At 58.6% G+C, this 41,032-nt stretch carries 39 protein-coding genes and 1 pseudogene; 23 read left to right on the top strand and 17 right to left on the bottom strand.

Features of this window, described 5'->3' with window-relative positions; genetic code table 11:
* Nucleotides 1-386 precede the first annotated feature (386 nt).
* The 4 genes from OLZ32_RS37260 to OLZ32_RS37245 form a co-directional block, all read right to left on the bottom strand.
* Nucleotides 387-1,586 carry a mandelate racemase/muconate lactonizing enzyme family protein gene (locus OLZ32_RS37260; protein WP_164066929.1) on the bottom strand — a complete coding sequence of 400 codons (1,200 nt, stop codon included), beginning with the start codon at nt 1,584-1,586 and terminating at the stop codon, nt 387-389.
* 17 nt (nt 1,587-1,603) lie between these two features.
* Complete coding sequence (locus tag OLZ32_RS37255) at nt 1,604-2,965, bottom strand: mandelate racemase/muconate lactonizing enzyme family protein (protein ID WP_264425393.1); 1,362 nt, start codon at nt 2,963-2,965, stop codon at nt 1,604-1,606.
* A 63-nt stretch (nt 2,966-3,028) separates the two neighbouring features.
* Nucleotides 3,029-4,195 carry a mandelate racemase/muconate lactonizing enzyme family protein gene (locus OLZ32_RS37250; RefSeq protein ID WP_164022981.1) on the bottom strand — a complete coding sequence of 389 codons (1,167 nt, stop codon included), beginning with the start codon at nt 4,193-4,195 and terminating at the stop codon, nt 3,029-3,031.
* A 53-nt stretch (nt 4,196-4,248) separates the two neighbouring features.
* Nucleotides 4,249-4,959, bottom strand: coding sequence for a GntR family transcriptional regulator (locus OLZ32_RS37245; protein WP_003542596.1), 711 nt, complete (start codon nt 4,957-4,959; stop codon nt 4,249-4,251).
* Nucleotides 4,960-5,165: 206 nt separating this feature from the next.
* Between OLZ32_RS37245 and OLZ32_RS37240 the strand changes: the two genes are divergently transcribed.
* From OLZ32_RS37240 to OLZ32_RS37195, 10 genes are all read left to right on the top strand, one after another.
* Nucleotides 5,166-6,644, top strand: coding sequence for an ABC transporter substrate-binding protein (locus tag OLZ32_RS37240; protein WP_003542594.1), 1,479 nt, complete (start codon nt 5,166-5,168; stop codon nt 6,642-6,644).
* Between the two features lie 73 nt (nt 6,645-6,717).
* Nucleotides 6,718-7,677, top strand: coding sequence for a carbohydrate ABC transporter permease (locus OLZ32_RS37235; RefSeq protein ID WP_028743224.1), 960 nt, complete (start codon nt 6,718-6,720; stop codon nt 7,675-7,677).
* Nucleotides 7,674-8,564, top strand: a complete 891-nt coding sequence (locus tag OLZ32_RS37230) for a carbohydrate ABC transporter permease (RefSeq protein ID WP_003542591.1) — start codon at nt 7,674-7,676, stop codon at nt 8,562-8,564. The genes OLZ32_RS37235 and OLZ32_RS37230 overlap by 4 nt, the downstream gene beginning before the upstream one ends.
* 11 nt (nt 8,565-8,575) lie before the next feature.
* Nucleotides 8,576-9,673 carry an ABC transporter ATP-binding protein gene (locus OLZ32_RS37225; protein ID WP_003542589.1) on the top strand — a complete coding sequence of 366 codons (1,098 nt, stop codon included), beginning with the start codon at nt 8,576-8,578 and terminating at the stop codon, nt 9,671-9,673.
* A gap of 33 nt (nt 9,674-9,706) precedes the next feature.
* The gene (locus tag OLZ32_RS37220; RefSeq protein WP_003542588.1) at nt 9,707-10,870 is read left to right on the top strand and encodes a mandelate racemase/muconate lactonizing enzyme family protein; all 1,164 of its coding nucleotides are present in this window, start codon (nt 9,707-9,709) and stop codon (nt 10,868-10,870) included.
* Nucleotides 10,871-10,891: 21 nt separating this feature from the next.
* Nucleotides 10,892-11,641 carry a ribonuclease activity regulator RraA gene (locus OLZ32_RS37215; RefSeq protein WP_003542586.1) on the top strand — a complete coding sequence of 250 codons (750 nt, stop codon included), beginning with the start codon at nt 10,892-10,894 and terminating at the stop codon, nt 11,639-11,641.
* Between the two features lie 40 nt (nt 11,642-11,681).
* The gene (locus OLZ32_RS37210) at nt 11,682-12,083 is read left to right on the top strand and encodes a methyltransferase (protein ID WP_319641244.1); all 402 of its coding nucleotides are present in this window, start codon (nt 11,682-11,684) and stop codon (nt 12,081-12,083) included.
* Between the two features lie 21 nt (nt 12,084-12,104).
* Nucleotides 12,105-12,662 carry a c-type cytochrome gene (locus OLZ32_RS37205; RefSeq protein ID WP_003542585.1) on the top strand — a complete coding sequence of 186 codons (558 nt, stop codon included), beginning with the start codon at nt 12,105-12,107 and terminating at the stop codon, nt 12,660-12,662.
* 296 nt (nt 12,663-12,958) lie between these two features.
* The gene (locus OLZ32_RS37200; RefSeq protein ID WP_264425386.1) at nt 12,959-13,762 is read left to right on the top strand and encodes an SDR family NAD(P)-dependent oxidoreductase; all 804 of its coding nucleotides are present in this window, start codon (nt 12,959-12,961) and stop codon (nt 13,760-13,762) included.
* Between the two features lie 20 nt (nt 13,763-13,782).
* Nucleotides 13,783-15,177, top strand: a complete 1,395-nt coding sequence (locus tag OLZ32_RS37195; RefSeq protein WP_264425384.1) for an FAD-dependent oxidoreductase — start codon at nt 13,783-13,785, stop codon at nt 15,175-15,177.
* 42 nt (nt 15,178-15,219) lie between these two features.
* Here the strand turns inward: OLZ32_RS37195 and OLZ32_RS37190 are convergent, their stop codons facing one another.
* Genes OLZ32_RS37190 through OLZ32_RS37180 form a run of 3 tightly spaced genes read right to left on the bottom strand, consistent with a single transcriptional unit; the run spans nt 15,220 to nt 17,625 of the window.
* The gene (locus OLZ32_RS37190; protein ID WP_003542563.1) at nt 15,220-15,555 is read right to left on the bottom strand and encodes a hypothetical protein; all 336 of its coding nucleotides are present in this window, start codon (nt 15,553-15,555) and stop codon (nt 15,220-15,222) included.
* Nucleotides 15,555-16,421 (bottom strand): DUF6772 family protein, encoded by an 867-nt coding sequence (locus OLZ32_RS37185; RefSeq protein WP_264425397.1) that lies wholly within the window; start codon nt 16,419-16,421, stop codon nt 15,555-15,557. The genes OLZ32_RS37190 and OLZ32_RS37185 overlap by 1 nt, the downstream gene beginning before the upstream one ends.
* A 58-nt stretch (nt 16,422-16,479) precedes the next feature.
* Nucleotides 16,480-17,625 carry a mandelate racemase/muconate lactonizing enzyme family protein gene (locus tag OLZ32_RS37180; RefSeq protein ID WP_264399495.1) on the bottom strand — a complete coding sequence of 382 codons (1,146 nt, stop codon included), beginning with the start codon at nt 17,623-17,625 and terminating at the stop codon, nt 16,480-16,482.
* A gap of 160 nt (nt 17,626-17,785) precedes the next feature.
* Here OLZ32_RS37180 and OLZ32_RS37175 point away from each other — a divergent pair, with 160 nt between their 5' ends.
* The 6 genes from OLZ32_RS37175 to OLZ32_RS37150 all read left to right on the top strand — a co-directional run bounded on the left by OLZ32_RS37175 (nt 17,786) and on the right by OLZ32_RS37150 (nt 23,548).
* Entirely contained in the window at nt 17,786-18,544 is a 759-nt protein-coding gene (locus OLZ32_RS37175) for a FadR/GntR family transcriptional regulator (RefSeq protein ID WP_264425379.1), read from the top strand.
* Nucleotides 18,541-19,332 carry an SDR family NAD(P)-dependent oxidoreductase gene (locus OLZ32_RS37170; RefSeq protein ID WP_264425377.1) on the top strand — a complete coding sequence of 264 codons (792 nt, stop codon included), beginning with the start codon at nt 18,541-18,543 and terminating at the stop codon, nt 19,330-19,332. Before OLZ32_RS37175 ends, OLZ32_RS37170 begins: the two co-directional genes overlap by 4 nt.
* Before the next feature lie 131 nt (nt 19,333-19,463).
* Entirely contained in the window at nt 19,464-20,711 is a 1,248-nt protein-coding gene (locus OLZ32_RS37165; RefSeq protein ID WP_319641156.1) for an ABC transporter substrate-binding protein, read from the top strand.
* An 11-nt stretch (nt 20,712-20,722) separates the two neighbouring features.
* Nucleotides 20,723-21,646, top strand: coding sequence for a carbohydrate ABC transporter permease (locus OLZ32_RS37160; RefSeq protein ID WP_129421426.1), 924 nt, complete (start codon nt 20,723-20,725; stop codon nt 21,644-21,646).
* Complete coding sequence (locus tag OLZ32_RS37155) at nt 21,643-22,485, top strand: carbohydrate ABC transporter permease (RefSeq protein ID WP_264399492.1); 843 nt, start codon at nt 21,643-21,645, stop codon at nt 22,483-22,485. The genes OLZ32_RS37160 and OLZ32_RS37155 overlap by 4 nt, the downstream gene beginning before the upstream one ends.
* A 13-nt stretch (nt 22,486-22,498) precedes the next feature.
* Entirely contained in the window at nt 22,499-23,548 is a 1,050-nt protein-coding gene (locus OLZ32_RS37150) for an ABC transporter ATP-binding protein (protein ID WP_264425376.1), read from the top strand.
* A gap of 60 nt (nt 23,549-23,608) precedes the next feature.
* Here the strand turns inward: OLZ32_RS37150 and OLZ32_RS37145 are convergent, their stop codons facing one another.
* A complete protein-coding gene (locus tag OLZ32_RS37145) occupies nt 23,609-24,607 on the bottom strand; it encodes an ABC transporter permease (protein WP_017961842.1) in 999 nt (332 codons plus the stop codon).
* 40 nt (nt 24,608-24,647) lie between these two features.
* Nucleotides 24,648-25,388 carry an ATP-binding cassette domain-containing protein gene (locus OLZ32_RS37140; RefSeq protein WP_012758785.1) on the bottom strand — a complete coding sequence of 247 codons (741 nt, stop codon included), beginning with the start codon at nt 25,386-25,388 and terminating at the stop codon, nt 24,648-24,650.
* A 260-nt stretch (nt 25,389-25,648) separates the two neighbouring features.
* Between OLZ32_RS37140 and OLZ32_RS37135 the strand changes: the two genes are divergently transcribed.
* The 3 genes from OLZ32_RS37135 to OLZ32_RS37125 all read left to right on the top strand — a co-directional run bounded on the left by OLZ32_RS37135 (nt 25,649) and on the right by OLZ32_RS37125 (nt 28,641).
* Nucleotides 25,649-26,629: an NAD-dependent epimerase/dehydratase family protein gene (locus OLZ32_RS37135; RefSeq protein ID WP_264425372.1), complete on the top strand. Its 981-nt coding sequence runs from the start codon at nt 25,649-25,651 to the stop codon at nt 26,627-26,629.
* 48 nt (nt 26,630-26,677) lie between these two features.
* Nucleotides 26,678-27,664 carry a substrate-binding domain-containing protein gene (locus OLZ32_RS37130; RefSeq protein WP_003542530.1) on the top strand — a complete coding sequence of 329 codons (987 nt, stop codon included), beginning with the start codon at nt 26,678-26,680 and terminating at the stop codon, nt 27,662-27,664.
* A gap of 194 nt (nt 27,665-27,858) precedes the next feature.
* Nucleotides 27,859-28,641, top strand: coding sequence for a FadR/GntR family transcriptional regulator (locus OLZ32_RS37125; RefSeq protein ID WP_011653277.1), 783 nt, complete (start codon nt 27,859-27,861; stop codon nt 28,639-28,641).
* A 218-nt stretch (nt 28,642-28,859) separates the two neighbouring features.
* On the opposite strand, the gene OLZ32_RS37120 is transcribed toward OLZ32_RS37125, so the two are convergent.
* From OLZ32_RS37120 to OLZ32_RS37095, 6 genes and pseudogenes are all read right to left on the bottom strand, one after another.
* Nucleotides 28,860-29,660: an SDR family NAD(P)-dependent oxidoreductase gene (locus tag OLZ32_RS37120; protein ID WP_003542527.1), complete on the bottom strand. Its 801-nt coding sequence runs from the start codon at nt 29,658-29,660 to the stop codon at nt 28,860-28,862.
* The gene (locus OLZ32_RS37115; RefSeq protein WP_003542525.1) at nt 29,657-30,442 is read right to left on the bottom strand and encodes a hypothetical protein; all 786 of its coding nucleotides are present in this window, start codon (nt 30,440-30,442) and stop codon (nt 29,657-29,659) included. The genes OLZ32_RS37120 and OLZ32_RS37115 overlap by 4 nt, the downstream gene beginning before the upstream one ends.
* A gap of 10 nt (nt 30,443-30,452) precedes the next feature.
* Entirely contained in the window at nt 30,453-31,046 is a 594-nt protein-coding gene (locus tag OLZ32_RS37110; protein WP_003542522.1) for a protein-S-isoprenylcysteine O-methyltransferase, read from the bottom strand.
* Nucleotides 31,047-31,119: 73 nt separating this feature from the next.
* The gene (locus tag OLZ32_RS37105) at nt 31,120-31,704 is read right to left on the bottom strand and encodes a hypothetical protein (protein WP_028743236.1); all 585 of its coding nucleotides are present in this window, start codon (nt 31,702-31,704) and stop codon (nt 31,120-31,122) included.
* A gap of 162 nt (nt 31,705-31,866) precedes the next feature.
* Entirely contained in the window at nt 31,867-31,986 is a 120-nt protein-coding gene (locus tag OLZ32_RS37100; protein ID WP_026159997.1) for a hypothetical protein, read from the bottom strand.
* A gap of 166 nt (nt 31,987-32,152) precedes the next feature.
* Nucleotides 32,153-32,775 (bottom strand): annotated as a pseudogene (locus OLZ32_RS37095) (L,D-transpeptidase).
* Nucleotides 32,776-32,950: 175 nt separating this feature from the next.
* On the opposite strand from OLZ32_RS37095, the gene OLZ32_RS37090 reads away from it, so the two are divergent.
* A complete protein-coding gene (locus OLZ32_RS37090) occupies nt 32,951-33,706 on the top strand; it encodes an SDR family NAD(P)-dependent oxidoreductase (RefSeq protein ID WP_264399486.1) in 756 nt (251 codons plus the stop codon).
* A 599-nt stretch (nt 33,707-34,305) separates the two neighbouring features.
* Here the strand turns inward: OLZ32_RS37090 and OLZ32_RS37085 are convergent.
* Nucleotides 34,306-36,624, bottom strand: coding sequence for a membrane-bound PQQ-dependent dehydrogenase, glucose/quinate/shikimate family (locus OLZ32_RS37085; protein WP_264425368.1), 2,319 nt, complete (start codon nt 36,622-36,624; stop codon nt 34,306-34,308).
* A 141-nt stretch (nt 36,625-36,765) separates the two neighbouring features.
* Between OLZ32_RS37085 and OLZ32_RS37080 the strand changes: the two genes are divergently transcribed.
* Entirely contained in the window at nt 36,766-37,986 is a 1,221-nt protein-coding gene (locus OLZ32_RS37080; protein WP_264399500.1) for an acyltransferase family protein, read from the top strand.
* 592 nt (nt 37,987-38,578) lie between these two features.
* Complete coding sequence (locus OLZ32_RS37075; protein WP_264399484.1) at nt 38,579-38,875, top strand: hypothetical protein; 297 nt, start codon at nt 38,579-38,581, stop codon at nt 38,873-38,875.
* Between the two features lie 112 nt (nt 38,876-38,987).
* Here the strand turns inward: OLZ32_RS37075 and OLZ32_RS37070 are convergent, their stop codons facing one another.
* The gene (locus tag OLZ32_RS37070; RefSeq protein ID WP_264399483.1) at nt 38,988-39,644 is read right to left on the bottom strand and encodes a sugar transferase; all 657 of its coding nucleotides are present in this window, start codon (nt 39,642-39,644) and stop codon (nt 38,988-38,990) included.
* Nucleotides 39,645-40,097: 453 nt separating this feature from the next.
* Between OLZ32_RS37070 and OLZ32_RS37065 the strand changes: the two genes are divergently transcribed.
* Entirely contained in the window at nt 40,098-40,847 is a 750-nt protein-coding gene (locus tag OLZ32_RS37065) for a Crp/Fnr family transcriptional regulator (protein ID WP_003542505.1), read from the top strand.
* Nucleotides 40,848-41,032: the final 185 nt, after the last annotated feature.

Genomic DNA, 41,032 nt, shown 5'->3' with positions numbered 1-41,032 from the left:
TCCATAAAAACAATACGCACAAAGCCCGCCTCGTGCGGGCTTTGTCGTATCTGGTAACAGGTCGAGGGATTAACGCCTAATCAGGAGCCTGCAACAAGGCAAAGCCGACGCAGCGGGACAGAAAACAACAAATCCTGCCCCCGCAACCAAACCTTCCCATAAAAACAAGACGCAAAAAGCCCGCCTCGTGCGGGCTTTTTGCGTTCCAGAAGTAGGTCGTGGCAAGCATCCAGGATGCAGCAACCGGATCCGGATCCTTCAGTTCAATTCATTCCGAGCCAGGAATTCTGCTGCCTGTATTGTATCCAAGGCACTCGCTGTCTGCCTGAATTAAGGCAGGATTTCCCAGAGGCTGCGATCGCCGACGAGATAGAGTGGAGAGAGGTTCAGTCGAAGAAGCCCGCATCCTCTTCCCTAAGATATCTCCTGGCCGCTTCGGCGTCGATATCGAGGCCCAACCCCGGCGCTTCCAGTAGGTCCACCATACTGTCCTTGACGATCTGCGGCGGCAAGCCGATGACCAGATCCTGCCACCAGGGGTCGGAGGCGCTCGGATATTCGAAGGCGATATAATTTGCCGGCAAGGTGGCGCAGACATTGATTAACGCGCCGAGCCCCAGCAGGCCGTTAGCGGTACCGTGCGGTGCCATCAGAATCGAGTGCATGTAGGCATGCTCGGCGACCCATTTGAGTTCGGCAATGCCGCCAATGTCGGCTGGATCGGGGCCGATGACGCGTACCGCCTGCGTCTCGATCAGTTCCTTGAAATTGTGCCGCAGGTAGATCTGCTCACCCGTGTGGATTGGCGTCGAGGTGGAGGTTGTCAGTTCCCGATAGGCCTGCGGATTGACCCACGGCACATAATCGCCAGTCAGCATGTCCTCGAGCCACATCAAATTGTACTTCTCGACCGCGCGAGCGAACTTGATCGCATCGGGCAGCATCCAGCCCGGGCCGCAGTCGAGCGCCAGGCTGACTTTGTCGCCCAGCACTTCCTTCATCGCGATCACGCAGTCGAGCATGTGATTGAAACCGCGCTCGCTGATCATGCCCTGATCCATGGCGCCGTGATAGCCGGCCTTCTTCTGCGTCACGCCGTAGTGGAAGTCCTCGATGGTGTCCTTCATGTTGGAGTGGAACGAGATTCCTTGCTTGACCATGAAGAAGTTCTGCGGCTGCTCCATCATCCATTTGACGTCAGCGGCGTAATCCTCCGGCCGGTCGCCCGTGCGTTTTTGGCGGATCGAGCCGTTGTAGACGCGCACCTTGTCGCGCACCTTGCCGCCGAGCAGTTTATAGACGGGCACGCCCGCGGCCTTGCCGGCAATATCCCACAGCGCATGCTCGATAGCGCTTACCGCTGCGCCGTACGGCTTGAAAGAGCCGCGTTGGCGGATCTTCAGCATGACTCTCTCGACGTCGGTCGGGTCCTCGCCGATCAGCGCCTCGCGGAAATGCAGCACAAAGGGCTTGAGGTAGGATTTGGTGAACTCGACTTCGCCCAAGCCATAGAGGCCCTCGTCGGTTACGATGCGGACGATCGGGTGTTTGCCGATAACGGCGCAGCGCAGATCGGTGATCTTCATCTTCGTTCCTTTTCGCCTCAGCTCCAGGTGCGATCCCAGGAATACTCATCGTCCCAGCGATCCGTGGGCTGCCAAATGCCGGTGACACCCGGCTGCAGATGCTGCGAGATCACCTCGTCGACGACGTCGTCAATCCCCAGGCCCGGCTTGTCCGGAACAGTGATAAAGCCGTCCTTCACCAGCGGCTTGGGAAGCCCCGTGACGATATCGTCCCACCAGTCGACATCGGCGGAATGGTATTCGAGCGCCATGAAATTTTCGGTCGCGGTCGCGACATGTGCCGCGGCCATTGCGGCGATTGGACTTTCTGCCATGTGGATGGCCATGGCGACACCATGGTCCTGCGCCATGTCGCCGATCTTCTTGGTCTCGAGGATGCCCCCACTGGTGAGCAGGTCCGGGTGGATAACGGAGACGCCGCAGCTGTTGAGCAGAGGCTCAAAGCCCTCCTTGAGGTATATATCCTCGCCAGTGCAGATCGGCACCGTGGTGGCATCCTGCAGTTGTCGGTACTGCTCGGTATACTGCCATGGGATCACATCCTCGAGCCAGGCTGGCACGTATTTTTCAATTCGCCTGGCAAGGCGAATGCCGTTCTGCATGGAGATATGGCCGATATGGTCGATCGCAAGCGGCACATCCATGCCGATGACCTCACGAACCTCGGCGATGTATTGCTCAAGCAGGTCGAGACCTTTGTCGGAAAAGTGCAGGCCGGTAAACGGGTGCTGGACGTTATGCAAATCGTACGCAGCGTTGCGGACACGCCGCTCTTCAATGGTCTTCAGCGGTCCGCGACTGGGACCGTCGCGGTATCCTTCTAGCGAGCCGGCAGGAAACACGACCGCACCGGGCACATCTGCGATCTGCATCAATCCCAAATCCATCTTGAGGAAGGTGAATCCGAGCTCCATGCGCTGCTTGAGGCGCTTACCGGTCTCGGTACCGCTCGGCACGGTGGCGTCGGTATCGCAGTAGACGCGCACTTTCTCCCGAAACCGGCCGCCGAGCATCTGGTAGATAGGGACGCCATAGGCCTTGCCGGCAAGATCCCATAACGCGATCTCAACCGCCGATACGCCGCCGCCTTGCCGACCGTGCCCGCCGAACTGCTTGATCCGGCGAAACAGGCGGTCGATGTCGCAAGGGTTCTCGCCAAGCAACCGGCTCTTCAGCATCAGCGCGTAGGTGGCGCTGGCGCCGTCGCGCACCTCGCCAAGCCCGACGATGCCCTGGTTGGTGTAAATCTTGAGCAGCACTGAGGTGAACGGCGCGCCGACAATTTCGGCTACCCGCATGTCGGTGATCCGAAGGTCGGACGGCTTGGAATGTGTATTCACCCGATTGAGCGCCTCGTCGGCTCCATCTGCCTCTGGCATGATTTATCCTCGTTCTGTCGCCGGGTTTGTCTCCGCGCACGGCTGCGGCGGCATAGAGCGTTGCTAATCCAGCTCTATCTCGTGGTTTTGAAGGTAGTCGCGGTTCATTTCGACGCCGAGACCAGGCTTGGGCGTAAGCTTGAGGCTGCCGTTCGAAACATCCAGTGGTCTGTCGATGAGGTGATCGTATTTGCCCAGGTTCCACTCCGACGTTTCAAGTTTGTAGAAATTAGGAACGGTCATCATCACCTGCGCTCCCGCAACCACGTTGATCGGCCCTGCGGCGTCATGCGGCGAGACCGGGATGTAGTAGGCTTCGCATAGGGCAGAAATCTTCTTGAGCTCGGTAATGCCGCCGGTCCAGGTGACATCAGGCATGATGTAGTCGGCGAGCTTGTTTTCGAGCACCGGCACGAAATCCCACTTCGTGTGGCCACGCTCGCCCCACGAGATAGCGGCGCTGACCTTCTCACGGACCTGTCTGAGAGCGTTGAGGCTCTCCGGTGGACAGGGCTCCTCGAACCAGTCGATCTGACCAGCTTCCTCCAGGCTCCGACAAAGGCGAATGGCGGTGGGAACGTCGAAGCGGCCATGCGCATCGATGAGGATGTCGACATCAGAGCCCGCCGTTTCGCGGATCAGAGCCGTGAGTTCGGCGGCTTCGCGCTCGTCCTTGCGGGTCATGCTGCCGTCGAGGTAGCCGTCCCGCTGTTCGCGAGACTGTCCATCGGCGGTGCGGCCCTGGTGGGGGAAAGGATCGAACTTGAGCGCAGTGTGACCGGACTCGACGATGTCTCTAATCTCGCGGACCACAGCCTCCTTGCTGGTAAATTTGGCCTGGTTGGGATGGGTGTAGAGCGCGATTTCATCGCGTACCGGTCCGCCCAACAGCTCGTAAATCGGCTTACCAAGAACTTTGCCTCGAATGTCCCAAAGGGCTATGTCGATGGCGCTTACGCATTCGACTGCGGCGCCGCGACTGCCCATGTAGGTGAAGCTGCGGAATATCTTGTGCCACAGATACTCGATACGCGCCGGGTCCTCGCCTGTCACAGCGGCACCGATCTGCCGCAGGATCGTGCATAGGGCGCGATTGGCGAGCCTTGTCGTGGTGGTGATCTCTCCCCAGCCGCTCACCCCCTCGTCGGTCGTCACTTCGACGAACAGAAACTCTCCCCAATAAGAAGCATCGGATCTGATTAGCCACGGCCGAACGCTGGTGATTTTCATCTCAACTGCCTTTACTGAAATGGTCGGGATAACGATATTCCAGGCTAAGTATTCTATCCTGCCCGAGCGGCGTTACGTGCGCGCATGTGTTCGAGGATGTGCCGGCCGGAGCCCTCGACATGGCGTGCAATGAGCTCGGCTGCCTCGTTCGCATTTCCCGCTTTCACATGCGCGATGAGCTCGCGATGCTCGCTAAGGATCGCGGCACGCCGGGCGAGCGTGAAGTTGAAACGCCGGCTCACGGCTCGAAGCACTTCGCGATGCTTCCACCAAAGCTCGGCGGCATGGCGGTTGTAGTGCTTTTGGTACATGACGGTGTGAAAAGCGGTGTCCAGCTCGCTGTGCCTGAACGTGTCGGCGAAGTTGTTCTCTTCAATGAGGCCCTGGATGCGTTCGAGTTCAGCAATGTCCTCGACGGTGGCCATATTCACGAACCATCGCGTCAGTGCCGGCTCGATCAAGACTCCTATCTCGTAGATGTCCCGAACAAAATCCTGATCTATGGGCCGCACGCGCGCTCCGCGGTTGGGAACAAGGGTGACAAAGCCCTCACCGCGCAACAGTTGCAGAGCCTCGCGCACGGGGTTGGTTGAGGTGCCGTGGCGCCGTGCGAGATCGGTGACCACAAGCCGGTCGTTGGCAGCGAGCCGCCCTTCGATGATGTCTTCCCTGATCAGTTGATAAAGCGAGGCGCCCTCGCTGGAGGCTCCGATAGGGTCGATCCCTTCGGGTGGCTTTGCTTTGAAATCGCTTGTTTCGGCCAAGACTATCCCCAGTCAATACACATATTGCTCGGATATCACGCAAGGCTTCCCAAAACAATGTACGATTTCTTCAATTGACAGGCAATCTACAATCTGAAAACGTATGATCTGGTCGAAGGAGTACATTGGGTGGAAGTCCCGCGGCCGAGGAGCAAAGACCGCTCGCCTCTAGGCAGAGCGGCATGGGAGAAGCTGGAGGATACCTTATGACGAGGATTTCACTCGGCGGTGCCGTCCTACGCGGCACTGTCTGCACTGCTTTGATGGTATCGTTGATGTCTGCGTCTGCGCTGGGTGCGCCGGTCGACTTGAGCAAGTGGTCGCCGGAATATGTGCGCTCCATTGCCGGCACACAGGATTTTGACACGGCGGGCGATTGTGCCAAGGTCACCCCACTCGACTACAAGGGGCGACTGACTTTCTGGTATCAGGGCGTGTTCGAGGGCGACCCCGACCTCCTGCGCCAGTATTACAAGGATTTCTTCGAGACCTTCCGCAAAACCTATCCAAACATCCAGCTTGAGGAACAAGCCCTTACCTATAATGACCTTCTGGATAAGTTCCGGACCGCACTTCTGGGCAATGCAGCGCCCATGGCGGTGCGCCTGCAAATCCTGGGGGGCACCGAGTTCGCCGCAAAAGGCTATCTGGAGCCGCTCAAACCCGAGGATGTAGGATATTCGACCGAGGACTTCTGGCCCGGTGCAATGAAGGCCGTAACCTGGGAGGGGGTGACCTACGGCATCCCAACCAACAACGAGACGATGGCGTTCATCTGGAACGCCGACGTCTTCAAGCGTGCAGGCCTCGATCCGGACAAGGCTCCGGCAACCTGGGACGACGTCGTCAAATATTCCAAGCAGATCCACGACAAGCTCGGCATTGCCGGTTACGGCCTCGTGGCGCGCAAGAATGCCGGCAATACGCCGTATCGCTTCATGCCGCAGCTGTGGGCCTATGGCGGCGGCGTCTTCGACGAAGCTACCGCCAACCCGACCTATAAGCAGGTCCAGCTCGATAGCCCCCAGAGCAAAGCGGCATTGCAAGCCTCCTACGATATGTATGTTCGCGACAAGTCGGTTCCGGTTTCGGCGCTCACCAATCAGCAGGCGGATAACCAGCCCCTATTCCTCGCTGGCCAGCTCGGCATGATGGTCTCGCACCCGTCCGACTACAACGTCATGCTCGACCTGCAGAAGAAGACGACGGGCAGCGACAAGGACAAAGCGCAGACCGTCATCGATAATATGCGCTACGGCCTGATTCCGACTGGCCCCGACGGCAAGCGTGCCGTCGTGTTTGGCGGCTCGAACATTCACATCCTGAAGCCCGAATATGTCGAGGGCGGCAAGGTCGACGAGCCGGCTGCAAAGGCCATCAGCTGCATGTGGGCGAGCCCCGAATGGTCGCTGAAAATGGCCTATGCCGGCTCGAACCCGGGGAACCTTAACGGCTTCAAGACCAAATGGATGAAGGAACGCCTTGATAGTATCAAGTTCCTTGATGTCACGACTTCGATGCTGCCATACGGCATCCCGTTCCCGGCGCTGCCACAGTCCCCCGAGATCATGAACATCATCGTCCCGGACATGCTGCAGAATGCCCTCACCGGAGCCATGACCGTCGACCAAGCAGCGGACGACGCAGCCAAGAAGGTAAAAGACCTGACGGACGGCGGACTCTAGTCCAAGCCTGCCGATCTGACCGGCTGCGCCTCGATTGCAGCCGGTTTCTTCCGAAGAATAAGGGCAGGGCACAGTGACGATCTTGACTGGCAAGGCCGAGGCACGCCGAAGACTGCAACCCGACAGGTCCGGCGTGCTGCGAAAGATTTGGGAGCATCGCGCTGACTACGCATACGTGCTTCCCGCGATCGCCGTGATGCTCATCGTCATTGCCTATCCGATCTACTACACGATCGAGCTGTCGTTCTTCAACACACCGCCTGGCCTGCAACTCCGGGACAAGATTTTCGTCGGCCTCGACAATTACATCGCCATCCTCACAAGTCCGGTGTTCTGGACGGTCACCTCGAACACTCTTATCTGGACATTGGGATCCACTCTCATCGCATTTGTCCTGGGGTTTGGCTGCGCGCTGGCGCTTCATCGTGACTTTCTCGGCCGTGGCATCCTGCGGGCCATCCTGATCATCCCCTGGGTCATCAGCGCGGTCGCCGCGTCCTATATCTGGAAGTGGATCTACCATTCGGACTTCGGGATCATTGGCGCGGTGCTGGTCGGCCTCGGATTGGCCGACCGGCCGCCGAACTTCATCGACAGCGTCAGCACGGTGCTGCCCTCGCTGATCGTCGTCAATATCTGGCGAGAGTTTCCGTTCGCCATGATCATGATGATGGCTGGCCTGCAGACAGTCCCCGACCAGTTGCTGCGTGCCGCAAGGGTCGACGGAGCCAATGCATGGCAGCGGTTCTGGCACGTCACCTTCCCGCACTTGAGAAACGTCTCGACGGTGACGATCCTTCTGCTGGCAGTGGCCAACTTCAATTCATTCATCATCCCCTGGATCATGACCGGCGGCGGGCCGTCGAACGCATCGCATATCTGGATCACCCACATTTATGAGCTCGCCTTCGGCCGCCAGCGCTGGGGGGTGGCATCGGCCTATTCGGTGCTGCTGTTCCTGATCCTGATGTCGCTCGGCTACTTCTACGTCCGTGCGCTAAGCGGCAACGAGCGGAAGGATGGCAGCGCATGAGCACGATTGCCGAGACTACTCCTCGAGGCCCGGCCCGTCGCCGTATGCGCATCGACGGATGGCGGTGGGGCGGACGCATCTTCCTCGTGTTCATGATGCTTTACACCGCGTTGCCGATGATCTGGATGCTGATCACCTCGATCAAGTCCGGCTTCGCAGCCATGCAATTCCCGCCGCAATGGTGGCCTGACCAACCCACTCTTGCCAGCTACCAGAAGCTGCTCGATCCGCAAAACAGCGTCGGCCAGGACTTCCTCCGCTTCTTCTGGAACAGCCTTTTCGTCTCCACCGCCACGACCATCCTTTCGGTCATCGTGGCAGTTCCTGCGGCCTACGCGTTTTCGCGCTTCACCTTCCCGGGCCGGAACTTTCTGTTCTTCGCCGTCTTGCTTCGCAACATGTTCCCGGCCGTGATCTTTCTCGTGCCGCTCTTCATCCTGATGCGCGCGATCGGGCTGGTGAACACGCATGCGTCGCTCGTCCTCACCTACCTCACATTCGGTCTGCCGCTGGCAATCTGGCTCCTCAAGGGCTTCTACGACAACATTCCGGTGCAACTCGAGCAGGCGGCGCGCATCGACGGCGCGACGCGGTTCCAGGCCTTTATCCTGATCGTGATGCCGCTCTCGACGCCAGGAATCATCGCCACGGCGATCTATTCCTTTATCGGCGCGTGGAACGAATACATCTACGCCTACACCTTCCTTTCCAAGAACGAGCAGTTGACACTGCCGGTCGGCATCCAGCGCTTCTTCTCGGAAAATACGACGGACTTTCCGGGTTTGATGGCGGCCAGCTTTATGATGAGCGTGCCCGTCGTGGTCCTGTTCCTCGTCCTGCAACGATACTTCGTACGCGCCCTCACGGAAGGCGCAGTCAAGCACTAGAGGAGTTGCCGGTGGCCCACGTGGTCCTTAAAGATCTGGTCAAGACCTATGGCAGCTTCAAAGCTGTCAACAATGTTTCGCTGACGGTCAACGACGGCGAATTCGTTGCGCTCGTCGGCCCTTCAGGCTGCGGCAAGACAACCACACTCAATCTTGTGGCGGGGCTCATCCCCATCACATCTGGCGACATCGTCATCGGCGACAGGGTGGTCAACGACCTCGACCCCAAGGACCGGGACATCGCAATGGTGTTCCAGAACTACGCGCTCTATCCGCAGAAATCGGTCTACAAAAACCTGGCGTTCCCGCTGCAGATGCGCAAACTGCCAAGAGACGAGATCGACAAGAAGGTCAAGGAAGCAGCGCGAGTGCTCGACATGACGCAGCTGCTCGAGCGCAAGCCACGCGAACTTTCGGGCGGGCAACAGCAGCGCGTGGCGCTCGGCCGTGCCCTCGTTCGCGATCCGGCGGTATTCCTGATGGATGAACCACTCTCCAACCTCGACGCCAAGCTGCGCGTGCAGATGCGGTCGGAGATCAAGCGTTTCCACCAGGACCTCAAGGCGACGATCATCTACGTGACGCACGACCAGCTCGAAGCGGTAACTATGGCCGACAGGATGGCGGTGATGAACGGTGGCTACCTGCAGCAATACGATTCACCGGCGCAGGTCTTTGCCCATCCGGTGAACATGTTCGTCGCCAGCTTCATCGGCAGCCCGGCGATGAGCCTTGTTCCGCTGGAGGCGTCAACGGCAAACGGCAACACTGTGTTGACCAGCGCGGAGGGCTGGCGCCTCGAGCTCTCGCCAGAAAACGCTCAGAAGGTCTCAAGGGCAACAACCAAGAAAGTCGTGCTCGGCGCACGTCACTCGACGATCAAGCTGCACAAGAGTGCGGTGCCAGGAAGCATTCCTGCCAAGGCCTATACGGTGGAGCCGACCGGAGACGTCACCTTCGTACAGGCGTTCCTGTCTGGCGCCATCATCAATGTCAGCGTGCCGCCGACCATTGCCGTCGCACCGGACGAACAGATTTGGCTCGAGTTCGACCAGGAGCGGATGCATCTGTTCGACGGCGAAACAGAAATGGCCCTCAAAGCCAATTGAGACCAAGCGGATGCGTGTGAAACGAGGGCGTGGATGACTACGAAGCTTAAAATCACGGCGATCAAGCCCTATCCGGTATGGGTAGGAACGCGCAACCAGATGCTGGTCAAGGTCGAGACTGACAACGGCATCTTCGGCTGGGGCGAGAGCGGCTTGAGCGGTCGCGAGAAGGCCGTAGCCGGCGCGATCGAGCACTATCGCGAGTTTCTGATCGGCCGCGACCCGATGCAGATTGGTCGCATCTGGCAAGAAGTTTATCGTAGCCAATACTTCGAAGGCGGGCGCGTTCTGCAGGCGGCGATTTCCGCCATCGACATTGCCCTTCACGACATCAAGGGCAAGGCGCTGGGGGTGCCGGCCTACGACCTGCTGGGCGGCAAGCAGCGCGACCGCATTCCTACCTTCGCCTCGACCGGTGACGAGGCCGAGGGCGATGTTGCCATCGAACGAGCCCGCGAGCTACGCGCACAAGGGTGGCAGGCGATCCGCTTCTTCCCCATCGGGCAAAACAGCAAGGACATCTTTGAGCCGCGCGAGTCGATCGGCGCTACCGCAACGATGCTAAACAAGGCGCGCGAGGCGCTGGGCGACGACGTCGTGCTCGGCATCGACTATCACCATCGGCTGTCGGTGGCAGAGGCGGCTAGCTTCTGCAACAAGCTCGGCCGTGGCGTGCTTGACTTCCTCGAGGAGCCGATACGAGACGAGACACCGGAGGCCTACGAATCTCTGCGCACGATGACCGACATCCCGTTCGCCATCGGCGAGGAATTTGCCAGCAAGTGGCAATTCCTACCCTACATCGAGCGTGGCATTCATCAGTTCAACCGGCTCGATGTTTGCAATGTTGGCGGGCTCACCGAAGCGATGAAGGTCGCTGGTTGGAGCGAGGCGCACTATGTGGACCTGATGCCGCACAATCCCCTCGGCCCAGTCTGCACGGCCGCGACCATCCATCTTGCCGCCGCGGTGCCGAATTTCGCGTGGCTTGAGACCAGGGCGCCCGAAGCAAAGCTCGGCTTCGACAATTCCGACTTCTTCCCCGTGCAACCACGGCTCGACGGCCCCGACTATCCGGTCAGCGATCTGCCGGGGCTCGGCGTCGAGGTCAACGAAGAGGCGGTCAAGGCGGAGAGCTTTCGTTTCTGGGAAGCGCCTCACCTGAAGCGCCGCGACGGTTCTGTCACAAACTGGTAGTTTCATCCATCGGAGCCCAAAATGACGCATACTCCCGACATTACGCGACCGCCCAAAGAGCTGATCGACGCACTGAAGGAAATCGGCGCCGCGACGGTTGCCGGCACGCTTGGCCACATGGGCTTCCGCAATCCGCACATGGTCGGTCCCGTACCGCAGAACCGCGGGAAGTCGATCGTCGGGCCGGCGCTGACGCTCCAGTTCATGCCGCAGCGGCCGGACCTCTTCACCGAGGGAGAATATGCCGATCCGGAGACGCAGTTGCACCGGCACGTGCTCTATCACGCGCAGGAGGGCGATGTGGTCGTGGTCGACGCGCGCGGCGACATGAGCTCGGGCGTCTTCGGCGATATGATGTCGACCTATTTCAAAGGCAGAGGCGGCGCTGGCATCGTAATCGATGGGTGCATGCGCGATCGGCCCAATGTCGAGAAGCTGGATCTCCCTCTATGGCTACGTGGCTGGACTCCGAACTACCATGTGCAGACCAGCATCTATCCGAATGCGGTCAACGTTCCGATTGCCTGCGGCGGTGTCACGGTCATCCCCGGCGACATCATCGTCGCCGACGATGACGGGGTGGTGGTGCTTCCAGTCGCAATGGCCGCGAAGGTAATCGAAGAATCGCAAAAGCATCACGATTGGGAGGAGTTCTCGCGCGTGAAGCTTATGGAGGGCGGGTCGTTGCAGCGCTACTATCCGCTGCATGACGATGCCCGCGGAGAATACGAAGAGTGGCGCAAAACAAACCGCTTGGAGAACCGAAGTTAGCCTATTGATTACCCTCGGCGGGTCGCGAACTTTCTGAGGCATCGCCGACGTCTACGCAAAAATAGGGAGTCGAATTTCGCCGTGCGAGACCGCCGGCGGCAACTTCTTCGAACAGCTTCCCGGGGATCACGAGGTGCATCTCCTGTCGATGATCCTGCACGATTGGGACGAGGCCAAGAACCGCGCCCTGCTGCGCCGGTCCTTCGAGGCTTTGCCGAGCGGCGGCGCAGTGATCATCAGCGAGCTTCTCGTCAATGACGAAAAGACCGGGCCGGCGCCGGCCGCGCTAATGAGCCTCAACATGCTGATCGAGGCGGAAGGGCGAAACTACGCGCCGGCCGAATATTCGGCGTGGCTCGAGGAAGCCGGAGTCCGGCACATCGAGACGGCTTGGTTCGACGCACCCGGCGCGAACGGCGCCGTAATCGGCCGCAAGCCCTAAAGCCATGGGATGGAGGTAAGTATGAGCATTCACGATTTCGGATCTGCTGTCACGCGCGTGGCGTGGCGGGCGGCCAGGCGGGTGTTGCCCGCAGCATTCGCAGCGCTGGCGGCGGCGATTGGATCGTCGCCCGCCGGCGCGGCCGACAGCGAGCTGGTCGAACGGGGGAAATACCTGGTGACCATCACGAGCTGCACCGATTGCCACACGCCGGGACATTTCCTCGGCAAGCCGGACATGACGCGTCACCTCGGCGGCTCCGAGGTCGGTTTCGAGATCCCTGATGTCGGGGTGTTCTACGGCCCCAACCTCACGCCCGATGAGGAGACGGGCCTCGGGCGTTGGAGCGAGCGTGATATCGTCACTGCGATCCGGACAGGCAGGCGCCCCGACGGACGCATGCTCGCTCCAATCATGCCGTGGCCCGCATTGGCGAAGCTCACCGACTCTGACGCTGCGGCGATTGCGGCCTATCTCAAGAGCTTGCCGCCGGTGAGCAACAAGGTGCCCGGACCGTTCGGGCCGGGCGAGGCGCCGACTTCGTTCGTGATGAAGATCGTGGCGCCGGCGGAGAAATAGGGCCGGCGCATTGCAGGGCGGCGCCCATCCCATTGCCGCCTCGCGACTCGAGCGGAGTCGCCCCGGACGATTGCGCCGGAGTTCATTTCGGGAAGAGAACCTCGCCCTTGCCGAGCCCGCATTTTCGCCACCTGCCGCGCTTTTTGAAAGCAGCGCGATCAACGAGTATTTGCCACGCGAAACTCTGCCTCCAGACAGGGTATTGCCTCGACATTGCGCTTTACAACTATATAACATAGTTGCTACGTTACTAGCGATGGAAGCGGGCCTTCTGACTGGTTGTTGGACTGCCCTTAATGAAGGACGCTGCGACGATGTCTGGGACCTATGCCACTTTTTCCGACGATAGTTTTGCGGGCCGAAGCGTCCTTATCACGGGCGCAGCGAGCGGAATGGGTCTTGAAACGGCAAGGGCCTTCGCCAGCAAGGGCGCGGAAGTCGTCTTGGCCGATCGTGACGAGGCGGGGCTGAAGCGCTACGGTGCGGAACTGCGCAGTGGCGGCGCGGCTGTTCACACCGTGACGGTGGATGTCAGCGATCAGGAAAGCATCGACAAGGCCTTCGATTATTGTGACGCCAATCTCGCGCGTCTCGATAACGTCGTGACATGTGCGGCGATCATCACAGCCAAGCGTATATTCGAGCAGGATCGGACGCATTGGCATCGCGTGCTCGATGTCAATCTGCTCGGCACCTTCTTCGTCGTGCAGGGCGCAGTCAAACGCATGCTCGACAACCCCGATGGCGGCAACATCGTCTGTATCGCCTCGGATGCCGGCGTGCATGGCGGCGGCGGGCTGATTGCCGATACCGCCTATGCGGCATCGAAAGCCGGGACCCTGTCGATGGTCAAGTCGGTGGCGCGCGAACTTGCGGGCAGGAAGATCCGCATCAACGCGCTGAACCCCGGGCCGACGGATTCCCCGATGCACTCCCATATCGACCAGTCGCTGAAGGACCGCATCGCCGGCAATCTGCCGATGCGGCGCATGGGACGGCCGGAGGACATGGCGGCGGCAATCATGTTCCTGTGCTCGGATGCAGCCAGCTTTACCTACGGTGCCGCGCTCGATGTCGATGGCGGATCGATGTTCCGCTAGATCGGGGAGGGGATAAAGGCATGCAGCAGACAGCCCGCCGTTACGCCTATTCGGCTGATATTCCCGAACTCGATGATGTCGATGTGCTCGTCATCGGGGGCGGACCATCGGGATTATCGGCGGCGGTCGCGGCGGCACGTCTTGGAGTGCGGGTACGCCTCGTGGAGCGCTACGGCTTCCTCGGCGGCAATCTCACGGCGGGCCTCGTCGGCCCCTGCATGACCTCCTATTCGCTCGACGGCAGCCAGCAACTGATCCGCGGCATCTACGAAGAATTCGTTCAGCGGATGATGGCGCTGGGCGGCGCGCTGCATCCGAGTACGATCCCGGCAGGCTCAGCCTATTGCGGCTTCATCGTCTACGGCCACGACAAGGTGACCCCTTTCCAGCCTGAGGCGGCGAAGGTCGCGGCGCAGCGCATGTGCGTCGAGGCGGGAGTGGAATTGTTGTTGCACACCATGGTCGTTGATGCGGTCGTCGATGACCATGATGCGGCCAACCCCCGGGTGCTCGGGGTTGTTTGCGCCGGCAAGGGCGGGCTGAGGAGCATTCGTGCCAAGGTCGTCGTCGATTGCTCGGCCGATGGCGATGTCGCCCATTATGCCGGTGTCCATACCCGTCAGGGCCGGGAAAGCGACGGCCTTTCCCAGCCGCAGACATTGTTCTTCCGCGTGCAGAACGTCGATGACCAGGTGGTGGAGGATTACATCCGCGCGCATCCGCAGGATTTTCGGCCTTTCGCCTCGATCGTCGCCAAGGCGACGGCCGAGGGCCGCTTTCCCGCGCCTCGCCGCGGCATCGGTCTCTACAAGACCATGGAACCGGGCGTCTGGCGCATCAATACCGGCCGCGTGTTGCGCCGCAATGGGGCTGACGCCCTTGAGCTCTCGCTTGCCGAGGTCGAAGGCCGGGAGCAGACCGTGGCGCTGCTCGATTTCTTCCGGAACAACCTGCCCGGCTTCGAGCAGGTGGAACTGCGGGACACGGCAACCCAGATCGGCGTGCGGGAAACCCGACGGATCGATGGCGCCTACGAACTGACGCTGCAAGATTTGCATTCCGGCCGCACCTTCGAAGATGTCGTGGCGTTGTGCGGCTATCCGCTCGATATTCACGATCCCACAGGCTCGGGCGGTGGTACCGGTGGCGAGGGGCTTGATGCGGCCAATATCTACCAGATACCTTACCGGGTCATGCTGCCGCGCGTTCATGAGGGCCTGCTGGTGTCCGGCCGCGCGGTTTCGGCGACGCATGAGGCGCTCAGCGCCATTCGCGTCATGCCGCCCTGTTTTGCGCTCGGCCAGGCGGCCGGTGTTGCCGCAGCACTTTCGGTCGGCAACAGGGCCAGCCCGCGGCATGTCGACTACGCGGATTTGCGCAGGGAACTTCTGGCCCAGGGCGCCTATCTTGGCTGAGGAAAGGAGAGAGCGGGGAAGCGATATCCGCGTTATCTCAAATCAAGCCTTCAGATGAAGGGTCACCAACACGGTGCATTCGGCGCCATCGGCAAAGCGGGTTGCAACGCGCAGCCAATTGCCGAAGGCGTTGAGCCGGGCCACGGCAACGCCATCCTGTTCGCCCGGCATGGTGAATTCCGTTCCTTCCCGAACCCAATGCATGCCGTCAGGCGAGATTTCCACCCAGCCCTTGGATACTGTGCCGACGGGAGGCTTCAATGCCCGAATAAAGAACACGGCTTCATGCGCCCAGCCGGCCTCATAGGGTTCGCTCGCGGCGTCACCGCTCCAGCGCTCATTGCGGGTTATCACCGCCGTGATGTTTTCGGGAAGCATCAAAAATCCCCTGAAATGCAGATGGAATCGACGTAGAGAAAGGCACGCTTGGCGACATCCGTCTCGGCGAACAGGCAGAAGTTCAGCATGCACCAGAGGTTTTTCATCGCCGGAATCCGGATCGACTCGAAGCCGGATACGTCGAAATTCCGGTCGTTGCACTGCAAGCCGGTCGCCTTCATGGAGGCGAGGTCGAAATCGAAGCGCATATAGCTCCAGTTCACCTTCGTCGGGATCTCGTTGTAGCAGAGCCGTTGCTCACCATCCGGCAAGTCCAGCCAGCCTTCGGGCGCCAGGTGATAGTGGCTTACGGTCTTGTCTTCCCGGCCGATGGCGGTGAAGGACGTGGTCTCGCGTTTGTACTGCCATTTCTGCAAGTGCTTGCCGTCGAGTGCATTGAGAAAGCGCAGATGTGGCATAACCCGCTCGCCGTCTTCGTCGCGATCGCCGCATTGCAGGTCGAACAGGAAGCCGATCGATCGCACATCGGTTTCCGATAGTTTCAGTTCCGTCGCCTCCGGCTTGAACGTGAAGAAAATCTCGAAGCGGATCGGCCCGCGCTTGCGGAAGGTATGACGCTTGATTGCAACGTTTTGGGCACCCGGTTTTGCCTTCGTGGCGATCTTTAGCGCATAGGACGAATCCATGCCGCCGTGGGATCCTGCATCCCAATGCCCGAGAGTTGAGAGCATGGCGCTCGAGTGCTGGGCAAAGCCGGGCAGCATGACGTCGAGGTTGTCCTCGTAATTGCCAACCAACTGTGACCAGCCACAATGCCCGCGCGAAAAATCGTCAAACGACAGGATGCGCGGCAGAGGATCGAAACGGCTGAGCGCTGGATCCGCGCGAAGCATGGCGAGCCTCATGGCTTCCATCATGTCTGCTGTGGAAGAGGGGGCTGATGTCGTCATTATGGCGTTGACCTCACTGTATGCGGAGCCGTTTGACGGCGTCCCAATCGATTTCGATGCCGAGACCCGGCCGTGTCGGCACGTCGAGCTGGCCATTCTTCTGGCGCAGGCAGCCGGGCGCCAGATCGGCCAGGTCGCGCTTGAAGGGGCTAAGATCGCATTCGCATTCCATCACCCGGAAATTCGGAAGGGCGGCCGCCAGATGCGCGCTGGCCGTCTCGCAGATAATGCCGGACATACCGATATGCGGGGCGTAGCCCACATTATGGAGGGCGGCATAGTCAGCCATGCGCCGTGTTTCGGATATGCCGCCGGCACGGGCGACATCCGGCTGCAGGATTGAAAGGGTGCGGTTGGCGACGAGACGCTGCGCCTGATCGGCGGTAAAATTGCTCTCTCCGGCTGCGAGCGGCACGTCGCAGCGTTTGCGAAGTTCTTCGTAGCCTTGCTCGTTTTCCGGCGCCAGCGGCTCCTCGAACCAGAAGTAACCGTTGGCCGAAAGTGCCCTGCCGACTTCGATCGCCTGGTCCAGATCATAAGCCCAGTTGGCGTCGACGCAGAGTTCGATATCGTCGCCGGCGCGTTTGCGCAGCCGTTCGATGCGCCGACAGGCTTCCTTGACGGGATTGGCCATCTTGACTTTGATGCGCGGAAATCCCTCGCCGATATAACGCTCCAGTTCCCGATCCGCCTCAGCATCGTCGACCCAGTTTACGGCGGCGGCATAGACTTCGATCGTTTCCCGGCCGATGCCACCAAGCAGCTTGGCGATCGGCATGCCCGCGGCCTTGCCCATGATGTCCCACAGCGCGATGTCGACGCCTGCGATCGCCTCGATCAGCATGCCGCCGGCGCGGCCTGACAGCGAGCGCCGCATGGATTGCCAGAGCGCACCGATGTTGCGTGCGTCCTGTCCGATCAGCCGTGGTTTTAACGAGGTTTCGATCAGTTCCGCATAGGCCTTGGGCGAAAACCGGGCCAGAACTTCACCGACGCCGACGATGCCGGCATCGGTGCGCACCTCGATGAGGACCATCGAGACCTTGTGATAGGTGCCCCAGGACGTGACGGTCGGTTTGGGCAGCATCTGGCTGAGCGGATGAGCGACGACATCTGAAATGAGGATCGCCTGTCCGGTCGGACGTTGCACGGAATCCATCGGCTCTTTAGTTCCCAATGTTCTGCTTGTTGCTCCGGGTTTTGCTCGCTGCTTTGGGGTGTGTCTGTTATTCCTAGCGAGATGTTCGCGACTTGGCAACTGATAAACCTAGTTGCTAAGTTGGAAACTGCATGTTAGCTTTGTGAATATGAGGATCGAGATGACTGAAATTCCCGAAAGGAAGCCCGTTTTCACCGCCAAGCCGCCGAACCCTTCGCGGTTGGCGGATGGGGTGTCCGATGCGATTGCCGCCGCACTCTTTGATGGGCGCATCTCGCCTGGCGAGCCGTTGCCGCCCGAAGGGGAGATCGCCAGGGAATTCGGTGTCTCGAAGCCGATCGCCCGCGAGGCGCTTCGCCAGCTGACGGCAGCCGGGCTGATCTTCACCCAACAAGGCAAGGTTGCCCGCGCCAAGGCGCTGAGCGGCGACTCGATGGACAAAATCTACGGCTATGCGGTCCGCTCCAGTCTCAAGCGGCTGCGCGAAGCCAATGAAATGCGCCGCGTCGTCGAGACGGGAATTGCCCGGCTCGCCGCCGAACGTCGCGATCCGGAAGGTCTGGATATGATGCGGCAGGGCCTGGCGGGCATGCTGGCTTCCGTTCAGGAGCCCTCCGGCTTTACCGCCGCCGACATCCTGTTTCACCTTGGCCTTGCCGTGACGACGGGCAATTACATGATCCGCGTGCACATGGAGAGCATGCGTTCCGTGCAGCGCGAGGTGTCGGAATTGTTTTCACGTCGCGCCAATCGCAGCGACGTTGACTGGCGGGCAACGATTGACCGGCATCAGGCGATCTACGACGCAATTGCAGTTGGTGATGCCGACCTCGCCGAGCAAAAAATCCGGGAGCATTTCGAAGCTGCCGACATTGCCTCGCTCGAGGTGGCCGACAAGTTGAAAGATGCCGAGCGATGAGCGCCGCGCGCTTCTCACTGAAAGGCCGGCGCGTGCTGGTAACCGGTGCCAGTTCCGGCATCGGCCGGGCTGTTGCGCTTGGCCTTGCGGAGCATGGAGCGGAACTGATCCTGCATCATTTCGGTAATGAGACGGGTGCGCGTGAGGTGGCCCGGGCGACCGGCGGCACAGCGCCGGTACTGGAAGCAGACTTCACCGACGGGCGTGCGACGCAGGCTTTTGCCGATGAAGTGCTCAAAACACACGGCCCGGTCGATATCCTCATTGCCAATGCCGCTATCGAACATCGGCGGCCCTGGCAGGAATTGGATGAGGCGCATGTCAGCGCCCATGTGGCATCGAATTTCTCGGCGCTGCTGACGCTGACGGTAAAGCTGGTTCCACCGATGGCCGAGCGGGGCTGGGGCAGGGTCGTCGCCACAGGCAGCATCATGGCAGTGCGGCCGCGGGCGGAAACGGTTGTCTATGCGTCTCTCAAGGCGGCGCAGTTGACTGCGATCAGGTCGATTGCGCGCGAAATCGGCCATCGCGGCGTCACGCTGAATGTGGTTTCGCCGGGTGCGATCGAGATCGAAGCCAATGCCGCGCGCTACGGCGACCCGGCGTTCCGTAAAGCGGTTGCCGCCAAGATCCCTGTGGGCAGGCCGGGCCGGCCGCAGGACCTAGTTGGGGCGTTTGTTTTTTTGTGCAGCGATGCTGCCAGCTACATTACCGGTGCAAATATCCCGGTCGACGGAGGATGGTCGATCGGAGACGCGCCCGGGAGCCTTCCGCACGCTGCCGGGTGAGCGGCCTGCTACAAGGTTTTCGAAATCATGCGGCGGAACCATCCGCCGCAGCTTGCAGTCAAACGCCGGGCGAATGCCGTTTGCATTCATTCGGCGAAGGCTGATTGCCGACAACAAAAAGGGAGGAAACCATGAAGGCCGCATTAGCAGGTATCGCAGCATCCGCGTTGACATTGTGCATATCGACGTCTGCCGTCTTCGCGACGGATCTCCGCATGACAGTCTGGACTGGGAGCGAGGCTCATCTGAAGATGCTGAATGGCATTGCGGAGAGCTTCAAAGCCACGCATCCCGACGTGAACGTGAAGTTCGAGACCGTGCCGGTCAACGACTACACGCAGAAACTGACCTTCCAGATCGCCGGCGGCAATGCTCCCGACATAGCCTGGATGATGGAGGATGCCGCTCCGGCTTTCGAAAACGCCAATCTTCTGATGGATCTCGGCCCGACGCTGAAGGCGGCGGAAGGCTATGATTTCGACGATTTCTCGAAGCCGGCCATGGGCCTGTGGCAGAAGGACGAAACGGTCTACGGCATTCCGTTCTCCACCTCGCCTTTCATGATCTACTACAACAAGGACATGTTCGACAAAGCCGGACTGGAAGACCCGCTGACGCTCGCCGCCAAGGGCGAATGGAACATGGACAAATTCCAGGAAGTCTCCAAGAAGCTCGCGGCAGCCAATCCCGGCAAATGGGGATTCGAGTTCAAGGATGGCGAAGGCTATGCCTCTCGCATGACCCATGCCCTTCTGCCGCCAATCCGCGCCTATGGTGGCGATATCTGGTCGAACAAGGAATGCGGCTTCGACAAGCCCGAAGCCGTCAAGGCGGTCAAGCAGCTGCATGACATGGTCTTCAAGGATAAGTCCATCGTTCCGCCGGGCGAACAGGGCGATTACTTCTCCGGCAATTCGGCGATGACGGTCAACCAGATTTCCCGTGCTTCGAAGATGGCGGAAGCCGGCTTCAAGTGGGGTATCGCACCGTTGCCCACCGGCCCAGGTGGTGAGTCACCCGTTATCGGCCAGGCCGGTCTTGTTGTGTTCGCCCAAGGCAAGAATACGGAAATCGCCGCGGAATTCGTGGCGCATATGACCAGCAAGGAAAATGTCGCCACCATGGCGCAGTTCTTCCCGCCGGCCCGCAAGAGCGTTCTGCAGGCCGATGCATTCATCAATGGCAACAAGCTCGTGCCGCCCGAGATGATGAAGAATGTGGCTGCCGCTATAGAAAAGGGCCGGGTGGTCTCGGCTAACGAAAAAGCGCCCCAGATCCTTGCCGCTATGGCGCCTCGCGTCGATGCCCTGTGGAAGCCGGATGCCGATGTCGATGCCGCCATCAAGGGTATCTGCGCGGCAATCCAGCCGCTGCTTTGATCAGAACGAAGATGGCCGATACCGTTCATAACTCCATTCGAACCGGCCAAAAGACCTGGCTGACGTTGAAGATGAGAGAGATGATGGAGGCGTGGCTGTTTGTCAGCCCCACCTTCATCGGCTTCCTCATCTTCTTCCTCGGTCCGCTCTGCGCAGTGGTCTATTATTCAATGACCGAATGGAACCTGCTCAGCCAGCAGGCTACCTTCGTAGGCCTTGCCAATTTTCAGAATGCGCTCCTCGAAAACCCTGACTTTTGGCTTGTGGTACGCAATTCGGTTATTTTCGCGATCGGTCTCGTGCCGCTCAACATGGCGCTCGCGCTCGCCTTGGCGCTCGCCCTTTCCCGGCCGTTTTTCGGGGTCGTGTTCTTTCGCACGGTGTTTTTCGCCCCCGTCATCACCTCGGCCATCGCCTGGGCGATCGTATGGAAATTTCTGCTGCAGGGAGAAGGCGGTTTCATCAACCAGGTGTTGGCGCTGGTCGGGATCACCGGTCCAAACTGGCTGCGTGAACCGAGCTGGGCCATGGCGGCGGTCATCGTCACCCGCGTCATCAAGATGGTCGGCCTCAACATGATCCTCTACATTGCGGCGCTGCAGGCGATCCCGCGGGACTATGAAGAGGCAGCGCGTCTGGAGGGCGCCTCACGCCGGCAGATCTTCAGCATGATCACCTGGCCGTTGCTGGCGCCGACCACGCTCGTCATCATGGTCATCACGACGATCGGCTCTTTCAAGGTCTTCGATCACATATATCAGATGACCGGTGGCGGCCCGGAAAACGGCACACTGGTGCTTGCCTTCTACATCTACCAGCAGGGCTTCAAGTTCTTCAATGTCGGCTATGCCTCGGCGCTCGCGATGATCATGTTCGTGATGATCATGGCGCTGACCCTGGTACAGGTGATGCTGCGGAGAAAGGGATCGGAGTGACCCAGCGCCAAATCCAGATCCTCTACCGCACCTGCTGGACGATCGCACTGTTGGTCGCCGCCATTCCTTTTGTTTTCCCATTCGTTTGGATGGTGTCTGCCGGCTTCAAGAGCGTGACCGAGATATTCGGAGCGCCGACGCTTATTCCGCGCGTCTGGCGCTGGCAGAATTTCGTCGAAGTGTTCACCTACCAGCCGTTCGCGCGGCAGTATTTCAACTCGCTTTACATCGCGATCGTGGTGACGGCGCTCACCCTGGTCATCTCGTCGCTGGCCGGCTATGCGCTGGCGCGCATGCGGTTTGCCGGTGCCGGGCTGCTGATGCTTTTTCTGATCTCGGCGCTCATGGTGCCGGAGGAAGTGACGATCATTCCGAACTTCTTCCTGATGCGTTGGTTTGGTTTGGTGGATACTCACTGGCCGCTGATCCTGCTGCCCACCTTCGGCCCTCATGGGGTGATGGCAACGTTCCTGATGCGCCAGTATTTCCTGGCCCTGCCCAAGGAACTGGAAGAGGCCGGCAAGATGGACGGCCTCTCACGCTTCGGCGTTTGGTGGAAGATAGCGCTGCCGATGGCGCGTCCGGCCCTGGCTGCGGTTTCGATCATCACCTTTCTGTTCTCGTGGAACCTGTTCCTGGAGCCGCTGATCTTTCTGAGCTCGCTCGACATGTTCACGCTGCCTTTGGCCTTGTCGAACTTCAACGACAGCTACGGCTTACCGCTGTGGAACCTGCAGCTTGCCGCTACCAGCCTTGCCGTGGTGCCGATCCTGATCGTCTATCTGATCGCCCAGCGGCAGATCATCGAAAGTTTTGCGCTATCAGGCGTGAAGGGATGAGGAATTTTCGTTCATGAGCAGTGTATCGCTTAAAGGCATCGAAAAACGCTTCGGCGCCGTCGAGGTCATCCGCGGCGTCGATCTCAGGATCGATCCGGGCGAGTTCGTCGTATTCGTCGGTCCGTCAGGCTGCGGCAAGTCCACCTTGCTGCGGTTGATTTCGGGGCTGGAATATCTCAGCGGCGGTGAACTTGCGATTGGCGGCCGGGTGGTCAACGAAGTGCCGGCTTCGAAACGCGGTGTTGCCATGGTCTTCCAATCCTATGCCCTCTATCCGCATTTGACCGTCCGGGACAATATGGGTTTCGGGCTGAAGGTCCGCAAAGTTCCGGCACAGGAGCGTCAGAAACGCGTCGATGAAGCAAGCGCCACGTTGAAGCTCGAAGCATTGCTCGATCGCTACCCCCGCGAGCTTTCCGGCGGTCAGCGGCAGCGCGTCGCGATCGGCCGGGCCATCGTCGGAAATCCCAATGTCTTCCTGTTCGACGAACCGCTGTCGAACCTCGATGCAGAGTTGCGCGTGCACATGCGCTCTGAAATCGCCGCGCTGCACAAGCGGCTCTCCACGACGATGATCTATGTAACGCACGACCAGATCGAAGCGATGACGCTCGCCGACAAGATCGTCGTTTTGCGCGACGGCCGTGTCGAGCAGGTCGGTTCCCCCCGGGAATTATATGAGCGGCCGGCAAATATCTTCGTGGCGCAGTTCATCGGAAGCCCAAAAATGAATCTGCTCCCGGCAGGTGTCGCGCCTTTGCTGACAGGCGCAACGGCAGCGGATCCCGCGGCCGAGACCATCGGGATAAGACCGGAGCATTTGACGGTCGTGGAGCCTCGAGAAGGGACGCTGCGCGGAACCGTCGGGCTTTGTGAATATACCGGGGCGGTAACGCTGCTCCACGTCAAGCTGCCGGACGGGCATGATTGCCTCGTCCTGCACGACGGTGGTGATATGAAGGCGGGAAACCAAATAGGGCTCACCGCCGATGTCTCGAAGGTGCACTTTTTCAATGGCAACGGGCAGACAACAAAGCGGACTGAACAAGGCTGGACTGCTTGAACGTACTGCAGCTCCTGGCGCGGGCGCGAGCCGCAGAAATCTCTGAAGAGCGGGGTTCGTCTACTCGCCCTGTCGCAAGTTGCGAAGCCGGTCGAAAAGGACGGCGAGCACGATTGCGCCACCGATAAAGCAGCCCTGCCAGAACGCGTTGATGCCGAGCAGGCCAAGACTGTTGCGGATGATTTCGATGAGTGCGGCGCCGACCAAGGCTCCAAAGGCGGTGCCAACGCCGCCGGCCAGATTGGCGCCGCCGATAACCGCGGCGGCAATGACCTGAAGTTCCATTCCGGCGCCGATATTTGTGGTGACGGCGCCGAGCCAGCCGGTTTGAATGATGCCGGCAACCCCCGCCGAGAGGGCAGAAATCATATAGACGATGACCTTGATCCTTGGCACGGGAACGCCCGTCAGTGTCGCGGCGTGCTCATTGCCGCCGATCGCAAAGACATAGCGGCCGAACTTGGTCCAGCGCAGCACAAAACCGGTAATGAGTGCCAGCACCACCATATAAAGCACTGGATTGGCGATGCCAAAAACCCAGGCGCCGCCACCCAGCGCCAGTAGCTTGTCGTGATCAGGTCCGAACTCAAAAACCACAGTGTTGTTTGATGCAACCATCGCAAGGCTGCGCGCAATCGACAACATGCCGAGTGTGACGACGAAAGGCGGGAAGCCGAGATAGGCAATCAAGACGCCGTTGAAAGCGCCGACCAGAAGAGCCGTACCGATCGAGGCGGCGATGCCGACTTCAATACTGTAGCCCGCGTGCATGACGACCGCCAGCACCATGCTGCACAGGCAAAGTACGGAGCCAACGGACAAATCGATGCCGCCGGTGATTATGACCAGCGTCATGCCCAGCGCGATAATGGCGACGAAGGTGACGTTGCGGGTGATGTTGTAGATGTTCTTCGCCGTCGCAAAGGAGTCCGTTGCCATCGACAGAAAAATGCAGGCTAGAATGACTGCAATCAGCACCCAGAATGTCTGGCCGCTCATGATCGTTGCAAGCCAGCTCCGTTGCTTCTGTCCTATCGTTTGGTCAAGTGTAATCGCCATCGTCGACCTTCTTCCTTCCTGTTGCAGCGGATAGCATCGATCACACCTGTTCGATGGCGCCGGTAATCAGTCCCGTCACTTCCTCCGGCGAACTTGCCGCAATCTGCTTGTCGGCTACTTTTCTGCCTCGCCGCATCACGATCACACGGTCGGCGACCGAAAAGACGTCGGGCATGCGGTGGCTGATCAGGACAACGACAATGCCCCGGTCCCGCAATTGGCGGATCAGGTTGAGAACCTCAGCGACCTGGCGCACGGAAATGGCTGCGGTCGGCTCGTCCATCAATACGATTTTCGCTTCCGACAGCATCGTGCGGCCGATCGCGACCGCTTGGCGCTGGCCACCTGACATTTGCTTGACGAGATCGCGCGCCCGCGTCTCGGATTTGAGCTCGCGAAATATCTCGCCGGCGCGCTTGTACATGGCCTTGTGGTCGAGGATGCGAAGAGGCCATACGCCGCGGCGCAATTCCCGACCGAGGAACACGTTCGCTGCCGCCGTCAGATTGTTGCAGAGCGCCAAGTCCTGGTGAACGATCTCAATGCCATGCTGGCGTGCTTCCTTCGGCCGATGAAGCACGAGATCAGCGCCATCGAGGCGCATGGTTCCATGGCTCGGTCGAAAGTTGCCGGCGATCATCTTCACCAAAGTGGACTTGCCAGCGCCGTTATCGCCCATGAGGCCGACAACCTGCCCGGCTTCGAGCGAAAACGAAACATCGTTGACTGCCTGGATGGCACCGAAATGTTTGGAAATATTGCTGAGCTCAAGAACCGCCACCAGCCTCCTCGCCTCCCAAAACCTGCGGGCCTATCCATCGCACCGAACCCTGCTTGTCTTGAAGGCAAGGCTCCGGCGAGTTCACTTTTCCAGTATCCTCCCAGGAAAAGCGATTGGGAGCATTTACGCAAAACCCTGCGACAGCGTCAACTCATTGTCCCGGCCATTGACCTTATTGTCGCAAAAATCTGTTTTGTCAGACAAATATCATTTGACGAGAGTGGCGCCCGGATATTAGCTATCAATGGGGGAGAAAGAGCATGCTGATCCTTGTGACCGGTGCGACGGGCAAGGTCGGGCGGCGCTTCATTGCTGGGCTGCTTGACGATCCGAGATTTTCCAAAGCCCGTATTCGTGCGCTTTGTCATAATCGTTTGTACGAGGCGACCGACCGTGTCGACGTCATCCGCGGCTCGATCGCCGATCGCGATGTCGTGGCAAAGGCGCTGGATGACGTTACCCATGTCGTGCATCTCGCCACATGCAAGGAAACGCCTGAAGACATCATGGACGTCACGGTCAAAGGTCTCTTTTGGCTGCTCGAGGAGTTCCGTCAGAACGTCACGGCACGCCAGTTCATCCTGATCGGCGGCGATGCGGGTGTGGGGCATTTCCACTATCGCCACAATGGCCCGATCACCGAGAGCGCCCCCCATTGCGCTTATCCGGGAAGCTATGCGCTCTCCAAGGTTCTGGAAGAGGTCATGCTGGAGCAGTTTGGCATTCAGTACGGCCTCAATGGCTGTTGTCTGCGCGCGCCCTGGATCATGGAAAAGGACGATTTTAAGTATTCGCTGTCTTTTGGAGACGACGTCTTTGGCGGTCCGGACTGGAAGACGCTCGTTCCGGAAGAAGCGGCACGGCGCTATGCGGCGATGGGTACGGTGCCGCTGCTCTTGGATGCCGACGGACGTGCACTGAAGCGCAATTTCGTCCATGTCGACGACCTTGTATCGGCAATATTGGCAGCGATCGACAACCCGCGGGCGGAGCGGCAGCTCTTCAATATCTGCATGGATCGACCAGTCGACTATGCTGAAGTCGCCGCCTATCTCCTGCGCACGCGCAATCTCGGCTCTGTCGACATACCGAGCCGCTTCCATTCCAATTGGATGGACAACAGCAAGGCGAAATACCTGCTGGATTGGCAGCCAAATTACAATCTCGAAATGCTTATCGACTCGGCCTGGCAATACGAGCGTTCAAAGGAGGAGCCTCGCATCGTCTGGTATCCGGGTTGATTTCGTGTGGCGGGCACGCGGTGTCCGTCTGTTTCAAGGGAGGAAACTATGAGGAAGGCATTACTACTTACAGCCGCAGTTTTAGCACTGACCGCCGGGCAAGCCTTGGCCAAAAAGCAACTCGTCATCGTCGTCAAAGGCCTCGACAATCCGTTCTTCGAAGCAATCAATCAAGGTTGCCAGAAATGGAACAAGGAGAACCCCACGGCGGAATACGAATGCTTCTACACCGGTCCGGCATCGACATCCGATGAAGCCGGCGAAGCGCAGATCGTTCAGGATATGTTGGGCAAGGCAGACACGGCTGCAATCGCAATCTCGCCGTCAAATGCAAAGCTTATCGCCCAGACCCTGAAGACCGCCAATCCGACGGTTCCGGTGATGACGCTCGATGCCGATCTTGCCGCCGAGGATGCAGCGTTGCGCAAGACCTATCTCGGCACCGACAACTATCTGATGGGCGCACGCATCGGCGAATACATCAAGAAGGGCAAGCCGAAGGGCGGCAAGATCTGCACGATCGAAGGCAATCCGGGAGCGGACAATATTCTACGCCGCGCACAAGGAATGCGCGACACGCTTACTGGCCAGAAAGGCTTGACCGAGCTGAAAGGCGAGGGTGGCTGGACCGAGGTCGCCGGTTGCCCGGTGTTCACCAATGACGATGGTGCCAAGGGCGTTCAGGCAATGACCGATATCCTCGCGGCCAATCCCGACTTGGACGCATTCGGCATTATGGGTGGCTGGCCATTGTTCGGTGCACCGCAACCCTATCGCGACCTGTTCAAGCCGATGGCCGACAAGATCGCCAGCAACGATTTCGTCATTGGTGCCGCCGACACGATCGGCGACGAGGTCGCCATTGCGAAGGAAGGACTGGTCACGGCGCTCGTCGGCCAACGACCGTTCGAGATGGGCTACAAGGCACCGTCGGTGATGATGGATCTGATTGCCGGCAAGCCGGTTGAAGATCCGGTCTTCACCGGTCTCGATGAGTGCACGAAGGATACAGTCGACACCTGCATCCAAAAGTAGGTTCACGGTTTGGCGCACCCGGTTCAAGGGTGCGCCGACTGTCCTTACGAGACGGATCGAGAGATCCGCTGGGCTTGACGCGCCCTGAATTCCGCGCTTTGTGCCGGCGTCAATCGCAGGCGACTTCCTCGTTATTACGATTGTTTTGATCATACGTGCAGACAGTCGAAAGAATGCTGAGGCAGTAGAAATAAATGCCTGACAAAAAATCGGGAAAGCCAACGGCTGCGGTCGAGGTGGTGATGGTTGACCGCACGGCCACCACAAGGCGCCCAAATTCTCCCCGCATGACTGGGGCGAGTGTTCATGTGTCTTTGGCAGGCGAGATCGGTCTGCGAATCGTGCGCGGCGACTATCCGCCGGGCACGATCCTGCCGAATGAGGCAAAATGGTCGGAAGTCTTTGACGTCAGCCGATCGGCGGTGCGCGAAGCGATCAAGATGTTGATGGCCAAGGGCTTGCTTTCTTCCCGCCCGAAAATCGGCAGCTGGGTCGAACCCAGGGAGCGCTGGAACCTTCTGGATCGAGATGTCTTGGGCTGGTATGCGGCATCTCCTGATCGCGAATCCTTTCTGAGGGCGGTGCAAGAACTCAGGCATATGATCGAGCCGGAAGCGACTGCACTTGCAGCGGAGCGCCGAACTGAGGAGCAGATGACCGCGATCAGTCAGGCCCTGCATGACATGGATCAGGCGACATCGCTCCAACAGCGGACAGAATCCGATACGCGATTTCACATCGCGATCTTGCGCGCCTCCGGAAATGATCTGCTGGTGCCGCTCGGCGTCTTGATCGAATCGGCGCTGAACCACCTCTTCGCCCATGTGACGCGGGAGGAAGACAATTTGCGATATGCGCTGAAACTTCATGAAAATATTGAGAAAAGCATCCGATTGCAGCGACCGAACATGGCGCGCAACGCAGTCCGCAAGGTGCTGGCAAATACCGACGAAATCATAGCCCGGTGGTCACGATAGACGTTTGCATCCTGTCCGGTTGGCGCGTTGCCAGGCCCGCGTGGTACCTTCGCCGACTCCGGATGTGACGCAAAGCGGATCCGCGCTTCGGAGGTCGCCTATAAATATTGAGATTACAGGCCTCCGTAGTTTCAGTCCGCCGCGCTCGGTATCGGCTTGCACCACGCCGGAGACCGGCTATGGCAACATATCTCAAGGTTATACCCTGAACCGCAAGGTTATGGATCTTTGCTTCTGCGCTGCAGGCGACCGATCAGGGGGAGGATAGCTGCGGTCGGCAAGAATGCGACAAGGGTGAGCAACTTGGCTGAAAAGCCAGGAACAACGCGGCGACGGCCCGAGTTGAAACCGCTCCAAGCCCGCTCAGCCACATATTCAGCGTCCAGCTTGGGCAATATCTTGAAGAGAGCCGCCCGGTTCGCGCCAGCCTTTTCGAGGAATTCGGTAGACACCGGTCCGGGCGCGACACATGTCACCGTAACGCCAAAGCGGCGCACTTCCTGATGGAGCGCGTCCGAAAAAGAGTGCACGAAACCCTTGCTTGCGTAGTACAACGCCATATATGGCCCGGGAAACAAACCCGCTATGGAACCGAGATTGATCACGCCGCCACGTCCGCGCGCAAGCATTCCGGGCAGGAAGCGAAGGGTCAAGTCCGTCAGGGCGCGTATATTGAGATCGACGATCCCAAGCTGATCGTTGAGGGGGAGTAGTGTCGCTGCGCCTCGCAGGCCATACCCGGCACTGTTGACCAGCACGCCGCAGACCAAATCATTGGCGGTTAGAAAAGCCTCAAGACGCTCGGATGCGTCGGCTGCAAGCAGATCCAGTTCCAGCGTGAGGGCTTCACCGCCGGCCTGCTGTACCTCGGCCGCCGCAGCGGTGAGGCCTCCAGGCGAGCGCGCGATGAGCACGACGACGTTGCGGTCGCGTGCGGCAACCTTTGCGATTGCTCGTCCAATGCCGCGGGAACCGCCAACCACGACGACAGCCGAACGGAACTCGTTGTGCGGGGTCACTTCGATGGTCCTACCGACGTCATGATGGTCGCGGCTCCCCTCTGGACGAGGCTTTTTACTTCGTCGGTGACCTCGCCGTTCAAGATCCTTTCGAATCGTTCCAATGCCCGTGCCACGTTCGCTCCATCCATAACCCTATGGTCGTAGTGAATGCGGACAGTAACCGATCCATCCTCGCCGATCGGGCCGTAGTTGAAAAGTGTGGTCAACGGACTGAGAGGGTTGAGAGACTCCGCTCCGAGACCCGAATAGACAGACAGTTGGAAGGTGCCGAAATAGCGCGCTCGCTTCCGTCCTATATTGAGTCCGAGCCACATGAGCAGCCACCTCACAGGGGCAGGTGCGCGAGCAAGCTCCAGAGAGCGCCGAAACTCCTTGATCTCCAGAACCGGAAGTGACCTCGCTGAACGGATCAGCGTCCCCAGCTCGGTGATTGAGCGTTGCTCGGGACCTTTGATGGTGCTCAGCAGAACGACCCGTTCTCCGTCATGCTCGCGCTCATGGGCAATGGAGGCGACACTGGCTGGATATTCATAGAGCTGTGGCCACGGAAGCTTGATGTAAGCGCGCCGCAATTCGGGGATCTCTTGAGAGAGCAGAGCGTATCCCTTTAAAAAAAGCACTGTCCAGGACGGGCGGCTATCCGGTCCGTCTCTGGCATCCAGGAGCGGCCGAAGGTTCATTTGCCGCTGAACCGTCACACGTGGCACCCCGATCGAGAATCTCATCAGATCTCCGACAAGGCGTCGCGATGCCGAAAGCTTGATCGTTCGGCCTCTCATCTTTCCACCTCTAGTAAAGATAAGGGATGATGCGCTTGGTCTTCGCCATATACGCGCGGTACCGTGGGCCGAAAACTTCCAGCATCATACGCTCTTCCTTGTTCACCCTTAGGAAGAATAGAACGGCGAAGCCGATCAGGCCCGCCATGCCCGCCACCCAGTTCGGCAGCAGAAACGCTTGTGAAAGCCCCATCAGAAGGAACGACGTGTACATCGGGTGGCGGACTAGGGAATACGGGCCAGCGCATATCAATTCGTGCTGCTGGCGGATCTCCAGCGTAATAGACCAGTTTCGTCCTAATTCCTTGTGGGTCCTTCGAAAAACCCACATTGCAGCCCAGAAGAGTATTCCCCCGATCAGGATGACCCATAAACGGGGTATATAGTCGGCCGCTTCAGGGATGCCGGTCGCAACGTAAAATCCTGGCACGATCGCAAGCCCGCCGAGAGCTGCAGCCAGGCCGAGCACCTCCGAGCCGCTACGGCGGTTACTGACGACCGGTACTCGCTTTGCGCGCCGCTCAAACGGGTATCGAATGATGCACCATGCAACAATTCCAAGAACCCAGACGATCTCGCCGACGGCGGCTGCTGTTAAGTTCAAATCAAGTCACCAGAACCTTTCTATGATCTGCCTTTTCCGCGATCGCCAACGCATGATTTGGATGCCCGCGCAATCAACCTGTATTCATCTCCCGGAGAGTTGCAATAAATTGTTGTGGCCTTAGCCAAATGCCGGGCGCCTTATAACCCATGTGCCGGGCAATATCCGCCACAAAGGCGTTGCAATTGTAAACCGTTGCCTCCCAGAGACGAGATTTTGCCTGCAGTTTGCGTATATATGCAACTGTGTCGTTATATTCACCATCAGTCAGCATCACACGCCAGCTTGCCGACCTGTACTGCTCTTCCAGGTCGCCATCCGTTGCTCCGGTCGAGGCTGGAACTGGTATGAAGTGGCCTATTACATATTGGGCGGCATCGGGAGAAGCTGGGGCAAGTCCTGCGACTTGGGGATTGATCATATTTCCGTTCTTATCCGCTCGCCCAAAAACGACGTAGGTGTGTCCGTAGGTTAGAGCATAACGTGAGCGAAATTCGATGAAATACCGATTCGATTTGTTTTCAGCCGCATTGGTTGGAGCTACGCCTCTGCCATTGGACGTATAATGCGGTAAAGGTCTTTTGTCGTCTGTCTGGCATGACGATGCCACGAACGCCAACATAACAATTAGCGACACACCGCCTCTTCCAAGCGCCATCACCAAGCTCCATATGCAGGCCCTGACGAATGCGAGCCCGAAGTTAGCATATAAAATACCGCACCATGCACTTGTGGGTTGGAAAGGGAGCACAAGCTTGCCGGTTATGCCGCAAAAATAGGAAGGGTCTGTGGACCCTTCCTCAGAGTCGATCGCGATATGCTACTTGTAGACTGCTTCCGCCGGCGGTGGGGCCTTCCCCTTGCCTTTGCCAATCGACCCACAGGCACTCAGATTGGCCACCGCAAACATTGCAACGATCACGACTAGTATTCTGGTCATCATGAAGTCCTCTCCTCATCATGGGATAGCTTTTCGAAGGCTACACCTAAAGTTTAGCGACAATCAGCACCCTGAATAGGGCGGTTATGATGCAACATGCAACGAATCTACATTAGCAGATACATACTGACATGACCAACCCTCCGATTTCAAATGGTAAACGCCGTCAGATGACCACGACGCGTGTACCTACACGAGCTCGAGCATAGAGTTCGATGATGTTTGCGTTCGTCAGGCGAATACACCCATTCGAAACGGCACGGCCTATCGACCAGGGAGCATTCGTTCCATGCAACCGGAACAAGGTATCTTGTCCGTTTTGGTAGAGATAGAGGGCCGCTGCACCAAGGGGTTGAGTGGCCCTCCCGGAATCCCATCGGCATATTGCGCCAGCCGGGGCTTGCGCTGAATCATATCGTTGGTGGGCTTCCACGAAGGCCACTCTGCCTTTCGGCCAATGGTGGCCTCGCCTTTGAAACTCAACCCTGCCTCTCCGACGGCGACGCCATAGCGAGTCGCCAGTCCCTCCGCCTCCACGAAGTAGAGGTAACGGTTCGCCGTATCGACGACGATAGTGCCGGGCGGCTCACTCCCCGTATACGCGACCTCCCGTCGTCGATAGCGGGGATCGGCATCCGGATCCCTCGCGAATCGGTAGCCCAGTGGCGGCCCATCGCCCGAAGTACATCCAGGAAGCATTAGGGCCAGGCTCCCCAGGACGAGCCCCCGGCGTGTAATATGCTGTTTGTCCATTTCCACCTGCCAAGTAACTCCGTCGATCCCGTTCATTCCAAATTAGATTGCGACATCTTTTGATAAACACACTCAACTCTGTGGAAGATGAGTTCCCAACACTGGCAACATCAGAAGCTGCGCAATACCATGCGCTTCTATTTATCCGTGAAACCCCTTGCATCAACAATCGCGTCGATCGAATATTAGCATATCAACAGGGACGGAGACGATGAAGCTTTGCCTGGAAGGAAAAATCGCGATCGTTACGGGTGGGGGCTCCGGTATTGGTGCCGCCGTTTCCCGTCAACTCGCTGACGAGGGTGCGGAGGTTGTTGTCGCCGATATCAATGCTGACGCAGCACACGCGATTGCCGCCGCAATCAGATCAGAGGGAGGCCGCGCCCGTGAATTTGTCGTCGATGTCGGTGACACTGAAAGTGTGCAGAGACTTGTCGATTTTACCGTCGAGGCGTGTGGCGGTTTGGATCTGGCGGTCAATAATGCGGGAATCGATGGGATGCGCGCAGCGGTCGCGGACTATCCGCTCGACAATTGGCACAAGGTGATGAACGTCAATCTGAACGGCGTTTTCTATTGCATGAAGTCCGAAATTGGTGCGATGTTGAAATTAGGCGGCGGTGCAATTGTCAATATGTCTTCCACTCTCGGGACCGTTGGACTACCCACCGCGGCGGCATACACAGCAGCCAAGCACGGGGTTGTTGGACTGACGAAAGTCGCTGCGATGGAGTATGCGAGGCTGGGTATCCGCATAAATGCTGTCGGTCCCGGCTGGATCGAAACGCCACTTTTGTCAGAGCATCTTGAGGCGGCGAGTACGCGACGCATGGCATCGCTTCAACCAATGGGCAGGCGTGGACAACCGGAAGAGGTCGCGACTCTTGTGTGTTTCCTCCTGTCCGGGCAGGCCAGCTTCATCACTGGGATGCACTATTTGGTGGACGGGGCCTATACCGCTCACTGAGGAAAGGACTTGAGAAGATGCGACGATGTCCAACCTGTCTCTATTTTGCCTGATGGTGTGGCTGACCGGGATAGCCCGTGTTTCACACGACATCGCGGTGTGGGGCCACGTGGGGGGTCTCACGAACAGCAAGACCGGACATCACGGCCATCGCCGCTAACGGGACGAGATGAAGGCGTGGCGCATCTACTGGTCTCCGAATACGCCGTTCATCTCCGCCTCCGTCGGCAGGTGCAGAGTACGAGCCGCCAGGAGCAACTTCCACCAGTCTCGCCGCTGCCTTCGGAAGCCGCGATCATCCAGTAGCGGGAGAAGAGCGAGTGGTCACAGGGCGCGAAAGGATAGGCGAAGTAATTGCCGTGCATTCCGCTGGTGGCTTCAGGGACTACAAACCTCTGCGCAAATCGGGCCAAGCCAACCAAGGTTCTCCTGGATGACCAACGAGAGCCCTCTGACAAGGGGGTGTGTGCCGGACCGCAGCTGAGGTTGGAAATAGCGCGCAGCAACCGAATCGAAGTCTTACATCAAGCGGAATACCCAGGATACGCGCTGCTTTCGCGAGCCTTCGATCCAAGCCGTTCCATCACGCAGATCCCTCGCTAATCTAGGCTCTTCAAAGAGAAGGCGAGGACGTAGTCGCCGATATCCTTCGAATAGGGTGCGCCGCCAACTGATATCAGGACATATTGCTTACCTGTTTTTGGCGAGACATAGGTCATGGGCGTCGCGCTCGAACCGACCGGCAGGGGATATTTCCAGAGTTCTGTACCGTTCTCGGCATCATAGGCGCGGATATAATAGTCCTGGAAGCCAGCGAAGAAGACGACGCCGCCGGCGGTCGCGGAAGTACCGGCATAGCTCGGCAGGCCCATCGGCATAGGCAGCTTGGTTTTGATCTTGAACGGCCCGAGTTCTTCGGCTGTGCCGGCCGGAACCTGCCACGCGATCTTGCGCGTCTTCAGATCCACTGCAGTGACGGTGCCGAAGGGCGGTTGGGTGCAGGGAACGCGGAGCCTCGATGTCCACATCTCGGTAGCCATGGCGTAAGGCGTACCGCGCTGCGGGGCGGAGGGGCCGTGCGCGGTCGTGGTGAGGGCAAAGTCGACATACTCCTCGCGTGGGATGAGTGCGAAGAGACTGGGGACGCGGATATCGTTCATGAAGACCCTGCTATTGGGCAGATCGACCGATACGCTTCCCCAGTTGAGACCACCCAGATTTCCCGGCTGCTGGATCGCATATTGCGTGCCGATCGGGGTGAAATCGCCGTCATAGCGCATCCTGCGGAAGGCGATGCGGCATGCCAGTTGATCGAACATCGTCAGGCCCCAGGCCGTCTGCTCCGTCACGCGCTCCGCACCGATTGTCGGCATGCCGACGGAGTAGGGCTGCGTCGGGGAGAGTTTCTCTTCCGGCACGCCGCCTTGCTGCGGCACCGGCTTCTCCTGAACTTCGGCAAGCGGTGTGCCGGTTCGGCGGTCGAGGAGAAAAAGCTGGCCGCGTTTGGTGGTCTGCAGCAGAGCAGGCACAGTGACGCCATTGCCGTCAGGCAGGTCGATCAGGACCGGTTGGGCCGGCAGATCATAGTCCCAGATGTCGTGATGCACGGTCTGGAATTTCCATTTCTCCCGACCCGTCGTCACATCGAGTGCCACCAATGTCGCATTGTATTGATCGGCGAAGGCAGGGCGATTGACGCCGTAATAATCCGGCGTGGTATTGCCGAGCGGTGCATAGATAAGGCCAAGCTTGTCGTCGAATGCGGCCGTCGTCCACATGTTGGGCGTGGCCCGCGTATAAGTCTGGCCCTCCGGTGGGAGTTTGGTGATCTCCGGGTTGCCGAGATCCCATGCCCATTCGAGATCGCCGGTGACGACGTTGAATGCACGGATGACGCCAGAGGGTTCGCCGACCTCCTGATTGTCCGTGACCCAGCCTCCGACGACGATCAGGTTGCGGGCAATCAGCGGCGCCGATGTCTGGAAATAATAGCCCGTCTTGACTTCGCCCATGCCCTGGGAAAGCTGCACGGTGCCATTGTCTCCGAAGTCCTTGCAGGGCGCGCCGGTCTTGCTGTCGATCGCCAGGAGACGGGCATCGATCGTCGTCTGCACCAGGCGCTCATTGCAAAGACCATCGGCGGACTGGGCTTCCATCGGCATCTTGTAGTATCCGAGGCCGCGGCAGCGTTGCCAATAAGGCGCCGTCGCCTTGGGATCGAAAGTCCAGCGGGGTTTGCCGGTATCTGCATCGAGCGCTGCGATCACATCTGTCGGCGTGCAGGTGTAGATCGTATCGCCGATCTGCAGAGGCGTGTTCTGATCGGCGCCATCGCCTTTTCCGGTGCGATATGTCCAGGCGAGATCGAGCTTGGAAACATTGCCGCGGTTGATCTGATCGAATCGGGAATAACGATCTCCTGCCGTGGTGCGGCCGTAGGATGTCCAATCGGAGGCAGAGTTGTCGCCCTTGGCGGTTTTATAGGCGGTGATGTCGGCGGAGGGGCGGATGACCCCATGCGGAGCGAAACTAAGACCGAAACCCGCGACAAAGATGAGAGCGGTCACCACGGCGCCGCCATAAAAGAGCTTCCGGTTGGCGGCCGGGGAAAGCGATGGTGCAAAGAGAAGAGCAAAACCCGCCAGCGCGATGGGGGACATCAAGCGGGCAAACAGCGCCCAGAAATTGAGACCCGACTCCCATAGCGCCCAGGGAAGGGTGAAAACGGCGACAAGCAGGACGATGAGTGCGCCTGGCGTCTTCCGGCGCCACAGCAGAAGCGCGGCAACCAGATAGGCCAGCCCGACGATCGCGTAATAGGGCGAGCCGCCGAGGCGCAGCAGCCAGGCGCCGCCTCCGATCAGCGCCAATCCGATAAGGGCGAGAACAATACAAAACAGGGTGGCCAGAAATTTCATAGTCTCCTCATCCAATCCGCCGCCCGATCATCTGGATTCCAACTCCGACCGTCGCATGGCCCTCGGGAAGCACAGGGCCATGGGTTGATGGTCAGAGACGCGTCTTCGGAGAGGGCTGCTCTCTCGTTCAATTTTTACCTGATGTACCTGTGGTCACTGACACGCAGCCCCGACCCGGCAATGATGCCACCGCCGCTCTGCGGCAACGGCTTGCCATTCCAAATCGAGTCAATACTTCTGAAAGGGGCACAGATGGTTCTCGGCGAAAAGCTTGATCTAGCGAACGGGCGACCGACAGGATTCGACTATATGCGATTACTGTTAGCCTTTTCAGTGCTTTGGATACACACGGCCCGTGTCACCTATGGCGACGACCTGTTTCTTTGGGAGTCGCCATTCCGTCCTTTTATCAAATCAGTGCTGCCCATGTTCTTTGTCCTGAGCGGGTTCCTGGTGGCTGGCAGTCTTGAACGATCGAAGACATTGATCTCCTTTCTCGGCAATCGATTTATCCGGATCTACCCCGCTCTCGCGGTAGAGGTATTGTTGGCTGCCTTTATACTCGGAGCGATCTACACTGAGTATGACCTGCGTGACTATTTCACCGATCCTCAGTTCTTTACATATCTGATGAATGTCACAGGGCACATTCACTTCAATCTCCCCGGGGTATTCCTGGATAATCCTGACGCCGCAATGGTGAACGGGCAGCTCTGGACGGTGCCCTTCGAGCTTGAGTGCTATGCCGCGATCGCCGTTCTCTTCCTGCTCGGCGTGGTCAGGCGGCGGGTGATTGCCCTCATCGCCACGCCGGCGTTGATCATTGCCTTCGGTATTGCAAGATATTGGAAACACGAAAGCGATTGGGCAACCATGCCGACGACCGCGTCGGGCAATCTGCTCATTTGTGCTTTTCTTGTGGGGGTGACCTTCTATCTCTACAGGGACAAGGTTCTGTGGGATATCCGAATTTTCCTCGCCTCTGTGGCAATGATATTGTGGGCCTACTGGTTCACCTCCTTTGGGGACTTCATTGCCATTCCGGCCATGGGATATGTCACGGTCTTCCTTGGTCTTACCTCGCCCCGCAAGCTCGGCGTCCTGCGTGGGGCCGACTACTCCTACGGCGTCTTCCTCTATGGCTATCCGATCCAACAGGCGTTCGTAGCGCTTGGCCCCTGGGCGCATAACTGGTGGTTGAACGGCATCGTCTGCAGCATTGTTGCCGCTTGCTTTGCCGCCTTCTCGTGGAGATTTATCGAAAAGCCGGCGTTGAAATTGAGGAAACAAGTCACCTGGCTGGAAAACCTCAGTCTCCAACGCGGTGTAAAACGGCAACTGGCCGGCGCGGTGTCGAAATAGGTTTGTCGATGTCGGCCTCGAGGCTGGCAATTCCATCGCAGGTGCTCAACCGGCAAGGACATCAGCAGGGCTCGCCATAGCGCGGCCCTGTTTCGTTGTTGCCTGACCGATCACCTCAGATAAATATCCGGGTCCATCGTAGGGGCCGAGTTTTCCGTAGGCTGCTGCGCAACCTTGATGCGGTCGATGTCACGCTTGCCGGAGGAGCATAGGCCTGTTCGTTGCCGGCGCATATGCGCTCGAGCGTAAGCCTATGGCCAAATTCATCTTTTCAGGAACAAACAAATGAACGTTCAGTTCGGCGAGAGAACGCCGCAGCTGCATTGCCCGCTCCTGTATAAGCCTCCAATACCTAAATCCTTCTGGCCGCAATATCCAAGGATTTCTTGGGTCTAGCCGGTAGAGCAGCCCCGGCGGATGAATAGTCGAATATTCTCCGACGTTGTTCCGTCGAGTTGCTGGGCCGCCATTAGCAATATTTTAACCGTAGTAGGTAAAATACTTTGATCGGACTTCGTTGCGACTTTGGGTTTTGTCATGTCATCGAGGGCTGACGGTGGCTTGAAGGAGGTGTGAAGAGAGGATCAGAATAATGCTGAAGAGCACGCTCGTCGTGGTTGCCGTCTCTATCGCCGCCGGAGCGACCATTCGCGCCTCGGCCTTTGCAATCTTTGCATTTCTGGTGGTCACGGCCCTGGGCGGCGTGATCATGCTGAAAGGTTCCTCCTTGACGGAGGCGGTCGTTTCTTGCGTCGAAGTGCTTGTATTGATGGAGATATGTTATCTGGTGGGTCTATTCGCCTTCTCCTTGTGGCATATTCAAAAGCGCCGGAAAAAGAACTCCATTGCTGAGCGCTCCCATCTCACAGGCAAGCGTCCTCATGGGTAATGACATGGCCGAGGCGGCAGGATGCTCGGTTGTGTTATGTCAGGTGTAAAGCGCGTCGCGACCTTTTAGATTCGCTTGCCACGCCGTGGTCTCTGGTTTTGCGCGACATGCTTTAGGAATCGACTTTGGGCAGCAGTGCGTGCCGGGAAAGCAGCGCCGAGAGCGTTTTTGCCATGATCACGAAATCCAGCGTGAGCGTCCATTTGGACAAGTATTCGACGTCGAGGGAAATTCCGTTCCGATAGCTGACATCGTTGTGCCCGCTGGTTTGCCAATGGCCGGTCAGGCCGGGACGGACGGCCATGTAGGCATAGGCATGTTCACCGTAACGTGGCAACTCTTCCTTGGTAATGGCGCGAGGCCCGACGAGGCTCATTTGACCCAACAACACGTTGATCAATTGCGGAAGCTTGTCGAGGCTCGATCGCCTCAAAACATCGCCGACGACCGTGACCTGCGCGTCGGTCGTTGCGTCGGATCCTGTCGTCCGAAACTTGAGGCAACCAAACTCTTTTCCCTTATAACCGATCTTGCGCTGAGAATTGAAAACAGGGCCCCAATCACTTAGCGAGACGATGACTGCCGCCGACAGAAGGAGCGGCGACAGAAAGAATAAGAAACTTGTCGCAACGACGATGTCCAATGCGCGCTTCAGAATTCTACTGATCAGACGGGGTCGTGACGAATTGAATGGACGCCTTTCCTGTCGAGCCCTGGCGAAATCCCGCCACGGTCCGGTTGGGTTGATGCCCTGATTTTTTCCCGCCACCCGCGTCTCCGTTAGATGAATTCCAGAAATTACGGCCAAAGCTTTGTTTCAACGCAAGTTTGATGTCTGTGACCGAGGTCATAGTCATGAATAAATTCTTTATAATCCAAAGAAATTCTTGCGAATATTAAAAATATTACCTTTGCTTTTGAATATATAGCGCGAATGTTATTTAGTTTTAGTTTAAAATTCGGTGTTATTATTATACTTGTTGGATGTATTCTGTGGATAAGCAATTGTCACAAATTGTATAAAAATCGTCATGCAGCCTCAAAGACTTGTCTACGATAGAATTCAATATGAATTTTATGATATATAAACATGAGGATTATTCATAATGGTGTATAGTTTGAACACGAAGTTTTTATTTTATTATTGTTTGACTTTCTAAGTTAACCTACTACGAATGTCGCTCCAGATAATAAGTTATTTAGTCTGCGTGGAGTTGTGCGTATGGACGGGGCGATCAGCACCAGAGACAACAGGACTAGAGGAAACGCAGCGCGAACAAGCGAAGCGGTTACTTTCGGGTCTGCAGCTATTGTTTACGACGGCCGGGCGGATTTGGATCACGAGTTCCCGTTTTGCCGCTCGAGTATTCGAAAGTTTCGCCGCGGTGAGATTATTGCCGGCGCCGGCGTCGTCCTCGACATGTTCGCCCGCGTACAGCGCGGAATGGTGAGCGCAAGCACCCCGCTTGCCGATGGACGAGAGTTCATCGTGGAAATCGTTCCGAAAGGCGGCTTGATCGGCGAATTGGAGGTGCTCCGCAAGCAGTCTCTCAGCCTGGAATATCGGGCCTCGTCGGATTGCGAACTGCATTACTTCGACGGTCGGTTGCTGCGGGACCTGTGTGCGAACGATCCGCAATTTCAGGTGAAGATCCTGTCGAAGGCGCTGGCACGTGTTTCCGAACTCGAACTGCGGATCATTTCCAATGCCGGATCGAGTCTAAGACAGAGACTGGCCCGGACACTGCTGCGTCTTTCTGCCCTCTACAGGATGGATGCGCAAAATAGCGGCGACGAGCTGATCATCTCCCAGCATGAGCTGGCGGCGACACTGCCGGCGTCGCGTGAAAAGGTCAACCAGTGCCTGCGGCGCTTGCGCGAGAGCAAAGTGGTCGACGGGACACAGGGCAAAATCCGCATTCTCAATCGGAAGGCGCTGGAGGCTTATGCCGAGGGGGCGGGTCTCGCCTGAGGCGCGCCGCGATAAAACACGGAACGGCTGAAAGCCTCGACAGAACCCGCCGCCGGCGGGTTTTGTGTTTGATGACAGTGCGAGTTGATCGTTAGACGAAGCAGGCGGACAGATCGGGTTGGCGTGTTAGCGCTTGTCTTCATGCACGTTGTCCCAAAATCGCTGCGCATTTTGGCGCGGCATAC

This window comes from Rhizobium acaciae (assembly GCF_025941625.1).
Classification (GTDB): Bacteria; Pseudomonadota; Alphaproteobacteria; order Rhizobiales; family Rhizobiaceae; genus Rhizobium; species Rhizobium acaciae.
Note: the sequence above shows the minus strand (reverse complement) of the source record. Positions and strands in the feature narration are given on the sequence as shown.

What these genes read in the sequence shown, in the direction of transcription:
- OLZ32_RS37065 (WP_003542505.1), top strand. Translation starts at nt 40,098, where the DNA reads ATGGACGGGGCGATCAGCACCAGAGACAACAGGACTAGAGGAAACGCA.
- OLZ32_RS37080 (WP_264399500.1), top strand. Translation starts at nt 36,766, where the DNA reads ATGTACCTGTGGTCACTGACACGCAGCCCCGACCCGGCAATGATGCCA.
- OLZ32_RS37250 (WP_164022981.1), bottom strand. Translation starts at nt 4,195, where the DNA reads ATGAAAATCACCAGCGTTCGGCCGTGGCTAATCAGATCCGATGCTTCT.
- OLZ32_RS37085 (WP_264425368.1), bottom strand. Translation starts at nt 36,624, where the DNA reads ATGAAATTTCTGGCCACCCTGTTTTGTATTGTTCTCGCCCTTATCGGA.
- OLZ32_RS37100 (WP_026159997.1), bottom strand. Translation starts at nt 31,986, where the DNA reads ATGACCAGAATACTAGTCGTGATCGTTGCAATGTTTGCGGTGGCCAAT.
- OLZ32_RS37240 (WP_003542594.1), top strand. Translation starts at nt 5,166, where the DNA reads ATGACGAGGATTTCACTCGGCGGTGCCGTCCTACGCGGCACTGTCTGC.
- OLZ32_RS37115 (WP_003542525.1), bottom strand. Translation starts at nt 30,442, where the DNA reads ATGAGAGGCCGAACGATCAAGCTTTCGGCATCGCGACGCCTTGTCGGA.
- OLZ32_RS37075 (WP_264399484.1), top strand. Translation starts at nt 38,579, where the DNA reads ATGCTGAAGAGCACGCTCGTCGTGGTTGCCGTCTCTATCGCCGCCGGA.
- OLZ32_RS37220 (WP_003542588.1), top strand. Translation starts at nt 9,707, where the DNA reads ATGACTACGAAGCTTAAAATCACGGCGATCAAGCCCTATCCGGTATGG.
- OLZ32_RS37125 (WP_011653277.1), top strand. Translation starts at nt 27,859, where the DNA reads ATGCCTGACAAAAAATCGGGAAAGCCAACGGCTGCGGTCGAGGTGGTG.
- OLZ32_RS37200 (WP_264425386.1), top strand. Translation starts at nt 12,959, where the DNA reads ATGAAGGACGCTGCGACGATGTCTGGGACCTATGCCACTTTTTCCGAC.
- OLZ32_RS37150 (WP_264425376.1), top strand. Translation starts at nt 22,499, where the DNA reads ATGAGCAGTGTATCGCTTAAAGGCATCGAAAAACGCTTCGGCGCCGTC.
- OLZ32_RS37145 (WP_017961842.1), bottom strand. Translation starts at nt 24,607, where the DNA reads ATGGCGATTACACTTGACCAAACGATAGGACAGAAGCAACGGAGCTGG.
- OLZ32_RS37135 (WP_264425372.1), top strand. Translation starts at nt 25,649, where the DNA reads ATGCTGATCCTTGTGACCGGTGCGACGGGCAAGGTCGGGCGGCGCTTC.
- OLZ32_RS37160 (WP_129421426.1), top strand. Translation starts at nt 20,723, where the DNA reads ATGGCCGATACCGTTCATAACTCCATTCGAACCGGCCAAAAGACCTGG.
- OLZ32_RS37105 (WP_028743236.1), bottom strand. Translation starts at nt 31,704, where the DNA reads ATGGCGCTTGGAAGAGGCGGTGTGTCGCTAATTGTTATGTTGGCGTTC.
- OLZ32_RS37185 (WP_264425397.1), bottom strand. Translation starts at nt 16,421, where the DNA reads ATGAGGCTCGCCATGCTTCGCGCGGATCCAGCGCTCAGCCGTTTCGAT.
- OLZ32_RS37170 (WP_264425377.1), top strand. Translation starts at nt 18,541, where the DNA reads ATGAGCGCCGCGCGCTTCTCACTGAAAGGCCGGCGCGTGCTGGTAACC.
- OLZ32_RS37180 (WP_264399495.1), bottom strand. Translation starts at nt 17,625, where the DNA reads ATGGATTCCGTGCAACGTCCGACCGGACAGGCGATCCTCATTTCAGAT.
- OLZ32_RS37205 (WP_003542585.1), top strand. Translation starts at nt 12,105, where the DNA reads ATGAGCATTCACGATTTCGGATCTGCTGTCACGCGCGTGGCGTGGCGG.
- OLZ32_RS37195 (WP_264425384.1), top strand. Translation starts at nt 13,783, where the DNA reads ATGCAGCAGACAGCCCGCCGTTACGCCTATTCGGCTGATATTCCCGAA.
- OLZ32_RS37130 (WP_003542530.1), top strand. Translation starts at nt 26,678, where the DNA reads ATGAGGAAGGCATTACTACTTACAGCCGCAGTTTTAGCACTGACCGCC.
- OLZ32_RS37090 (WP_264399486.1), top strand. Translation starts at nt 32,951, where the DNA reads ATGAAGCTTTGCCTGGAAGGAAAAATCGCGATCGTTACGGGTGGGGGC.
- OLZ32_RS37215 (WP_003542586.1), top strand. Translation starts at nt 10,892, where the DNA reads ATGACGCATACTCCCGACATTACGCGACCGCCCAAAGAGCTGATCGAC.
- OLZ32_RS37230 (WP_003542591.1), top strand. Translation starts at nt 7,674, where the DNA reads ATGAGCACGATTGCCGAGACTACTCCTCGAGGCCCGGCCCGTCGCCGT.
- OLZ32_RS37165 (WP_319641156.1), top strand. Translation starts at nt 19,464, where the DNA reads ATGAAGGCCGCATTAGCAGGTATCGCAGCATCCGCGTTGACATTGTGC.
- OLZ32_RS37175 (WP_264425379.1), top strand. Translation starts at nt 17,786, where the DNA reads ATGACTGAAATTCCCGAAAGGAAGCCCGTTTTCACCGCCAAGCCGCCG.
- OLZ32_RS37190 (WP_003542563.1), bottom strand. Translation starts at nt 15,555, where the DNA reads ATGCTTCCCGAAAACATCACGGCGGTGATAACCCGCAATGAGCGCTGG.
- OLZ32_RS37260 (WP_164066929.1), bottom strand. Translation starts at nt 1,586, where the DNA reads ATGAAGATCACCGATCTGCGCTGCGCCGTTATCGGCAAACACCCGATC.
- OLZ32_RS37255 (WP_264425393.1), bottom strand. Translation starts at nt 2,965, where the DNA reads ATGCCAGAGGCAGATGGAGCCGACGAGGCGCTCAATCGGGTGAATACA.